Genomic DNA, 56636 nt, shown 5'->3' on the forward strand with positions numbered 1-56636 from the left:
GCTTCGGGCCGGGAGTCAGCACGATCTCACCGATAAGCGAGCGCAGCGCCTCGGCCGCCTCCCGGCCGCCATCGGGATCGTTGAGGGCTTCGGTGAACCGCTCCACGTTCCGGCGATAGACGCTGGCGATGTTGGGATGCACGTCCGGCACATCGGCGGGGGCCTGTGCCATGCGGGCGATGATCTCGGCCTTGTCGCGTTCAAGCTCGGCCATCCGCGCTTTCATGGACGGCTGATACATGCCGTCCTCGATTGCCGCCATGATGCCGGCGATGGCGCGCTCGATCTTCTCAAGCGCTTTCTGATCTGTCTGTGACTGTGCGCGGCGATCACGGTTAAGCCGATTGGTTTCCTTGGCATAGGCGCGCACGGCTTCCGCGACCGCCTCCGACGATACCAGCTTTTCTTTCAAGCCCGCCAACACACGCGCCTCGATCTCGTCGCGCCGGATGGTGCGGCCGTTGTCGCAGATGCCTTTGCGCAGATGATTGCGGCAGGCATAGCGGTCGGTCATCACCATGCTGATCCTGCCGCCGCAGCATCCACAGGTCAGCAGGCCAGAAAGAAGGGTGACGGGCCGGTTGGTCAGATGCAGCCGCCTGGCGCGACCCTCACGGGTGTTGGCATGGTTGGGACCATACAGGGCGGAGATGCCGCGCTGGCGCTCGCGCACCGCCTGCCAGAGTTCGTCATCGACAATCCGCAGATGCGGAACCTCGGTCCTGATCCATTCGCTTTCCGGGTTCACGCGCGAGACGCGGGTTCCGGTCTCCGGGTTCTTGATGAAGCGCTGCCGGTTCCAGACCAGAACGCCGGCATAAAGCTCGTTGTTGAGGATGCCTGTGCCCGCGACGGGATTGCCGCGAATGGTGGCGTCGATCCATGGGCGGTTACGAAGACCGGGAACACCCTCCCGGTTCAACTGGAATGCGATCTCCTTCGGGCTTCTGCCGCTGGCGTATTCGCGGAAGATGCGCCGCACGATCTCGGCTTGTTTCTCGACAATCGCCCGCTCGCCCCGGATCGGCTCGCCATTGGCGTCAAGCTGATGGATGACGCGATAGCCGTACGCGGCTCGACCGCTTCCCGCCTTTCCATTCTCCACCCGCCCGCGCTGGCCGCGATGCGTCTTGATGGCGAGGTCCTTGATAAACAGGGCGTTCATGGTGCCTTTCAGGCCGACATGAAGCTCGTTGATCTCGCCTTCCGACAGGGTGACTATGGGGATGCCTGCAAAGCGCAGGCGCTTGAACACGGCGGCCACGTCCTCCTGATCGCGGCTGATGCGGTCCAGCGCCTCGGACAGCACTATGTCGAAGCGACCCATCTGTGCATCGGCAAGCAAAGACTGGATACCGGCGCGGATCATGGAAGAGCCGGAAATGGCGCGGTCGGAATAGGTCTCCACCACGGTCCGGCCCTCGCGCTCCGCGCGCTCGCGGCACTGGCGCAACTGATCCTCGATGGAGGAGTCACGCTGGTTCTCGGAGGAAAAGCGGGCGTAAAGAGCGGCGCGGAGCATGGTGGCGTCCTTCCTGTCTAAAGGTTCTTCAAATCCTTGATGAGCGCGAACAGATGCAGCGGGTCGGTGGGAGACGGCTGAAAGTCGAACCGCTCATAGAACGAACGCGCCGCATCGTTCTTGGCGTGAACCACGAGCGCCCGGACACCGGCAATGTCGGCGACTTGCAGCGTCCGCAAAACGGCATCGCGTAACAGCCCCGCGCCGATCCTCTTGCCCTGCCACGCCTCGCTGACGCCAAGCCGGGCCAGCAGCATGACCGGCACAGGATGGCGGGCCAACCCTTTGGTCAACCGCTCGGGGGCTTCCTCGTGACGGACCTCGCCGACAACCAGAGTATAGAAACCCACGATGGCGTCGTCTTCCGCAATACCCAAATAGGTTTGCGAGGCGTTCGCCATCTGGTTCGGCAGAGCGAAGCGGACCAGAAAGCGATTCAGCGCTTCCTCGCCGCAATCGAATGTTTCGACGGCATGACGGCGATGCAGCTTCTCGATGCGAAGACCCGTCACGAAGAACTATCGTCCGAAAAGACGCCCGGCTCGTTCATCAGCTTGCGCAGGCGCGGCAGATCACGCGGGGGCGCGTCCAGCGCGGCAACGAAGGCTTCCCACTTGTCCGGTGGAAGCTGGAACACGCGGCGGTCGGCAAGGGCTTCCTCGGCCCGGCCCAGCGCGCTTTCGAGCACGAAGTCGCTCAGCGTGCGCCGTTGCGCCTGCGCGGCGGCGGCAAGGGTATGCTTGGCCTCCGCCGTCAGGCGAAGATCGAGCTTTTCGGTACGGGTGATGCGTGCGGTCATGACATTATCTCCTGACCACATCGTATTGATACGCCCGACAATGTCAAGACATTTCGCCTGCGTCATAAGTCAGCGTCCTGCTCGTCGGCGGAATTCGGCGCATTATCGTTCGCGGCCTGCGTGGCCTTCTCGAAGTCCTCGCGCGCCATGCGCCTGCCGATCAGGCGGGCAATGGACAGCACTACGGCGTCCAGGCGCTCGAAAGCTTCGATCTTGCCTTCGGCGTCCTGTTCACCGCGCGGATGATTGTCGTTGGCCGGGCTCTCTCCACGAGATTGCTTCCTGTCATCTTCCATGGCTGTCCTCCACCTCTGGCCGCCACCTGACGGGATCGGCCACCCAGCGGTCGATGTCGGATTCATGCCAGCCAGCACCGTTGGTGCTGATCCTGATCTGGGCCGGGAAGGTGCCCTCGGCGATCTTGCGGTAGATGGTGGACCGCGACAGGCCGGTGCGGGCAAGCACGGTCTTGAGGCGGATGATACGGTCTGGTCGGGGCATGGCGGCAGCGCCTCCTGCTGGTTGTTTCTGACTGCCCCTGATCCAGTCAGACTACCGATTCCCCGTTTCGCAACAATTATTTAGCTGGCGTAGTGCTATGGCGTAGAAACGGCGGTAAAAAGGAAAAACCTACATGTCGATCCCGAGGCTTCGGCCTCTTCCGAGACCGTGGCTGATGGCGAGGTCGCGGCTGATGCCCATGCCTGATTCGAACGAGATGCCGAGATCGCGCTTGCGGCCTTCAAGCAGGGATTCAAGCTGCGGGTCGCGTTCAAGGCTCATCGCCATGTTGCCCATTTCGGCGCGGATGGACCGGTAGCCGGAATAATCGCCGGCCGCATACTGGCGCGCTCCGCTCTGCTTGAGCTCCTGAAACCGCTCGATAAAACGGTCGGCGCGCAGGTTGGGGTTCTGGCGCATCTCGGTTTCCAGTTGCAGGGCACGCCTTGCCGATAAGGCCCTGTCTCGGTCACCCGAAGCGGCCTCGGTCGCAAGTTCGGGACTCCTCTTGTAGACGGCCTCGGCATCATGGGAGCCATGAGGCCGGAGTTTGTCGAAGCCCGTCCGAGCCTCTTGCAGTTCCTCGATCTGTTCAGGCGTAGCGGCGATGTCCTGCGCCTGCGCCCGCAAGATCGCATCCACGGCGCGGGCATGGCGGACGAAGGCTCGGCCACGGGCGCGGCGCAACGCCGCCTCCGGGTCGATCTCCGCCTCCTTCCCGGCGTTCTCCCTTTCCGGCTGCTGCACTGCATCTGTGCCAGGCACACCGTTGCCGGAAGAGCGCAGGCTGTCGACGATGTCCTCGATCCGGTCGCGGACATTCTCCGGCACGATCTTGCGCATGATCTGAGCAACACGGGCCCGGAAGGTGATACCACGCCGCTCAGCATAGTCCTGCGCCGGGTCGATCTGCTGTTGGTAATCCGATGCCATGTCCTTGGCGCGGTCGCGCGACAGGGTGTTCACCAGTCTGTCCTGCGTGGAAAAATCGTCGCGGCCGTAATGCAGGTCCATCCCGTCGCGGTGCCGCGACAGGGCGACATAGCTGCCGTGGGCATCCATGCCCGGTGTCGCCAGAACATGGGTGCGGTCCACCGTCATACCCTGCGCCTTGTGGATGGTCGCCGCATAGCCGTGGTCGATGCGGTCATAGTCTTTCAGGTCGAAGGCGATGGGCCGGCCATCGTCGGTCTGCACCGTCATGCTCTGCGCGCTGACCTGTTCGATGGTGCCGAGCGTTCCGTTCTTGACGCCAAGCCCGCGTTCGTTTTGCAGGAACATGACGCGATCCCCGGCGGCGAAGTTCCGTTCTCCGCGCTCGACCTTGAGGCGCACATCCTCTCCCAGATCGCCCGCGTCCCGCATCCTGTCGCGGGCGGCCTCGTTGAGTTCCCGCACCTCGGCATTGGTATCGGTGAGGATGATGCGGCTGGCATCCGGTGATGCCCGCCGGTCGCGGTCCCATCTGTCGATCAGATCATCGCGGGCCTGTTCGCGCGTCTGTGCCTCATGCACCATGTCGTGTCGGTCATAGGCATGGATCGCCTCTCGGGTTCTGCCGGTCGCCAGATCGCGCGTGGCGTCACGCTGCCAATCCTCACGCTGGCGGCGCACGGTTTCGATTTCGACGCCGCCATGACGGTCATGGATTGAACGGAAGGCAGCTCCCGCTTCTATGGATTGCAATTGCTGCGGATCGCCGACCAGAACGACCTTTGCGCCTGCTTCGGCGGCATGGGAAAGAACGCGCTCCATCTGGCGCGTGCCGACCATCCCGGCCTCGTCGATCACCAGAACATCGCGACTGGTGAGCATGTCGCGGCCGCTCTGCCAGCCATGTTCCATGCTGGCGATGGTGCGTGAGGATATGCCCGATCCGCCTTCCAGATTTTCCGCCGCGATGCCGGAGAGCGCCGCGCCGCGCACCTCGTAACCGGCAGACTCCCACGCCTCGCGCGCAACGCCGAGCATGGCGCTCTTTCCCGTTCCGGCATAGCCAACGACGATACCGAGATCGCGCCCGTCAGTGACATGCGCCAGCGCGTCGGCCTGCTCGCCCGACAGGATCAGCCCGCGTTCTTCTGCACGCGCAAGTGCTGCCTCTCGGTCCCTGTCGCTGACCTCGTGCAATTCCTTCTCGGCCATCAATTCCGCCGCGCGGTGTAGGCGCTGTTCGGCCTCGATCATGTCGCGGGTGGTGAAACGATCCACACCGCGCGAATCCTGACCAAGCTCGACCAGATCGGGCGCATTGCCCATCGCGCCCATCACCTCGTTGAACTGCTCGATGCCGTCGCTGTGCCGGTGCGCGAACATCGCCATGTCGCGACGCGTGAAGGTCGATTGCTGATGCGTGATGGCGTCCAGTGCGATTGACGGATCGGCGATGATGCGCTCGCCATTGTTGCGGGCGATCTCGCGGTGCATGTCCGCACGGTCGGCGGCCTCTATCCCTTCGCCCTCTATGCGCAGTGCGGGTGCGCCGATCTGTGTTTGCGGCTCCAGGTCGATGCCCTGCGCCTCAAGGCTGCGATGGTCGATGCGGGCGTCGATGTCGAGTTCGGCAAGGCGTTCGTTGACGTGTTCGGCCCAGCGTTCGCGCCAACGCTCGACCATTTCGGTGCGGTTCCAGTCGCGTTGCTTTTTGCCGAACCCGTCCTCATCCACCTCGCGCATGGTGAGCATGACGTGGGCGTGGGGTTTTGGGCTTCCGTCCTCGGCATAATCCCAATGGACATTGAGATCGGCGATCATGCCCTGATCGACAAATTCGGACTGGGCGAAGTCGCGGGCAAGCTCGATGCCCTGCGCCTGCGTCATCTCGCGGGGAATGGCAAACTCCACCTCGCGCGCAAGCTGGGCATCTTTCCTCACCTCGAAGGCTTCGACATCGTTCCACAGCCGTTCGCGGTCCTCCCAGACCTCGGGCGCATGATCGGGCAAAAGCACCTCGGAATGGACGACGCCGCGTTTGTTGGAAAAATCCTGATCGCGGTCGAGGCGGTTGTCGCGCATCCGCGAGGCCGAGCGGTAGGCGGCGGAAGCCACCGCGCTCTGGCCGCTCTTGCGGGAAATGACCTTGACGTGAAGATGATAGATCGCCATCGCGATCCAAGCATTGCCACGCTCAAGCGCACGTCGGAACGACGTATAAGCGCGCCCTCCCTCGAAAAAATCTCGGGATGGACCGGACCGTGCCAGACCGTCCCGGCAACAATACTGCGTTCTGCCGTCTGTGCAACTATCCTTACCGCATCAACGACTTGCTACCGGGAAAGGACACGACAATGCGCAAACCACGCGACTACGATGCTGAACTGAAGGCGCTGGAAGACAAGGCCAAGGAACTGAAGACCCGCAAGGTGCAGCAGCTTGGCGAACTGGTCATCGCCACCGGGGCCGATGCGCTCACCGCCGACGAACTGGCCGGTGCGCTGGTCGTGCTGGCGGAAACCACCGATGCCGGAAAGAGGGAGGCGTGGGCCAAGCGCGGAGCGGCGTTCTTTCAAGGCCGGTGGCGGCGAACTGGATCAGCGACTGACCGCGACACTGGCGGCGCTCAAACGCAACCGGGCGGCGCGCAACCGGCATCAGGCGCAACGGGCACGGCATGACATGCGAAGCTGGCAGATCGAGCGCCGAAAGCGCACGCGCCATCTGATCGAACTTGGCAGCCTTGTGGTCAAGGCGGGCATCGTGGACCTGACCGGCGACGAACGCGCCGTAATCTACGGGGCGCTGATCTGGATCGCCGAAAAGCTCAACAGCGAAGACGGCGAACATGCGCGCGGCGTCTGGAAGAAACTCGGAAAGATGGCGTTCGAGATGGAGCGTCCGTCAGCCCCGAATGACCCAACTCAAACGCCGCAGGGTCAGGCGTGACCGATGGCGCGCAGCGCGAAAACATCAACGGTCGTCATGCTTCCCAAGTGCACGGCGATTGCCGACACTGAGAGTGGGCGGAAGGGAAAGGGTTGGCAAAATTGGAAAGAGAGGGGAGTATGTTTGGACCATTTTCTGAGGGGTAGCAGGAAAAGTCAGACATGTTGAAAAGGGCTCTTCGATCTTCTGTTCTCGCATTTGCAGTTTTCTTTGCAATGTGGTCACAGGCTTCTGCCATGGACATCGTTCGAGCTGTCCTTAATGGTGATGCCGCTACTGTGCCGCTGTCCCAGCTCCGGCATGTGCCGAGGTAAGCGGAAGCGGGGGTATGAACAAGAGCATATTGGTGGGGGCGGCTTTTCTGGTCGCCACGGTCACTGTGTCTGGGAGCATCGCGCAACCGCTTGCCCCATCGGCGCAATCGCAAGAGTCCCGCTCCGCGGGCTCATACCTTCATGATCTGTGCGATGAGCTTTCATCCAAAGCGGCATGGGCTAAAGACTGGCGTTGCCTTGACGCCGGCATTTTCGACAACGGCACAACGCCCCAGCGTATTTACGATCTGCGGCAGCGCGATCGTGCATCGCTGACAGATGAAGAGAAAGCCATTCTCATCGCTGCCGATAAGGTCGGCAATATCCGTTTCTGTCATAGTTCAGCCGGTAACGAGGGCTCAGCCGGCAATGCATTCCTGATAAAGTATCGTGGACAGCCAGCAATCATTGCGTCAGGGCACTTGCTGATAGACTTCAAGACCGGGAAATCGAGATGCCCCGAGAGGACGCAGTTCGAGTTTTATCCGAACACCAGTTACTACAATCCCTTCGACCCATCGGAGAAAAGCAGCTTCTATCTAAGAATCATTGTTGCTCGGACGGCGGCTGCTGAAATCAGCCGATTGCAGCAGTTAAAAGGGGAATTCAATACGGATGAGGACTATCTCATCCTGTATCTGGACGGGGACCCAACGAAAGATGTCATGCCGAACGGCAATGTGAGGTCGTTTTTCAGGGACAGCGCCAACAAGTTGCAGTCCGGAAAAGGTGTCTACATGATCGGTTTAGGGGCCGATCCGGAGGGCATGAATCTGGCGATGCTGTACCAGACTGGCTGTAATTATCACCGGGATTATGATCGCCTGAACCACGACTGCGCCAGCATCAACGGGTCCAGCGGAGGAATTCTCGGCTTCATGGAGGGCGGAGAAATCGTGTTCGCCGGAATTCATCGCTATGCCATAGTGGCAAACACGCACATGCCCGGTCCGTCGGAGGGGTACGCTAATATGTGGAACGTCGCAACGTCGGTCCACTACGTCCGATCCAAAGAGAATTAATCCCCCGCCCGGAGGAAGCACCTTGAAAATCAGTGCGTGCGGAATGGTTCTGGTATGTTGCTGCGCCATGGCGCTTTCGGCCTCGTCCGCCCATGCTGGCGGCGCTTTCTCCCTCGATCTTGCTCGCAGTAAGGGGCTGACGGAGTTCCCCTATGGAGAAGGAACTGCGCGGCTTCAGGTTTCGTCCCTAGACGACGACCGCTTTCCCGATGGGATCGTCGTGGAGATCGACGGCTTTGCTCCACACCGTGTCGGCATAGATGACGGCCCATGGGTGAACTATGGACAATGGGCCGGAACGATCAGCTTGTCGGGTTCCAGGGAAGCTCCCTCGATCATGTTCGAGGCTTACTCCGGCGGCGCGCATTGTTGCTCCCTGCTGCGGGTGATTACCCCGGTTGACGGGGCATTGCTCAGCATCGCCTTCGAGCCGGCCGAGGGAGAATTGCGCGCTAAACTGCCTTCAGATATCGACGGCGACGGCATCGTCGACATTGTGCGCGAGAGCGAGCATGTGTGCCGCAGGGCGGCCTGCACCGCCCGAAACGCCATTTACAACATCGTGGATGGCAAGCGGATCGACGTGACATCAGAACCACGCTTTCAGGCGTACCTTGCTCAACTGCCGGAACCGGAGACGCGATGAACCCCTGGATGCTCCTGGCCATAGCCCTCGGTTTCACAACTCTTGGCCCGGCACACGACGAGATAACGTCGCCGGAAATCTCCAGGGTGATCTTCCCCCGTTTCGGCGGACACACTGGGTTATCCGGTCATGATCTGCTCGGCTTGCTCGGGGGTTAGATACCCGAGGGCCGAGTGCATGCGGTGCCGGTTGTAGTAGCCTTCGATGTATCCGAACAGGGCCTGCCGCGCTTCGGCCTGCGTCGCCCATCGGCACTGATGGACAAGTTCGACCTTGAGGGTGTGGAAGAAGCTTTCCATTGGGGCATTATCGTAACAATTGCCCGTGCGGCTCATCGAGGGCGTCGCACCGATCACGGCCAAGTGATCGACATAGGCGCCCGCTGCGTATTGCGATCCGCGATCCGAGTGACAGATAAGACCGCGGTCGGGCCTCTGCCGCTGGGCAGCCATCATCATGGCCGCCAAGGGCAACTCGGTCCGCATGTGATCGCGCATTGCCCATCCAACGATCTTGCGGGTTGCAAGGTCGAGCACCGCGGCCAGATACAACCACCCTTCGCCGGTCGCGATATAGGTGATGTCGGCGAGCCAGATCCGGTTCGGCGCGGTTGCCACGAAGTTCTGAGCCAGCAGATTCGGAGCGATCGGCAAATAGTGACGGCTGTCGGTGGTGCACGGCCGGAACCGGCGCCCAGCCAGTGCCCGGATACGGTGCCGACGCATCAGGCGCTCGACGCGGCCGCGGCTGCATCGATGACCTTCCGCCCGGAGGGCGGCATGCATTCTGGGCGATCCGTATCGCCCTTGATGCCGCGCCTGGAGCCGGCGCACGTCGTGCAGCAATGCCAAGTTCGCCGTGGTCCGCGCGCTCGGTGCACGGACGCACCAGTCGTAATAGCCGCTCCGCGACACGCCGAGCATGCGGCACATGACGTTCACCGGCCAGGTGGACGCATGCTGCTCGATAAAGGAGAACTTCATCGCGGCATCTCCGCAAAGATACCGACCGCTTTTTTTAATATGTCGCGCTCCATTCGCGCCCGATCCAACTCGCGCCGCAAACGCGCGATCTCGGACGCTTGATCCGCTGGCGACCCGATCGCCGATACTGGCGGCTTCGCCGCCGGGCTTACGGGCATGTCGTTACTATCCTGCAACTTGCGCTGCCAACGACGCAGCATTGTTGGCATAATCCCAAGCTCAGCTGCCACTTCGGTCTGCATGCGACCGCTGGTCTCCCACAGCGCTACCGCCTCGCGCTTGAACTCATCCGTAAACCGACGTTTTGTCGTACTCGTCATCATACACCTCCTGGCTCCGCAGAGCCTATCATCGGTGTCCGTCAAATCGAGGGAAGATCAGGGCTATCGATGAGTGCGCCGATGATCCGCACGAACGCATTGTCGGTGAGCATGTCGGAAACTGCCTTCGCACACGCGCACAGGCCATTGAGCAGGATGTTACTACAGCCCTGCATCGGCACTCCAAGCGCTATTGCAGCGAGGAAACGCGAGATCGCTTTCAGGACGTGCAGAGCCGGTGGGAAGAATATCGCACTGCCTCCTGCTCGCTGGTCGGTGACGCACCGGGAACTGCACCAGCCTATGTCAACGCAGCTGCGTGTGAGTGGCAACTGGCCCGACAGCGGCTGGTAACACTCTCCACGATAGATGAACATGCCTATGAACGCTGCCTGACCCTTTCGTTCGAGTTCCCTGCCAGCCGGTTCGGCGCTCCGCCGTCAACCACAGTCATTCACCCATCTTCCTCTCTGGAATGGCGCTACTTAGCATCTGACAGCCGCCTTGAGGTCATGCGGGAAGGCAGCAAGGTCATTGAACTTGAAACGTCCGATTGCAGCTATTGCACGAGCGGCGAGCCATGCAGTGAAGGCGTCTTCATGTTCGAGTATCTGACCGCCACGGCGGATGACCCACACATGCGCAACTACGGTCTTCTCCATGCGTGCAGGAAACCCGATGGGGTCAGCTTCGTCTTTGTCAGCGACCTGGGCACGAAACCGGCGATCGCGGCACAGGCAGAGAAGCTGCCCACATTCGACTGGATGGTAGACGACGATGCTTTGACCTTTGCGTCGACCAACGGGTGGAAACTACGTTGGAATACGCCTCCGAGCATCCACAAGCCGTAGTGCTTACGGGTTAAACGGTCGAGCCTGTAACGCACCCTGTTCATACGTGGATAGTGATCGAGTTATGCTGGAAGTGCGATCTGGCAGGATCTCGGCGACGATCCGATGAGCGTGATGATGCGGCAGATCATGGCGTGAGCGGCCCGAGACATGGGTGACACTCCGTACCGGAGACATGGGTCGTCTTGTCTTATGACTTTTCTGGCGGTTGTGGGCATTAAGGGCTGCCCGATCCGGGGTGGCCACCCCGGATCGGGCGGAAGGGGATGGATCGAAGTTGTCTCGGTCGTGGAGGACCGTCGATTAGTGTGATCACCCCTTTCTTTTCCACCAGACCTGGACGGAAACCAGGGCTTCGGGCCCGGATGACAAGAGTAGGACAGCGGAAAAGATGGACAATCCCATACCCCAAACCATCGGCATCGACATCTCAAAAGCGACCCTTGATGTATATGCCCATCCTGCAGGCTGCGAGCGGCAATTCACCAATACCGCCAAAGGCCACAGGGAGCTGATAGATTGGCTCGGGCAATGGCAGATCGATCGGATCGCCTATGAGGCTACTGGCGCATACCACCGACAGCTCGAGCAGGCTTTATCGGACCTGCCATGCGTCAAGCTCAACCCGGCTCGCGCACGGCGGTTCGCCCAAGCGATAGGCACTCTCGCCAAGACGGATAAGATTGATGCGGTGATTCTGGCCCGTATGGCGACGACGCTCCAGCCTCCCGTACGCCCGGCAAATACGCCCAAGCAAGCCAAGCTCGCCGAATTGATCAGCGCTCGCGATGGCTTGGTCCGTGATAAGATCGCGCTTCAAAATCAAGCGAAGAACCTGACGCTACCTCTCCTCAAGCGTCAGCACAAAAAGCGCCTGGATCAGATTGAGCAGCATATCAAACAGGTCGATGTCGAGCTTGCGACGATCATTGCTGCTGACGCAGAGTTGGCGCGGCGGCACGAAATCATCTCCAGTATTGCCGGGGTAGGCACACGTACCGCCGACCAGTTGGTCGCAACCATGCCAGAGCTAGGAGCACTGGATCCTAAACAAGTCGCTTCCCTTGCAGGCCTGGCTCCCGTCGCCCGTCAATCGGGGCAATGGAAAGGGCGCAGTTTTATTCAAGGGGGACGGGCCAATGTAAGACGTGCGCTTTACATGCCGGCCCTCGTTGCCGCCCGCTACAATCCAGATCTCAAAGCAAAATATCAAAGCCTCATCGCGTCCGGAAAACCGGCAAAGGTCGCTGTGGTCACACTTATGCGCAAGCTCATCGTCATGGTCAACGCGCTGATTAAAGCCGACCGCCTATGGGTTGAAAAACGGGCTTGATCACAACGGAAACTAATTGCGGACACCTTTCGCGGTCTCTTTTTCCATTTTCGAAGCCTAGGTGCCGCCTTGCCGGTTGCAGGGTCGTCTTCGCGGTCGACATGAGTCGCCGCATGATGGAGCTTCGCGGGGTGAGCCTTCCAATGTTACACGCGCACTCGGCTGAGCCAGCGGTGCATCCCATGTCTCGGAATGGCTCTGCCCACGCCCCGGCAGGGAGGCGATCCCAAGCGGTCGGAGCGAGCGCCCGGGACGACTTTACTGCGCGGCTGGTGCACTCCTTTCAAAAAGCGTTCCTGACTTGAGCATCGCATGCATGGTGACGGCGAGCTTGCGCGCCAGCGCGACGGCGGCTCGCTTGAAGCCGATCCGTTCCTTGAGCTGAAGTCCCCAAGTTCGCAGCCGGTTGTCGGCGGTGCTTCGCGTCAGCATCACGGTTGCCGCCTCATAGAGCAGCCCGCGCACATAGCTGTCGCCGCGCCGCGAGATGTGCCCGTCATAGTCGACCTCGCCCGACTGGTAGCGCCGCGTCGTCAGCCCCAGCCAGGCGCCGACGGATCGTGATTTCCTGAAGTTCCCGGGGTCCTCGATCGCCGTGGCAAACGCCGTCGCAGTCACGGCGCCCACCCCTGGAATCGACATCAGGATCTGGCACGCCTCGCTCTTGCGCGCGGCCGTAACGAGCTGCTCGCCCAGCTCTGCTGCGCGCTGGCGGGCCGCACGCCAGACCTCGAGCAGCGGCCGCACGATCGACGCTACTTCCTGCTGGTCGATGAGACGCTCCTGGACATGTCTCTCGAACCGGCTGCCCTTGCCGGCTGGGACAACGAGACCGAAGGTCTTCATCAGCCCGCGGATCTGGTTGGAGAGTTCGGTCGTGATCCTGAGCAGTCGCATGCGCGCGGCGATCAGCGTCCGCGTTTGCATACTGTCAAAGCCCTTTACGCGCACTTTGATCTTCCCTCGATTTGACGGACACCGATGATAGGCTCTGCGGAGCCAGGAGGTGTATGATGACGAGTACGACAAAACGTCGGTTTACGGATGAGTTCAAGCGCGAGGCGGTAGCGCTGTGGGAGACCAGCGGTCGCATGCAGACCGAAGTGGCAGCTGAGCTTGGGATTATGCCAACAATGCTGCGTCGTTGGCAGCGCAAGTTGCAGGATAGTAACGACATGCCCGTAAGCCCGGCGGCGAAGCCGCCAGTATCGGCGATCGGGTCGCCAGCGGATCAAGCGTCCGAGATCGCGCGTTTGCGGCGCGAGTTGGATCGGGCGCGAATGGAGCGCGACATATTAAAAAAAGCGGTCGGTATCTTTGCGGAGATGCCGCGATGAAGTTCTCCTTTATCGAGCAGCATGCGTCCACCTGGCCGGTGAACGTCATGTGCCGCATGCTCGGCGTGTCGCGGAGCGGCTATTACGACTGGTGCGTCCGTGCACCGAGCGCGCGGACCACGGCGAACTTGGCATTGCTGCACGACGTGCGCCGGCTCCAGGCGCGGCATCAAGGGCGATACGGATCGCCCAGAATGCATGCCGCCCTCCGGGCGGAAGGTCATCGATGCAGCCGCGGCCGCGTCGAGCGCCTGATGCGTCGGCACCGTATCCGGGCACTGGCTGGGCGCCGGTTCCGGCCGTGCACCACCGACAGCCGTCACTATTTGCCGATCGCTCCGAATCTGCTGGCTCAGAACTTCGTGGCAACCGCGCCGAACCGGATCTGGCTCGCCGACATCACCTATATCGCGACCGGCGAAGGGTGGTTGTATCTGGCCGCGGTGCTCGACCTTGCAACCCGCAAGATCGTTGGATGGGCAATGCGCGATCACATGCGGACCGAGTTGCCCTTGGCGGCCATGATGATGGCTGCCCAGCGGCAGAGGCCCGACCGCGGTCTTATCTGTCACTCGGATCGCGGATCGCAATACGCAGCGGGCGCCTATGTCGATCACTTGGCCGTGATCGGTGCGACGCCCTCGATGAGCCGCACGGGCAATTGTTACGATAATGCCCCAATGGAAAGCTTCTTCCACACCCTCAAGGTCGAACTTGTCCATCAGTGCCGATGGGCGACGCAGGCCGAAGCGCGGCAGGCCCTGTTCGGATACATCGAAGGCTACTACAACCGGCACCGCATGCACTCGGCCCTCGGGTATCTAACCCCCGAGCAAGCCGAGCAGATCATGACCGGATAACCCAGTGTGTCCGCCGAAACGGGGGAAGATCACTTCGCGGAAGAAGCCCACTTCGGCGAGCTGCGCCAGGCCATCGGCGTCGTTGGCGTCGGTCTTGTTGGCTGCCATATCCAGTGCCGCCTTGGCATGACATCGACGCAGATCGCCGGCAGACCCTCCTGCCTCAGCGCATGATAGAACCACACCGACAAAGGTCCGGTCTCGAACACGACCCGCTTTGCGCCAGGCGCATGCTTGCGGATCAACTCGGCGATCAGCTTCGGGTCTGAAGGGCACTTTCCGCGCCAGATCCGCTCCCCCGCCCGGCGAATGGAAACGGCAGTGTCTTTCATCGAAACGTCAAGGCCAATATACTCGTCCATGGCTGTTCTCCGTTGATGTTGGGCCCGGCGTCTGATCGTGAGCCCGTACTTCCATCATACTGGGGAACAGCCACTCCTGGCATCACCGCGCGAACCACTAAACCCGCAATTACACCATGTTACACCTCCCGCATGCGATCGCATGCGGGAGGTGTCGATGCCGTGGAAGGAGTGTTCGGTAATGGAAGAGCGTATGCGCTTCGTTGTCCGCCTGCTGGACGGTGAACCGATGAGCGAGCTGTGTCGCGAGTTCGGCATTTCTCGCAAGACGGGCTACAAGATATTCAATCGCTATCAGCACCATGGCCTGGATGCGCTGACCGATCGATCGAGACGGCCCGTCCGTTACGCCAACCAGCTGCCAGAGCCAGTTGAACGAATGATCGTCCGGGCCAAGCAGGATAAACCTCACTGGGGTGCGCGTAAGATCCGTGAGCTGCTGGTCAGGCGCCTCGCCGGCGACGTGCGCATACCCGCGAAGAGCACGATCCATGCGGTGCTCGATCGGCACGGCCTCGTCCAGCGGATGCGAAGGCGCAAGCGCGCAACCGGAACGCCGCTTTCCCCAGGCACCAAGCCCAACGATCTTTGGTGCGTTGACTTCAAGGGCGAGTTCAAGCTCGGCAATGGCCGATATTGCTATCCCCTCACAGTCACCGACCACGCCTCACGATATCTGCTCTTGTGCGAGGCACTCGAATCGGTCCGCGAAGACCTGGCCTTTCCGGCCTTCGAGCAGCTGTTCAGGGAGCGCGGCCTGCCCGGCGCCATCCGCTCCGACAATGGCGTGCCCTTCGCCAGCCCCAACGGGCTCTACAACCTCTCCAGACTCGCCGTCTGGTGGCTCAGGCTCGGTATAGAGATCGAACGCATCAAGCCGGGGCGGCCACAGCAAAATGGCCGTCATGAGCGAATGCACCTGACGTTGAAAAAGGAGGCAACCAGACCGGCAGGAGCCAACTTCCTCCAGCAGCAGGCGAAGTTCGACGCCTTCACCGCTGAGTTCAACAAGGAGCGACCGCACGAGGCGCTCGGAATGAAGGTCCCAGCCGATACCTATCAGCCCTCAGCGCGCGATTATCACGGCCTTCCAGAGCTCACCTATCCGCTCCACGACAAGGATGTCATCGTCACATCCTGTGGACGCATCTGCATGCACAGAAAGAAGATCAACATATCGACCGTCCTCGCCGGACAGCGCCTCGGCATCAAGGAAATCGACGAGGGCATCTGGCTCGTCAGCTTCATGCATTACGACTTGGGATATATCGACTTGGAGCAGAAAACCCTGCAAACCCTCGACAACCCGTTCGGCGCGAGGTTGTAACCCATGTCTCCGGTACGAAACGTTACCCATGTGTCCGGGCTGGACACCATTTGCCCTTCCCGAGAGATGGGTGACATTCCGTACCGGACAGATGGGTTACACTTCTGGCCTTTGCAGGAGGGCAAAGTGCCGTGGAAGGAGTGTGACAAAATGGACGAGCGTCTCCGCTTTGTGGCGCGCCTGTTGGACGGCGAGAAGATGGCGCCGCTGTGCCGGGAGTTCGATATCTCCCGCAAAACGGGCTACAAGATCTTCGAGCGCTACAAGGACTGCGGTCTGTCAGGCCTGACAGACCGCAGTCGCCGGCCCTACCGCCAGGCCAACCAGCTTCCGTTCCAGATCGAGAAGCAGATCATCGAGCTGAAGCGCGAATGGCCCAGCTGGGGCGCTCCCAAGATCCGTGAGAAGCTCAGGCGCCATTATCCTGAGCTCCAGTGCCCCGCGATCAGCACCGTTCACGCCGTGCTCGACCGCAATGGGCTGGTGAAGCGAAGGCGACGCCGGCGCTACAAGGCCGAGGGAACGCCGCTCTCCCGGCCGCTGGCACCCAACGATCTTTGGTGCGCCGACTACAAGGGCGAGTTCATGCTCGCCGACAAGAGATATTGCTATCCGCTGACGGTGACCGACTCAGCCAGTCGATATCTGCTCGGCTGCGAAGCCCTCGCAACCACCAAGGAGGTGTTCGCAATCAGTGTGTTCGAGCGCATCTTCAAGGAATATGGCCTGCCCAAGGCAATCCGCACCGACAATGGGGTGCCCTTTGCCAGTGCTCACGCCTTGTTCGGCCTCAGCCGTCTCTCCGTCTGGTGGCTGCGCCTGGGCATCGGGATCGAGCGCATCAAACCCGGTTGCCCCCAACAGAACGGGCGACACGAGCGCATGCACCTGACCCTTAAACAGGAGGCCACCAGGCCTGCATGCGCAAACTTCCTCCAGCAGCAGGGCCGCTTCGACCGCTTCGTCGATATCTACAATCATGAGCGCCCTCACCAGGCGCTGGCAATGCGCTATCCAGCCGAGTGCTACACCCGATCAGACCGAAGCTATGAGGGGCTGCCCGACCTCGAATACCCGTTCCATGACAAGACCGTCATCGTCACAACCTGCGGGCGAATCTGCTTCGATAGCAGGAAGGTCAACCTCAGCACCGTCTTCGCCGGACAGAAAATCGGAATCAAGCAGGTCGACGATCAGATCTGGCTCGTCACCTTCATGAATTACGATCTCGGCTTCTTCGACAATGAAACATGCCGGCTCGAGCCGGCACCTACCCCCTTCGGAGCAAAACTGTTACATGGTGTAATTGCGGGTTTAGTGGTTCGCGCGGTGATGCCAGGAGTGGCTGTTCCCCAGTATGATGGAAGTACGGGCTCACGATCAGACGCCGGGCCCAACATCAACGGAGAACAGCCATGGACGAGTATATTGGCCTTGACGTTTCGATGAAAGACACTGCCGTTTCCATTCGCCGGGCGGGGGAGCGGATCTGGCGCGGAAAGTGCCCTTCAGACCCGAAGCTGATCGCCGAGTTGATCCGCAAGCATGCGCCTGGCGCAAAGCGGGTCGTGTTCGAGACCGGACCTTTGTCGGTGTGGTTCTATCATGCGCTGAGGCAGGAGGGTCTGCCGGCGATCTGCGTCGATGCGCGTCATGCGAAGGCAGCACTGGATATGGCAGCCAACAAGACCGACGCCAACGACGCCGATGGCCTGGCGCAGCTCGCCGAAGTGGGCTTCTTCCGCGAAGTGCGCGTAAAGGGCTTTGACAGTATGCAAACGCGGACGCTGATCGCCGCGCGCATGCGACTGCTCAGGATCACGACCGAACTCTCCAACCAGATCCGCGGGCTGATGAAGACCTTCGGTCTCGTTGTCCCAGCCGGCAAGGGCAGCCGGTTCGAGAGACATGTCCAGGAGCGTCTCATCGACCAGCAGGAAGTAGCGTCGATCGTGCGGCCGCTGCTCGAGGTCTGGCGTGCGGCCCGCCAGCGCGCAGCAGAGCTGGGCGAGCAGCTCGTTACGGCCGCGCGCAAGAGCGAGGCGTGCCAGATCCTGATGTCGATTCCAGGGGTGGGCGCCGTGACTGCGACGGCGTTTGCCACGGCGATCGAGGACCCCGGGAACTTCAGGAAATCACGATCCGTCGGCGCCTGGCTAGGGCTGACGACGCGGCGCTACCAGTCGGGCGAGGTCGACTATGACGGGCACATCTCGAGGCGGGGCGACAGCTATATGCGCGGGCTGCTCTATGAGGCGGCAACCGTGATGCTGACGCGCAGCACCGCCGACAACCGGCTGCGAACTTGGGGACTTCAGCTCAAGGAACGGATCGGCTTCAAGCGAGCCGCCGTCGCGCTGGCGCGCAAGCTCGCCGTCACCATGCATGCGATGCTCAAGTCAGGAACGCTTTTTGAAAGGAGTGCACCAGCCGCGCAGTAAAGTCGTCCCGGGCGCTCGCCCCTTCGACTGCCTGGGTCGCCTCCCTGCCGGGGCGTGGGCAGAGCCATTCCGACACATAGGATGCACCGCTGGCTCAGCCGAGTGCGCCTGTTACATTGGAAGGCTCACCCCGCGAAGCTCCATCATGCGGCGACTCATGTCGACCGCGAAGACGACCCTGCAACCGGCAAGGCAGGCATTAGGCTTCGAAACTGGAAAAAGAGACCGCGAAAGGTGTCCGCAATTAGACGACCTATGTCTCCGGAATAAACTGTAACCGATGTGTCCGGTACGGACCATTGAGAAGTGGCTCCCCGGGCAGGATTCGAACCTGCGACCAATCGATTAACAGTCGATTGCTCTACCGCTGAGCTACCGAGGAGCAGCCCGCCTAGGCGGGCAAGGCGGCCCCTTTGCCTTCAACTGCGGCAATTATCAAGGGGGATTTCGGAATATTTCATCCAAAGCGCAATCGGCGCTCAAACAATGAACTGTTCCATCGCGATGCGCTCGTCGAGGCCCTGGTCGGGGTCGAACAGCAGGGTCAGCGGCCGGCTTCGGTCGGTGGTGACGAGGACCGTCTTTACGTCCCGGATTTCGCGCTGATCGGCGACGGCGCTGACCGGGCGCTTCGCAGCTTCCCGGACGTTGAAGCGAATACTCGTCGATTCGGGCACCAGGGCGCCGCGCCAGCGCCGCGGACGGAAAGGACTGATCGGGGTCAGCGCCAGCATCTCCGATTCGAGCGGCAGAATGGGGCCGTTGGCGGAAAGATTATAGGCGGTCGACCCCGCGGGAGTCGCGACAAGGACGCCGTCGCACGCGAGTTCCTCGAGCATCGTCTTCTCGTTGATCATCACTTCGAGCTTTGCTGCCTGGCGCGTCTCGCGCAGCAGGGAAATCTCGTTGATCGCGGGCAGGATGTGGCGCTCGCCGCTGATCGTCGTGATATCACCCGAAAGAGGGTGAATGAGGAAGGGGCGGGCTCCCGCAATGCGTTCGAGCAGCCCCTCGACACGAAACTCGTTCATCAAGAAGCCGATCGTGCCGCGGTTCATCCCGAAGACCGGCAGGCTTCGGCGCTGGTCGAGCAATTGGTGCAGCATGTGGAGCAGGAATCCGTCGCCGCCGAGCGCGATCAGAAGGTCGGCCTCCGCGAGATCGACAAAATCATAGAGCGGCCGCAGTTCGGCCTCGGCCTCTTCACCCGCGGGCGTATTGGATGCGACGAGCGCGATCTTGCGATGCATGTTGGTCCGGTCCCCCTTGGACGGTGTGTCAACCGCCTGTTGCACTCATATGACGCGCGACCGCCGGTTTGGACTTTCGTTCAATATGAAAGTCATGCGCGCGGGGTTTGCCAGCCAAGGCCAGATCAATCAAGCCGTCGACTGCGCCGACGTCGCCCTCGCGGAGCGCTGCGCGCAGATCGATATGATCCTCCTGGCCAAGACACATGTAGATCCGTCCCTCGACCGTGAGCCGGATGCGGTTGCAGGTGGTGCAGAAATTGTCGCTAAGCGGCGTGATGAGGCCAAGCGTCACCGGGCTGCCCTCGACGCTGAAATAGCGCGCGGGCCCGCCCGTTCGCTTGTCGAGCGGGTAAAGAGCGCGCTCCGCGCGCAGCGGCGCGATGAAGCGGTGGAGCGGTATATAATGATCGCTTCGGTCGCCCTCGACCTCGCCGAGCGGCATGGTTTCAATGAGCGTCAGATCACAGCCCGCCCGCGCGCAATAATCGAGCATGGGGAAGAGCTGGTCTTCATTGAGTCCGGCAAGCGCCACCATGTTAATCTTGACCGAAAGACCCGCCGCGCGCGCCGCATCGATCCCGCGCAGCGCGACCCCGACATCGCCGACGCGCGTGATGTGCCGGAAGGCCTCGGGATCGAGCGTGTCGAGGCTGACGTTCACGCGCCGTACCCCGGCATCGGCCAGCATCGGCGCATAGTCGGCAAGCCGCATGCCGTTCGTGGTGAGCGTGAGTTCGTCGAGCCCGCGGCCGATCAGCGCGCCGAGCCGGCCTGCGAGCATGTCGATGCCGCGGCGCACCAGGGGTTCGCCGCCCGTGAGCCGGATGCGCCGAATGCCGCGCGCCACGAACCGCTCGGCCAGCGCCCCCATCTCCTCGATGCTCAGAACGGCAGAGCGCGGCAGGAAGCTCATATGCTCGGCCATGCAATAGCGGCAGCGCAGGTCGCAGCGGTCGGTCACCGACAGGCGCAAATAGCTGATCCGGCGGCCGTGGCCGTCGGTCAGCGGAGCATCTGCAGGCGATTGAACGGTCATCGCGCCGATTGTGATGCAAAAGGGAAGGGCTTGGCAAGCAAAGCCTGATATGGGAGCGCGATGAATCGCTCGATCGACCCCAATAGCGCCAGCGTTCGCCATCTTGCGGCGCTGCACGCCCGCTACGATGCCGATGCCGGCGTGATCCTGGTCCAGGTCGATCAGCTCGCGCGAATCAACCACAGCGCAGGGACGGAGACGGGCAACGCCCTGCTCGAGGAGGTTGCCCGGCGCCTCGAAAATTTTGCAGGCGACGAATTTGGGCCCGGGGCGGTGGTTGGGCGTTTGACCGGGCCGCGCTTCGTGATCGTCCCCGCGCTTCCGCTGTCGCTCGCGGCGCTTCACGCGCAGGAGCGGGCGCTCCATGTCGCGCTTGCTGAACCGATGGTCGGGGACCCCAATGGGCGGGTGGCCATCCGCATCGCTGCCGCGCTGATAACGCGCGACGAGCCAATCGCCGATCAGCTTCGCATGGCGAGCGACCAGCTTGCGCGCCCGGCTTCGGCGCGCGACGGCGCGATGGTCAAGGCGGCGCTCGCGCACGGAGAGGTCGCGATCTTCTATCAGCCGCAATATGACGTCGCGAGCGGCGCGATGGTTGGCGTGGAGGCCTTGCTGCGCTGGCGGCATCCCGAACTCGGGCTGCTTGGCGCGGGACCGCTTGTTACCGCGGCGCGCGCCGCGCGAATGGAGCGCGAGCTCACCGAACATGCCCACCGACTTGCTCTCGCCGAGATCGCAAACTGGCCCAAAGCGCTCGGACGCCTGCGCATATCGCTGAACATCACCGCCGCCGACCTTGGCGATCCGGACTTTGCCGACCGTTTTGCCGCGATGGCGAGCCGGGCAAAGGTCGATCCCGACCGGTTGACGCTCGAGCTGACCGAACAGGCGATGCTGAGCGATCCCGCCAGCGCAGCTGCGCAGCTATCGCAGATCCGCGCGCTCGGCTCGGCGATCGCGATCGACGATTTCGGGACGGGTTATTCGAGCCTGTCGCTGCTCGCGCGGCTTCCGATCGACTATCTGAAGATCGACAGCGGCTTCACCCGCTCGATCGATGGCAGCGACCGCGATCGGATCGTCGTGCGCGCGATCGTCGACCTTGCGCGCGCGCTGGGGTTGCTCGTGGTGGCCGAAGGCGTCGAAAATGAGGGGCAGCTCGCGCGGCTCGGCGAGATCGGGGTCGCGATGTGGCAAGGTTTCCTGAAGTCGGGGCCCGTGCCAGGTGAAGAACTTGTCGATCTCCTGGGCGCTTGAGCGCCCTTCAATACGGGGCTCCGAAGGACATTCCATCATTGTCCATGCCGCCGAAGGGGCTCTGATCGGCGCGCTCCTGCGCGAGCGGAAAGACGCCCAAGGCGTCTATGGCGCCTGCCGCGCAAGCTTCGCGAGTCCCTTCGACAACTGGAGCGCACCGTTGAGGCGCGCGCCCGCGCTTGCCCATTCGCCGCTCACCGACAATTTATTGTCGGGCCGAAGGCGCGCGCGGCCCTTCAGCCGTTCGACATAGGCGATGAGTCCGGGGACATTCGCAAATTCATCGCCATGGAAGCTCACGAGCGCCCCCTTGGTGCCCACGTCGAGCTTCGCGATGCCAGCGGCTTTCGCGTTCGCCTTGATTTCCATCAGCTGAATGAGGTTTGCAGTCTCGGGCGGGAGCGGGCCGAAGCGGTCGATCATCTCGGCGGCAAATCCATCGAGGCCCGCACGATCCTCGGCCTCATTGAGGCGGCGATAGAGCGCCATGCGCAGCGGAAGGTCAGGGACATAATCTTCCGGAATGAGGATTGGCGCGTCGACGGTGATGACCGGCGAGAGGGCCTCGCGCGGCGGCGCGGCGCCCATGCCTTCGGCCTTGGCAACGAGGATCGCCTCTTCGAGCATCGACTGATAGAGTTCGAAACCGACCTCGCGGATATGACCCGATTGCTCGTCGCCCACGAGATTGCCGGCCCCGCGAATATCGAGATCGTGGCTTGCAAGCTGGAAGCCCGCTCCCAGCGTGTCGAGGTCGCCGAGGAGTTTCAGACGCTTTTCTGCGGTATCGGTGATCGCGCCGCCTTCGGGCGTGGTCAGATAGGCATATGCGCGCGTCTTCGAGCGCCCGACGCGGCCGCGCAGCTGGTATAGCTGCGCAAGGCCGAACCGGTCGGCACGGTGGACGATCAGCGTGTTCGCGCTTGGAATGTCGAGCCCGCTCTCGACGATCGTCGTCGAGACGAGCACATCATATTTGCGGTCATAAAACGCGCTCATCCGCTCCTCGACCTCGCCCGGTGCCATCTGCCCGTGCGCGACCACATATTTGATCTCGGGCACGCGGGTGCGCAGGAATTCCTCGATGTCTGGCAAGTCCTTGATGCGCGGGGTCACGAAGAAGCTTTGCCCGCCGCGGTCATGTTCGCGCAGCAATGCCTCGCGGATGACCACAGGGTCCCAGGGCGCGACGTAGGTGCGCACGGCGAGGCGGTCGACCGGCGGCGTCTGGATGACGCTGAGTTCGCGCAGGCCCGACATCGCCATCTGCAGGGTACGCGGAATGGGGGTTGCGGTAAGCGTGAGAACATGGACGTCGGCCTTGAGCTGCTTCAGCCTTTCCTTGTGGACGACGCCGAACCGCTGCTCCTCGTCAACGATGACGAGCCCGAGTTTCCTGAACGCGACCGACTTCGCGATCACCGCATGGGTGCCGACGACGATGTCGATCTGGCCGCTGGCGAGGCCGTCGCGCGTCCTTTGCGCCTCGCTCGCCGGGACGAGCCGCGACAGGCGCCCGATATTGACCGGGAAGCCTTTGAAGCGCTCGACGAAATTGGTGTAATGCTGGCGCGCGAGCAGCGTCGTGGGAACAACGACCGCGACCTGCACCCCCGCCATCGCCGCGACGAAAGCGGCGCGTAGCGCAACCTCGGTCTTGCCGAAGCCGACATCGCCGCAAACGAGGCGGTCCATCGGGCGGCCCGAGGCGAGGTCGGCGAGCACGTCGCCGATCGCGCGGTCCTGGTCGTCGGTTTCCTGGTAGGGGAAGCGGTCCGCGAAAGCAGGATAGGCGCTGTCCTGCGCGAGAACGTCACCGGGACGCAGCGCGCGCTGGGCAGCAGTCGCGAGCAGTTCACCCGCGATTTCGCGGATGCGTTCCTTCATCCGCGCCTTGCGGCGCTGCCAGGCTTCCCCGCCGAGCTTGTCGAGCGCGACGCCCTCGCTCTCGCCCCCATAGCGCGAAAGAACGTCAAGATTCTCGACGGGAACGTAGAGCTTGTCGCCGCCAGCGTAGCTCAGCGCGACGCAGTCGTGCGGACTGTTGCCGACGGGGATCGAGGTCAGCCCCTCGTACCGGCCGATGCCGTGATCGAGGTGAACGACGAGGTCGCCGACGCTTAATGTTGCAAGCTCAGCAAGGAAGGCGTCGGCGCTCTTGCGGCGTTTCTGGCGGCGGACGAGGCGCTCGCCGAGGATATCCTGCTCGGTAAGCAGGCTGACCCCGGCCGCCGCGAAGCCATGATCAAGCGGCAGGACGACCATCGCGGTTGCGCCGCCGCTCTCCGACGAGGCGATGCCGAGCGCCTCCTGCCAGCTGTCAGCTGCCGCAAGCGAGGTGACCCCATGGTCGCGCAGCAGGCCCGAGAGCCGTTCGCGCGCGCCGCCTGAGTAGCTCGCAATGATGGTCTTGCGCCCCTTGCGGCGCTCGTCCGACAGGTGGTCGGCGACCTTGTCATAGACATTGAGGTCAGCGGTGCGCTCGGGCGTGAAATCGCGCGCCGCAAAGCTTCCAAGGTCGATCACCGTTGCCGAGGGAGGAACGTCGAAAGGCGAGACGATGTGGACGGGGCGCGCGCTTTCGGCCGCGGCCCATTCGTCGCTGGTCAGATAGAGGGCCTCGGGCGCGAGCGGGCGATCGCTGCCCGCCTGCTCGCGTTCGGCAGCGACGCGGTTCGCATGATAGTCGGTGATCGCATCGAATCGCGTCTCGGCGGTCGCATCGGTGCGATGCCCGCGCAGCACGGGGGTGGCAGGATCGAGATGGTCGAACAATGTCGCGAGCCGCTCCTCGAAGAGCGGCAACCAATGGTCCATGCCAGCCTGGCGCCGTCCTTCGCTGACCGCTTGGTAGAGCGGATCGCCGGTTGCCTGCGCCCCGAAGATTTCGCGGTACCGCGAGCGGAAGCGCTTGATCGTTGTCTCATCGAGCAGCGTTTCGGCGGCGGGAAGCAATTGCAGCGCCTCGGCGGGGCCGAGGCTGCGCTGGTCGGCGGGGTCGAAGCGCCGGATGCTTTCGATCTCGTCGCCGAAGAAATCGACGCGAAGGCCATTTTCCTCCCCCGCCGGAAAGAGGTCGAGGAGGCTTCCGCGCACCGCGAACTCGCCCTGATCGGCGACCGTGTCGACGCGGTTGAAGCCATTCGCAACGAGCAGTTCGGCAAGCGCGTCGCGGTCGATCCGCTGTCCGGGCGCCAGGCGCGTCGTGAGCTGGCGAATCCTGAAAGGTGTGAGCGTGCGCTGGGTGATCGCGGCAACGGTGGTAAGAACAAGTTCGCCGCGCTTCGGCGGCGCTTGCAGCGCCGAAAGCGTCGCGAGCCGGTCAGCGCTGACGCGCATCGATGGTCCGGCACGGTCGTAGGGCAAGCAGTCCCATGCCGGAAATCGGTGAACGACAAGGTCAGGGGCAAAGAAAGGCGCGGCGTCTGCCACCGCCTGCATCGCGGCGTCGTCCGTCGCGACGTAAAGCAGCCGCTTGTCGCTGGCGCGCGCGAGGTCGGCGAGCAGGAGCGGCAGGAAGCCCTCTGCCGCGCGGGCGAGCGTGAGCGGCGCCGATGCCGACGCGATGGCGGCGAATATATCGGCGGCGGGGTGCGTCATGGCAGCGGGATATAGTCCAGTCGGCGCATCGCTGCGATCAGCGGCGGATTGTCGAGGTGCGCCGGGGGGTGCCCGGTGCCGAGCGCCCAGGCCATGATATCGACGTCATCTTCTTCGCACACGGCCTCGAACCAGGCGAGTTCGTCCTCGCCCCATTCGGACGCATAGCGGTCGAAGAAGCCGCCGATCATATAGTCAGCCTCGCGCGTGCCGCGGTGCCAGGCACGAAATTTCAGGCGTTTCAGGCGATCTTGCATGGCGGTTCTTCTTGAGTGGTCGTGAACATCGTCCGGTCTCGTTCGGCGCGAGCGAGGCGGTGGCACCTATCGGCCCTGCGCTGCACCGGCGGGCGCCTCGACTGCACGGAAATGCTGACGCAGAGGAGGGGCTGGGCAAGACCAAGGGTTAAAGGTTAGACACGCCCTAGCCATGCGTCCCGAAATCCTCAACCCGCTCTTTGCCGCGCTGACCGACCTCAAGGGCGTCGGGCCGCAGCTCGCCAAGCCGCTGACCCGGCTCGGGCTCGAGCGCGTCGTCGACGTGCTGTTCCATCTGCCCACGGGCCTGATCTCGCGCGTGCCCGTCGAAAGGCTCAGCGATGCGCAGGCGGGACAGACGATCATCGTCGAGTTGACCGCAAAGGATTATCGTCCCGGTCGCTCGCCGCGCGCGCCCTTTGGCGTCGAGGCGTTCGACAGCGCGGGCGATCATGTCCGGATCGTTTATTTCGGACGCACCTCGGGTCTTGCGCGCAAGCTCTTTCCCCTGGGCGAGAAGCGGCGAGTGTCCGGGCGGCTCGATCTTTACGGCCACATGCGGCAGATCGTGCATCCGGATCAGGTCGCCGAACCCGGCGACGAAACCGCCATCGCGGTTCACGAGCCTGTCTATCCGCTGACCGAAGGGCTGAGCAACGCGCGGCTGTCACAGCTCGCCGCCGTCGCGATCGAGAGGCGGCCCGACCTTGCCGAATGGATCGACGCGCCGCTGCTCGCCGCGCGGGGCTGGCCCGGTTGGCACGAGGCTGTGGCGCGGGCGCATGCAAGCCCGCGCGACGAGGCCGCGCGCGACCGGCTCGCCTATGACGAGATCTTTGCAAGCCAGGTTGCGCTGATGCTGATCCGGGAGGGGCTTCGCAATCGCAGGGGCCGCGCGATCGTCGGCGACGGGCGCCTGGCAAGCAGACTGCAGCTGCCCTTTGGGCTGACGGGCGCGCAGAAGCGCGTCGGGCGCGAAATCGCGGGCGACATGGCGCAGGATCGCCCGATGCTGCGGATGCTGCAGGGCGACGTCGGCTCGGGAAAGACGCTTGTCGCGCTCCGCGCGATGCTGGCGGCGGTCGAGGCAAAGACGCAGGCGGCGCTCCTTGCACCCACCGAAATCCTGGCGCGCCAGCATTATGCCACCTTGCAGCGCATGCTTTCCGGCCTGCCCGTCAACCTCGCCATCCTGACGGGCCGCGACAAGGGGAGGGCGCGCGAATCGACCCTGATGGGGCTCGCCGACGGCAGCATCGACATTCTTGTCGGCACCCACGCGATCTTCCAGGAGGCGGTCACCTACAAGGATCTGGCGCTTGTCGTCGTCGACGAGCAGCACCGCTTCGGGGTCGCGCAGCGGCTGATGCTGACCTCCAAGGGGCAGCGGCCGCCCCATTTGCTTGTCATGACGGCGACCCCGATTCCGCGCACCTTGCTCCTTGCCAACCATGGCGAGATGGACGTGTCGCGGATCGACGAGATGCCGCCAGGTCGCACCCCTGTTGATACGCGCGTCGTCTCGGTCGACCGGCTCGAGGAGGTGGTGAGCGGGCTCGAACGCCATCTTGCGGGCGGGGCGCAGGCCTATTGGGTGTGTCCGCTCGTTGCCGAAAGCGAGGCGAGCGAGCTCGCGGCCGCCGAGGCGCGCGCAGCACTGCTGCGCGAGCGCCTTGGTGAGACCCGGGTCGGGCTCGTCCACGGCCGGATGAAAGGCCCTGACAAGGATGCGGTGATGGCGCGCTTTCAAGCGGGCGAGATCGGCGTTCTCGTCGCGACAACGGTGATCGAGGTGGGGGTCGATGTGCCATCGGCGAGCCTGATGATCGTCGAACATGCCGAGAATTTCGGCCTCGCCCAGCTTCACCAGCTTCGCGGGCGCGTCGGGCGCGGCGCGGCGAAGTCGGTCTGCCTGCTGCTGCGCTCGCAGAACCTCTCCGAAACCGCGCGCGAACGCCTCGCGCTGATGCGGGACACGAGCGACGGCTTCGTGATCGCGGAGAAGGATCTTGAACTGAGAGGCGGGGGCGAACTGCTCGGTCTCAAGCAATCGGGCGAGGCCGATTACCGGCTCGCGGCGGCGGAGCAACTCGTGCGCCTGCTTCCGCTTGCCCATGATGACGCGCGCCTCTTCGTCGAGCGCGACGGCGGCATGGAGGGGCCACGCAGCGAGGCGGTGCGCCTCTGCCTCTATCTCTTTGAGCGCGATGCGGCCGTGCCGCTCCTGCGAAGCGGCTAGTTGAGATCCCCGCGCGCGCCCATCGCGCGCAGCATCGGCAGATAATCCTCGACAGCGATCATCTTGTCGAACTGGACCCCGGTCTTGCCGCCGAGCGACCAGATCACCTTGGCTGCGGTGCGCCCGATGATCGGCATACGGAAGACCACCATATCGCCGGGCTCGAGGCTGCGCTCGAAGCGCATCAGGAGGCCGTCGGCGCTGATGTTCACGCAGGTGCACATTTCCTGCCGGCCGTCAGGCATGACGAAGGGCAGGCGGCAATAGACGTCGCTGCGCGGCGAGAGCCGCTGGTCGAGCCCGACATAATGGGCCTTGTTGGTGTCGATCTTGCGCATAGCATACCCTTGCTGGTCTGAGCGCCAAGATCGACTCCAATCCGCTAAGAATCGGTAAATATCCGCTCTTGGGTTTATCGCGTCACAAGGCCGTGCTTCTTGGCGCCAAGGCTGACCGGGATGGGCTCGCCCTCGGGCCGGACGAGGTGGTGCGGATCGCGGATCACGACGCCGCCGGCCTTCACCGCGCCCTCCTCAAGCTTGCGCCGCGCCTCCTTGTTCGAGGCGGCAAAGCCGAGTTCGCGCAGCGCATCGAGGATGCGCAGTCCCTCGGCAGGCGCGGTAACCTGCGGCAAGTCGCCGCCGATGTGCCCCTTTTCAAAGGTTTGCGCCGCCGTCTCGGCGGCCGCCTGCGCTGCCTCGGCGCCGCGGCACATTGCGGTCGCGGCATTGGCGAGAATCTTTTTCGCCTCGTTGATCTCTGCGCCCTCAAGTGCCTCGAGCCTCGCAATCTCGTCGAGGGGGAGGTCGGTGAAGAGCTTCAGGAAGCGCCCGACGTCGCGGTCGTCGCAGTTTCGCCAATATTGCCAATAGTCAAAATGGGACAATTGATCGGCATTTAACCAGACGGCGCCGGCCGCCGTCTTGCCCATTTTGGCGCCCGCAGCCGTGGTAAGAAGCGGGGTTGTGAGGCCATAGAGCTCAGCGCCATCCATTCGGCGGCCAAGCTCGACGCCGTTGACGATATTGCCCCACTGGTCCGATCCGCCCATCTGCAGACGCACGCCCATTTCCTTCGCCAGGTGGCGGAAATCATAACCCTGAAGGATCATGTAGTTGAATTCGAGAAAGGTCATCGGCTGCTCGCGATCGAGCCGCAGCCTGACCGAGTCGAAGGTGAGCATGCGGTTGATCGTGAAATGCGTTCCAACCTCCTGCAGCAGCTCGATGTAGCCGAGCCTGCCGAGCCAGTCGTGATTGTTGACCATCACCGCATCGGTGGGCCCCTCGCCGAAGGTCAAGAAGGGCTCAAAGATCGTGCGGATCGAGGCAATATTGTCCTCGATCGTCTGATCCGACAGCATCTTGCGGCTTTCGTCGCGTCCCGTCGGATCGCCAATGCGCGTTGTCCCGCCGCCCATCAGCACGACCGGCTTGTGTCCCGTCTGCTGCAGGCGGCGCAGCATCATGATCTGAACGAGACTGCCGACGTGGAGGCTGGGCGCGGTTGCGTCAAAGCCGATATAGGCCGGGATGATCTGCTTTTGGGCAAGCGCATCGAGCCCTTCCGCATCGGTCATCTGATGGATATAGCCTCGCTCATCGAGCAGGCGCAGCAGGTCGGATTTGTAAGTCGTCATAGCGCGCGGGCGCTTAGCATGGGGTTTGCGATTTGGATAGCATGCGCGCGGAACTGCAATGCCACCCGGCAACCCCTGCAAGCGCGGTCGCCTCGGTGCGCGCCGAGGTCGGCCTTTCCTTCGACGAGGGCTTCGTGCTTTGCTTCATCGTCGAGGGCCTGATCGATCGCATCGTGCTGCCTCAAGGCGAGGGGCAGCTCGTGATGGCCGATGGCCCGACCGATGGCCTGTGGCAAAGCACCTGTTTCGAGGCTTTCCTCACGGAGGACGACACGCCTGACTATACCGAGTTCAACTATGCGCCCGATGGCCGCTGGGCCTGCTACCAGTTCGACGATTATCGCTCGCTTCTCGGTTCGGATGATCTCGCGCCCTGGGACATGGCGGCCGAGCGCGCGCCCGACTGCTATCGGCTGCGCATTGAACCCGGCATCTTTCCCGATCGCGGCAGCAAGCTTGCGCTTTCTGCCGTGATCGAGGAGATCGACGGCACCAAGAGCTATTGGGCGCTCGCGCACCCGCCGGGCAAACCCGATTTCCATCATCCCGATTGCTTTACGCTGACGCTTGGGGCACCGGACCAGGCATGACGATCCTGTTCGGCATCGACCGCCTGCTCACCGATCCCGCGCTTCGCAAACCGCTGGAGGGACAGCGCGTTGCGCTGCTCGCGCATCCCGCCTCGCTCACCGCAGACTTGACGCACAGCCTCGATGCCCTCGTGGCCGCGGGCGTCAAGTTGACGGCCGTATTCGGTCCGCAGCACGGCGTGCGGGGAGACCTTCAGGACAATATGATGGAGTCGCCCGACTTTACCGATCCGGTGTACGGGATTCCATGTTTTAGCCTATATGGAAAGGCGAGGCGACCCTCGAGTGAGGCGATGCAGAGCTTCGATGTGATGCTCGTCGATCTCCAGGATCTCGGCTGCCGTATCTACACCTTCATCACCACCCTACTCTATGTGCTCGAGGCTGCAGCCGAGCATGGCAAGGCGGTGTGGGTGCTCGACCGGCCCAATCCCGCCGGACGCCCGGTCGAAGGCACGCTGCTGCGCCAAGGCTGGGAAAGCTTCGTGGGCGCGGGGCCGATGGCGATGCGTCACGGGCTCACGATGGGCGAGATGGGTCACTGGTTCATCCGCCATTTCGGGCTCGAGGTCGATTACCGCGTGATCGAAATGCAAGGCTGGGCCCCCGATGCCGCGCCCGGTTTCGGTTGGCCGCAGGAGCGCGCGTGGATCAATCCGAGCCCCAATGCGCCCAACGTGAACATGGCGCGCGCCTATGCGGGAACGGTGATGGTCGAGGGCGCGACGCTGAGCGAAGGGCGGGGGACGACGCGGCCGCTTGAGCTGTTCGGGGCCCCCGACATCGACGCGCGCGCGGTGATCGCGGAGATGCAGCGGCTTGCGCCCGCCTGGCTCGCCGGCTGCAAGCTGCGCGATATCTGGTTCCAGCCGACCTTCCACAAGCATGTCGGCGCGCTCAACAGCGGCGTCCACATCCATGCCGAGGGGCCCTGGTATGACCATGCCGCGTTTCGGCCGTGGCGCGTGCAGGCGCTCGCCTTCAAGGCGATCCGCAGGCTCTACCCCGATTACCGGATCTGGCGCGGCACCGATTTCAAATATGAATATACCGAGGGCGTGCTCGCGATCGACGTGATCAACGGCTCGCCGCTGCTGCGCGAATGGGTCGACGACGCCGGCGCCGAGGCGGGCGACCTCGACGCCCTGGCCGTGCGTGACGAGGCATCCTGGCGCGAGACGATCGAAGATCTGCTGCTTTATCGCGGCGAGTAAGGACAAAGAATATGACGATGCATCGGCGGCAATTCATGGGCGTGGCAGCCATAGGAGGACTTGCAGCAAGCCTGCCCGCTGCCAGCCGGGCAGCGGATGATTTTGCAGGTCTTCCCAACATGGCGAAGGATGCGCAGCCGATCGGCGCCGACGAGCTTAAGGCCCGGCTCGCCAAGGCGGCAGGGCTGCTGCGCGCGCACGATATGGACGCGCTGCTCATCGAGCCGGGCGCAAGCCTCATCTATTTCACCGGCGTTCACTGGTGGCGCAGCGAGCGGCTCACCGCGGCCGTGCTGACGCGCGAGGGTGAAGTTGCGATCATAACGCCCTTCTTCGAGGAACCTTCGGTTCGCGAGAGCCTCAGCGTCGAAGCCGAGGTGCTGACCTGGGACGAGGATGAAAATCCGCTTGGAGTCGTCGCGGCATGGCTTGCGAGGCGCGGGCTCGCCAAGGGCCGGATCGGCGTTGAAGAAACGGTGCGCTATTTCGCGGTCGACGGTCTCGAAAAGGCGATGCCCGGTGTCGCAGTGGTCAATGGCGCTCCGGTCGTGCGGGGATGCCGGATGATCAAGTCGGCGACCGAGATCGCGCTGATGCAGCTTGCAACCGATATCACCATCGCGGCCTATCGCTACACCGCGCCGCGCGTCGAGGCGGGGATGACCCCCGCCGACATCGGCGCGATCATGAACGGCGCGACCAGGGCGCTTGGCGGCTCACCCGAATTCGCGCTCGTTCTTCTCGGCGAGGCGAGCGCCTATCCTCACGGAAGCGGCAAGCCGCAGCGGGTGCGGAAGGGCGAAGTCGTGCTGATGGACTGCGGCTGCAACGTCCACGGTTATCAGTCCGACGTTTCGCGAAGCTGGGTGCACGGGGCCGCGACGGCGCGCCAGCGTCAGGTCTGGGAGGAAATGCGCAAGGGCCAGCTCGTCGCTTTCAAGGCTGCGAAGATCGGCGTTCCAGCCGGGGCGGTCGATGACGCGGTTCGCACCTATTATGAAAGTCTCGGATACGGCCCCGGCTATAAGCTTCCCGGCACCTCGCACCGCACCGGGCACGGCATCGGGCTCGATGGCCACGAACCCGTCAACCTGGTGCGCGGCGAGACGACGAAGCTCGCCCCGGGCATGTGCTTCTCGAACGAGCCTGGCATCTACATTCCCGGCGAGTTCGGCATTCGCCTCGAGGATTGCTTTTACATGACCGAAAGCGGGCCGAAATGGTTCAGCGAGCCGCCGCTTTCATTCGACCGGCCGCTCGGCTGACGCGCTTTCTTGCTGCCAAATGACGAATCTAGCCTTTTCGGTCGAACGCATCGCGGCCGTCATCTTGGCATGATCGAAGCCGGGCAGGGCCGTGACCCAGTCCATGACCCTGTCTTCCCCGGCCGCACCCTGGGGAGAGGTCAATCTCACCTGATTATCGGCGCCGAGGAAATGCCACCAAAGGTCGATCCCCCAGGGGCCGCTATCGTTCGTCTCGATGGCGATGCTGCAAATGTCGGATGGCGGACAGGCCCCTGTTTCCCCTTCAGGACCGGTTACGGTGAGGGCATGATTGTCGATCGTCACGATCCAGCCGGCTTCAGGATCAAGAAACGGCGCCGCCTTCCTCCCTGGTGCGCCGGGCACCCTCGGCCGCTGGACAAGGCTGACCAATACGAATGAGATGATCATCAACAAATACCAGCTGCCGAGCTTGGCGATCCCGACCATCTGCCAGCCACTCTCCTGGTTGGGATAGGTCCAGGCCCGGGCGAACGTGCCGATATTCTCGGCGAACCAGATAAAGAGTGCGACGAGCGCCCAGCCGAGGAGAAGCGGCATCCGGCGGTGGATATGGAGCGGGCGGAACCAGACCTGGCAGCGCCAGAAAAGCAGCGCGGTCGCAGCGAACAGGAGCCAGCGGATGTCAGGCAGCCAGTGGTGCGCAAAGAAATTAACATAGATCGCCGCGGCCAGGGCGTAGCTTGTCCAGGCGGGCGGATAGTGCGTGTAGCGAAAATCGAAGATCCGCCACACACGCGCGATATAACTGCCGACCGCGGCGTACATGAAGCCCGAGAAGAGCGGCACGGCGCCGATGTGAAGGAGGCTCGCCTCGGGATATTGCCACGACCCCGCGGCGGTCTTGAAAAGCTCCATCACCGTGCCGACGATGTGGAAAAGGAGGATGACGATGGCCTCCTTCGGCGTCTCGAGGCGGAAGGCGAGCATCGAGAGCTGGATCAGGATCGCGCCGATCGTAATCGCATCGTAGCGGTGAAGCGGCGCATCATCAGGCCAGAAAAGATGGGTCGCGAGCAGAAGCGCCAGCATCAGCGCGCCGAAGAGACAGGCCCAGCCCTGCTTGAAGCCGAAGACGAGAAATTCGAGAAACCAGCCGCGCGGTCCGGGCTCGACGGCCATCGCCTCGAGCCGGGCGCGGACGCGGTAGAAGCGCGAATGGGCGCGGCGCGGCTCAGACATGGACGGCGACCAGCGCGATCAATGAGGCGGCGGGGAGGAGCAGGGCTTGCGCGAGAATCGTGCCGGCGAGCCGGCTCAGCGAAATGAAGGTGATCGCGCGGCGAAAATCGGCCTCGTCGACTTTCCCTTCGACCGCGTCGTCGGTCATCACCGACAGCTGCGGGTCGATAAAGGCGAAGAGCAGGATCGTCGCAAAGCCGTTGATGAGGGCCGATAGCTGCGAGGCGGTGACGCGGAACTCGGGCGCAAGGTAGCCTGCGTAAAGCGACGCGACCACGCCGACCGCGAGGAGTGATTGCGCAAGGCAATTGGCGATGAGAACGCCCCAGCCGATGCCGCGCGGCATATGCCAGCCTTTTAGGTGGGCAAGGCTCGGGAGGCGCAGCGACTGGCGCAGGGCGCGCAGCCCCGCAGGGCTTGCCGCCTTGAGCGCGAGCTTCGTTGTCGAGCGATTGTTTTGATACCAGCCGATCGCAGCGGCAAATATCCGCTGTCCGGTCGGGACGAGCAAGATGCCGATCAGCGTGGCGAGGCTTGCCGCTGCGAGAACGAGCTGCATGTCAAGAAACAGCGAGACGCCGGTGCCATCATGGATTCGCGTCTCGATCCGTTTTGCAAGGAAGGGACCCAGAAAGCTGTTCGAGGTGCGCGAGAAGAGCACGAGGATGTTGAACAGCGCGAACGACATCGCGATCCGCCGTGTTCGCACGCCCGCGATCCGCGCGGCATAGGCCAGCGCGCCGATCAGGTTGATGAAGCCGGTGAGCGCGAGGATGATGACGAGGGGGAGGTCGATCATCGACCGGGTCCTTCGAGCGTAACATTCTCCTTGCCCGCCCACCTCGAACGTGCCCCGGAGACGGTCTCCTCCGGGCGTGAGAGGAGAGCGGTCGCCCCGGAACGCTCAGCGCGAGCGGATGCGAGACATATGGTAGAAGGGGGTAGCGCGCAGGCCAGCGCCGTCAATGCTTTCGCGTCAGCTCGCGCATCGCATCGTCGAGCCCCGCAAGAGTGAGGGGATACATGCGCTCGTTCATCAGCTGCTTGATCATCTTGACCGACTGGGTGTAGCCCCAATGCGCCTCGGGCACGGGGTTCAGCCAGACGGCGGCGGGATAGACATTGGTCATGCGCTGCAGCCACACCGCGCCCGCCTCTTCGTTGAAATGCTCGACGCTGCCGCCCGGATGGCTGATCTCATAGGCGCTCATCGACGCGTCGCCGACGAATACCAGTTTGTAATCATGGCCATATTTGTGGAGGATGTCCCACATGGGCGTCCGCTCGGACCAGCGGCGCTTGTTGTCCTTCCACACGCCCTCATAGGGGCAATTGTGGAAATAGAAGAATTCGAGATTCTTGAATTCGCTGGTCGCGGCGCTGAACAATTCCTCGCACAGCTTGATGAAGGGGTCCATCGAGCCCCCGACGTCGAGGAAGAGGAGGAGCTTCACCGCGTTGCGCCGTTCGGGGCGCATGCGGATATCGAGCCAGCCCTGCCGCGCCGTGCCGTCGATGGTGCCCGGGATGTCGAGCTCGTCGGCGGCGCCTTCGCGCGCGAACTTGCGAAGACGGCGCAGCGCGATCTTGATGTTGCGGGTACCGAGCTCCTTGGTGTTGTCGAGGTTCTGGAACTCGCGTTTTTCCCAGACCTTGAGCGCCCTTTTGTGCTTGCTCTCGCCGCCGATCCGCACGCCTTCGGGGTTGTAGCCCGAGTTTCCGAAGGGGGAGGTGCCTCCCGTGCCGATCCACTTGTTGCCGCCCTGGTGGCGCTTTTGCTGTTCCTCGAGCCGCTTCTTCAGCGTCTCCATGATCTCGTCCCACGAGCCGAGCGACTTGATCGCGTCCATTTCTTCCTGGGTGAGATATTTCTCGGCGACGGCTTTCAGCCACTCCTCGGGCACATCGACCGGGTTCTGGCCATAATCGGTGATGAGCCCCTTGAAGACCTTGTTGAACACCTGGTCGAAGCGGTCGAGCAGCCCCTCGTCCTTCACGTAGATGGCGCGCGAGAGATAGTAGAATTGCTCGGGGCTGCGGTCGATCACCTCGCGGTCGAGCGCCTCCAGCAGCATCAGATGCTCTTTTAGGCTGGCAGGAATGCCTGCGGCCCGCAGCTCGTCGAGAAAGCCGAAAAACATGGATAGCGGCGTAACCCGTCCCGCGGGCCGACGCAACTGCTTTACGTAAACGGAAACTCAGCTTGAGAAGAGCGCCCCTATAGTATAGGGGGGTATGGTATGAGCCATCTTGCCACCCGTCCCGAACTCCTCGCCCGCGTGCGCCGCATTGCAGGCCAGGTCGCTGCCGTCGAAAAGGCGCTCGCGGCGAATGAAAGCTGCGCGACCGTCCTTCACCGCGTCGCCGCGGTGCGGGGCGCCGTCAATGGATTGCTTGACGAAGTGATCGCCGAACATCTGACCGAGCATGTTGCGCTTCCGGGCCTTAGCGATGCCGAGCGCGCCGCGGGCGCCGACGAACTGCTGGCGGTCATCCGCCGCTACGCGAAATAGGGAGCGGGTGATGTCCGAGAGCGAATCCGCCGCGGCCCAGCCGCTTCACGATTTTCTTGGCGCGTCGCACGACGACAATGCCAGGCGCACGCTTTGGGTCGTTGCGCTCACCGCGGTGATGATGGTGGCAGAAATTGCCGCGGGTTATTGGACGGGGTCAATGGCGCTTCTCGCCGACGGCTTCCACATGGCGACCCACGCCGGGGCGCTCGGGCTTGCGGCACTTGCCTATCGTTATGCGAAGAACCACCGCCACGACCCGCGGTTCAGCTTCGGAACCGGCAAGGTCGGCGACCTCACGGGCTTCGCCTCCGCGCTGATCCTCGGCATCTTCTCGATCGGGATCGCGGTCGAATCGGTCCTGCGCCTCTTCGATCCGGTGCGCGTCGATTTCATGAGCGCCGCGCTGGTCGCGGCGCTCGGACTTGCGGTCAATATCGCGAGCGCGCTCATGCTGATGGGCGGGCATGATCACGATCACGATCACGATCATGGAGCCGGGGGGCATCGCCATGGACATGACAACAATCTGCGCTCGGCCTATTTCCACGTCCTCGCCGACGCACTGACGTCGCTCCTTGCGATCGCAGCCTTGCTCGCGGGGCGCTACCTCGGGCTTTGGTGGATGGACCCTGCGATGGGCATTATCGGCGCACTCGTCATCGCGCGCTGGTCATGGAGCCTGATGCGCGACACCGCCGCCATCCTTCTCGATGAAACCGACGCCGAACTGGCCGAGGCGCTGCGCGAGAGGATCGGCTCGATCAGCGGCCTGCGCCTCATCGACCTTCACGTCTGGCGTGTGGGTCCGCAGGCGCGCGCTGCGATTGTCGAGGTCGAGGGAGACAGCGCCCCTTCGCAGCTGCGAAGCTGCCTTGCGGACCTTCATCTTGCGCATCTCACGATCGCAGTTCGCTGAGTGCGCACGCTTTTTCCGGTCCGCGTTGCTGGCGATCCGGTACAATACGCCTTGCCTTGACCCGCTATAAGCCTGCATCTTTCATAACGGGCAACAGGGGTGAGGCGATGACGGCACCGTTCAATTTCGGGCAGCTCAAATTCTTGAAGGCGCTGACCGAGGCGCTGTTCCATGAAGCCGAAATGGTGATTTCACCCGATCAGGTGGTTGCCAATGTCTGCGACCTGTTCGCGAAGGTCGGCGGGACGAAGCTCGACGAAATCCGGCTGTCGCTCACCGCGACCGAGATCGTGCTCGGGCCGCTTTTTGCCGCCTCGCGCGTCGAAACGCGCGCAAAGCGCATTCGGGACCGGCTCCAGAACAGCCAGATTGATCTTTTTCAGGACATGGCGCGGCTGAGGGGTATCATCTACGCCTGCTATTATGGTCATTGGCAGCCGGGCGTGGAGCCCGGGGACCAGGATGCCAATGCCGCGAACCCGGTCCACGCCCAGATCGGCTTTACCCTCCCGAAGTTCCGCCAGCGGGGCGCAGGCGAGATGCCGATCACGCGCATCGACGGGCGCGAGATCGATCCCGCGCATGTCCTCGGCGCCGCCGATATCGCGCCCGAATATGACGTGATCGTCGTGGGATCGGGGGCGGGGGGCGCCGTCGCGGCCTATAATGTCGCAGCGCAGGGCTACAAGGTGCTGATCGTCGAGGCCGGGCCCTTCTATCCCTCGCACCATATCACCCACCATGAACTCGACATGGTTGCAGAGCTCTTCAAACATGGCGCGCTCCAAACATCGACCAACCGCGACTTCGTCGTGTTCCAGGGGCGCTGCGTCGGCGGATCCTCGACGATCAACAACGGCATCTGTCTGCGTGTGAACGAGGCAGGGCGCACGCATCCCGATGCGCCCGATGTCCTCGCGCGCTGGTCGAGCATGGGGGCGCCGATCGATGCTGCGGCCTTTCACGCAAGCTATGACGCGGTCCAGGAAAAGCTCGGCATTGCAAGGATCGAGCCGCGCAGCGGGCGCCACAATGGCCCCCATCTGCTGAATGGCTGGGCGGCCTATGCGGCGGCCTCGCAGGACCCCAGGCAGCAGCGCGCGGTCGCCGACTGGTTTGCGAAGAATTTCGGTCCGCCCGGCACCGCGACCGCATGCGCCTATTGCGGCTATTGCAATTCTGGATGCGCCTATGGCCGGCGGATGGGGATGGCGCAGACCTATCTTCCCGAGGCATGCCGCGATTTCGGCGCGCGCATCCTTCCAGGAACCAAGGCCGACCGGATCATCTGGCAGACGGCCATCGATGGGCGGCGCGAGGCGGAAGCCGTCCGGCTGGTCCTTCCCGACGGGTCGAAGGCGCTCGTGCGCGCCCGGGTCGGCGTGATCGTTGCCGCCGGCACCATCGCCTCATCGAAGCTTCTCGATCGCAGCGATATCGCGGGCACGGGCCGCAACATATCGCTCAATGTCGCCTCGCCGGTCGTCGCCCTGATGGGCGAAGGCGCCGGCGGCGATGCCTGGGACGAGGACCAGATGTCGAGCTATGTCGACTGCGGCGATTATCTGCTCGAGAGCCATTTCCAGCCGCCGATGTCGATGGCCTCGCTCATGCCCGGATGGTTTGCCGACCATAGCGCGCGAATGAAGAATTATGGCCGCGTCCACTCGGCAGGTATATTGTTCCCTGCCGACCGCCGGGGGCGGGTGAAGGACGGCAAGCTCAAATTCCAGCTCGACCGCGATGCCGATCTTCCCGTGCTGCGGCGCGCGATGGCGACGCTCACCAAGGTGCATTTTGCAGCTGGCGCGCTCGAATGCTACCCGGCGCTCACGGTCGGGCAGACGGTCACGCCCGACATGGACATCGATGGCTTCTTCGAAAGCGCCATTCGCGAATCCGACGACGTCACCCTCTCGAGCAGCCACCCGCACGGCGGCAACGCGATCCACGAGGATCCCCGACATGGCATCGTCGATCCTGCGTGCCGCGTTCACGGAACGACGAACGTGCTCGTGACCGATGCGAGCGTCTTTCCCAGCTGCATTCGCGTCAACGCGCAGTGGACGACGATGGCGATGGCGCATTACGCCACGGGAAGGGGCGATCCTTTCCGCTGACGGCGGCTTTTGTTCAGCCGTGCGCGCCGCTATGGGCGGCGCCATGACCTTTACCGTTGCCGCCCTTTACCGTTTCGCCCCGTTTGACGATCCTGCCGGGCTGCGCCAGCCCCTGATCGAACTTTGCGCCGAACAGGCGATCAAGGGGACGCTGCTCCTTGCCCGCGAGGGGATCAACGGGACCATCGCCGGGAGCGCGGAGGGGATCGAAGCCGTGATTGCCCATATCCGCGCGCTTCCGGGCTGCGCTGAACTCGATGTCAAATATTCCGCGGCCGCCGCCATGCCGTTCCAGCGGATGAAGGTGCGCCTCAAGAAGGAAATCGTGACCATGAAGGTCGCCGGGATCGATCCGGCGCGCGATGCCGCGCCCTATGTCGCGCCTGCCGACTGGAACGCCATTGTCGATGATCCGGACACGGTGCTCATCGACACGCGAAACGATTTCGAGGTGGGCTATGGCAGCTTTGAAGGCGCGCTTAACCCTCATACCAGGAGCTTTGGCGAATTTCCGGACTGGTGGCGGGCCAACGCCGAGCGCTTCGCGGGAAAGCGCATTGCCATGTTCTGCACCGGCGGCATCCGCTGCGAGAAATCGACGGCCTTCTTGAGGAGCGAGGGCGTCGAGGATGTCGTTCACCTCAAGGGCGGCATCCTCGCCTATCTTGAGCAGGTTCCCGCGATCGAGAGCCGCTGGCACGGGAGCTGCTTCGTCTTCGACGAGCGCGTCAGCGTTGGCCACGGGCTCGTCGAAATAGGAGAAAAGGACGGGCAGGACCCTCCTCGATGAAAGATCAGCGAATATGGGCAGTCCCATATTCGACCCACCCAAAGGGTCGGGGGGTCCTCGGCGTATAGCGTGCGCCGCGGCGTTCGACCGCGAAGCCCGCGCCGGCATAGGCCTTAGATATGGGGCGGGTGAGGTGGCAATTGCCCCCAATCCGCTTCCATAGGGGCTCGATCCGCCGCTGCCATTTTGCGACGCCGCAATCGGGCGCGGCGCCATGTTCGAGAAAAAGCGCGGTCCCGCCTGGCTTCAGCACGCGGCGGATTTCGGCGAGCACCGCAGCCTGGTCGGCGACCGAGCAGAGGGTGAAGGTCGTGACGACAGTGTCGAATCGATCGCTCTCAAACGGCATCGCCTCGGCGATGCCGCCCCTGATATCGGCCTCGATGCCGCGCGCCTTGGCGGCCGCCCGGCTCATCGCGAGCAGTTCGGGCGAGGGATCAAGGCCGCTGAAACCCGTAATCCGCGCGGGCTCATAAAATTCCATGTTGATGCCGCCGCCGCAGCCAAGCTCGAGCACGTCGCCCGCCGCTTGCGGCACGACCTCGCTGCGCAGTTTCATGATCTGCCCCTGCGAGCAGGCGCATTTGATGAGGCGCGGGACCCCGTGACGCTCCCACCAGCTGCTCATCGCTTTTCTCCTGCCGTGCTCTTCGCGAGCCGCCCCGCGACGATCGCTCCGCCAGCGCCCGCCTCAGCCAGGATGTAGACCGCAAGCGCTGCGGCGAGCGCGGTGATGATCGCAGCGACGAACTTCCAGTTGCGAAGGCGTGCTCTTTTTTCGGGTGCATCCCTCGCTGTCACCGGCTCTCCCCCTTGGCGCGCAAGGTGTCCCTTGCTAGCGCGATTGGCAACACCCATCTCTTCGCTCCGGCACAGGGCCGCAAAGGATCGTCATGCCCAACACGCACCACACCAAGATGCTCATTCTCGGGTCCGGCCCCGCCGGTCTCTCGGCCGCCATCTACGCCGCGCGCGCGGGGATGCAGCCGATCGTTGTCCAGGGGCTTCAGCCGGGCGGGCAGCTTACCATCACGACCGATGTCGAAAATTACCCAGGCTTCGCCGAGGTCATCCAGGGCCCGTGGCTGATGGAACAGATGACCGCGCAGGCGGTGCATGTCGGCACGAGCATGATCTGGGACACGATCGTCGACGTCGACCTTGGCCAGCGCCCTTTCCGGCTCACCGGTGACGGCGGTGATGTCTATCTCGCTGAAACGCTGGTGATCGCGACCGGCGCGCAGGCAAAATGGCTCGGCGTCCCCGGCGAGCAGGAACTCGGCGGCAAGGGCGTGTCGGCCTGCGCGACGTGCGACGGCTTCTTTTATCGCGGCAAGAAGGTGGTGGTGATCGGCGGCGGGAATACCGCGGTCGAAGAAGCGCTCTACCTCACCAATCACAGCGATGATGTGACGCTGATTCACCGCCGCGATTCGCTGCGCGCCGAAAAGATCCTCCAGGACCGTCTCTTCGCCAATCCGAAGATCAAGATCCTATGGAACAAGAAGGTCGAGCGTTTCGTCGCAGGCGAGGGCACCGCAGGGCTGGTTGGGGTCGACCTTGTCGACACGGTCACCGGCGAGGCGAGCCACGAGCCCACCGACGGCGGCTTTGTCGCGATCGGCCACAGCCCTTCGACCGAACTCTTCAAGGGCAAGCTGCCGCTCGATGCCGACGGCTATCTCGAGGTCACGCCGGGTACCTCGCTAACGGCGATCCCCGGGGTTTTCGCCGCCGGCGACGTCACCGACAAAGTCTACCGCCAGGCGGTCACCGCGGCGGGCATGGGCTGCATGGCGGCGCTCGATGCCGAGCGCTTCCTCGCCGAGGCCGAATATCACGCAATGGTCGACGCTTAAGAGCGTGCGCCCCGGGGACTGAGAGCGCGCGCCGCGCTTAGCGGAGGCGGGCCAATATTTGCGCCGCCAGCCAGTCGGCGTCAGCGCCTGCGAAGCTGTGCGACGCGCGCTCGAGCCGCTCGACGGCTGCCGCGCCGGGGCGGCAATTCTCGAGGAAGGCCTGCGCTGTCCGGTCGCCTGTCGCGAGGAGGATAGTGGCAGGGCAGGGCAGCGCCGCGAGCGCAGCGTCGAGGCGGGCTGCGAGGCTGTCCGGCGCTGCGGGCGGTTTGCGCCGCCCGAGCGACGAGAGGCCGCGCCACAGCTTTGCAAGATCGATCTCGCCCTTGAGCAGGCGCAGGAGGCTCCTCGGATCCTTAAGCCGCGAAAGATAGCGCGCGCGGATCGCCGCGGCAGGCGGAAGCGCGGGCGTATCCCCCGCCTGCTCGTCGCCGCCGGTCTCATAGGTCCAGGGATTGGCGAGGAGCAGCGCGTCGATCCCCGCGGGCCGATGGAGGAGCAGCGCGCTCGCCGCGTCGCAATTGCCGAAGGCGGCGATGCGGGTGACGTGCGGAGCGGCGCCGCGGAAGGCGGCGATCGCAGCCGCGATGTCGGGCCCGCTCGCCTCGAACCCGCGATTTTCGCCTTCGCTGTCGCCAACCCCGCGGCGGTCGAAGCGGAAAACCGGATGACCCGCCGCGGCAATCCGCTGGGCCAGCATCGCCATGCCGCGGTGCGCGCCGCTTCGAATTTCATTGCCGCCCGAGACGATCAGAAGCCCGGTGGTTCCAGGCGCTTCATCGAGCGTTGCGGCAAGTGCTGCGCCCTCGCAATCAAAGCTCAGATGACGCCGCATGACCGGCTCCATGCGATGATGTCGGCTGCGATCGCCTGCGCCATGTCCCGATCTTCGCCGGGCTCGGCGCGCAGCCACAGCGGGGTGCCGGCGATGCCGTCTGCGCCGAGCGCGACACTGCGCAGCGGCTCGACGGCTTGCGCCTCGGCCGCGCCAAGGTCGGCAATCATCGCGGGCGAAAGCAAGTTGCCGGCGAGGAGGAGCGGGGCTGCCGCCGCTTCGGCTTCGAGGCTCGCAAGGCTCGAGGCGATCCCCGCCTCGCGATCGGCCGACACCCGGGCGCGAAGCAGGGTGCGAAGAAGCGAGGCGCCGCTTGCAGGCGCGAGGCGCCACCACGCCGCGGCCGGGGCCGCATGGTCGATCAGCGCTCCGCCGCGCAGCGAGGCGATGATCAGCGGGCCGGCGACCTCGCTTGCGGCCTCTGCGAGCGCGGCGCGCCAGCGCGCGAGGTCAACCTCGACGAGGGGAACAAGGCTTTCATTCTGCCCCGGAAGATCGGGCAGGAGCGTAGCGAGGCCTTCGGCCGCAAGTGCGCGCATCGCAAGGACCAGCGTGCGCCGGGTGCGGTTCGCTTCTTCAAAGAGCGGCGGGACGAAAAGGACGCTCGCGCGGGGGGTGCCGGCGGGGTCTATGCGCAAGTGATGCTCGCTCATGCGCCCGACGCGATTCGCCTCAGCCGGCGACCTTGCGCACCGAAAAGGCGAGCAGGTTGCCGTAGGTTTCGAAAATCTCCCCGTCGACCTCATCGTCGTCGATCAGGATGCCGAGCCGGTCCTCCATCTCGGTGAGCACGGTCGCAACAGCCATCGAATCGAATTCGGGAAGCTCGCCGAAAAGGCCGCTGTCATCGGTGAGCGCGGCGGCGCGGGCTTCGCCGAGCCCGAGAACATCGGCAAGCAGCGCGCGCAGGGTGGCATCGACGGCGGTGGCGGGGGTATCGGTCACGAGCATATCCTTCACGCGCGCCCGAGCGCCGAGCGCGCAAAAGCCTTGAGTGCGGGCCCCCATGCCGCGATGCGCGACGGATTGAAAGCCTCGATATGCCACAAGGGCTCGTGCCGGTTCATCCAGTCGCGCTTGTAGGCGTCATTGCCGGTGCCGAAATCGACGCGCACGACGCGGTCGACCTCGATGACATGACGAAACAGCGCCGCCGAGAGGAGGGTGCCGGGCGAGGCCTTGAGGCTGTCCTCGACATGCGCGAGCTTGTGGATGAAGGCGGTGCCGTCCTCGACCGTCCAGAACTGCGCTGCAACCGGTGCGCCAGCGATCCGCGCGAGCCCCATGCGAAAGGTGCCGCGCGCGCTCTCGGCCTCGGCAAAGGCCCGGAGGAGCGCGGGGTCGCCTTCTTCGGGCTTCCAGCTGGCGGCGTAAATCGCTTCATAGGCAGCCCAAGCCGCGCCATCAAAGGCGGTGAAGAGCGCGATATCGACCACGCCCTTCCTTGCCTTGCGCTTGACCGTGCTGCGAAGCGCGCCGGGGCGGCTCTCCCACCAGCCCTCATGGTCAAGCCCAGCAAGGTCGAGCCAGTGGCGGTCGCCCCTGGGGGCGTCATAGACCCACCAGCCGGCATCGCGCATGGCCGCGGCAATGCCATGCTTTTCAGCGTCGGGAACGGGATAAAGGGTAAGGCGGTCCGCGCCTTTGCGAAGCCGGGCGAAGAGGTCGGCCAGCGCATCGGCGCGCTTGTCCTCACCGGTGTAGAGAGGACGGACCGAAAAACTGTACCAGTTGCCAAGACCTGCGAGCGCGCCGGGCCTTTCGATCCGAAGAGGCAGCCATGCTCTCGTCTCGCCGGCGCTCCCCCAGGCGTTGACGCGCCCGCCGGGGGCATAGCCATGCGCCGTCAGCAGATCGAACCAGGCCGCCTGGTCGAAAGGCGAAGCAAAGCCAGCGCCGCGCGCGGCAGGAGGCAATGCCTTGTCATTAGGCTGATGTTCACCGTTCCCTTGCATGACGCAGGGCTCTATCACCACTCTCCTAACAGCCGATGACCAAAGCCCTCAGCCCGCCGTCGTACCCGATCGACCATCTCGCCCGCCGCGGTGCGCCCGACGCGGCTGCGCTGCTGATCGGCGATCGGATCACCAGTTTTGCGGACCTCGACGCCGGCGTCGGGCGGCTTGCATCCTGGCTTCTGGAACAGGTGGGCGGGCCGGGCGAGCGCGTTGCGAGCTGGAGCGCCAAGACGCGAAGTGCGTGCCTGATGCCGCTCGCCGCAGCGCGCGCAGGGCTCATCCATGTGCCGGTCAACCCCCTGCTCAAGCCGCCGCAGGTTCAGCATATCCTCGCTGACAGCGGCGCCAAATTGCTCGTCACCAACGGATCGCGCGGCGAAGCGCTCGGCGCGGGACGACCCGAAGCCTGCGCGCTTGAGGATCTGACGATTGCCGAGGAGGTCATCGATTCGCCCGGTGAAGGTCTCCCGCCCTCGCTCGCCGAGCCCCACGATCTGGCGGCCATTCTCTATACCAGCGGCTCGACCGGACGCCCCAAGGGCGTGATGCTCAGCCACGCCAATCTTTGGCTCGGCGCCGAAAGCGTCGCCTCCTATCTGAAGATCACGCCTTCCGACCGCATCCTCGCCGTGCTCCCCCTGAGTTTCGACTATGGGCAAAATCAGCTTCTTTCGAGCTGGTATGCCGGCGCGGCGGTCGCGCCGCTCGACTATCTGACGCCGCGCGACGTCGTCAAAGCCGTTGCCCGGCATGGGATCACGACGCTTGCGGGCGTCCCGCCGCTCTGGGTGCAACTGGTGGAGAGCGACTGGCCTCGCGATACCGCAGCGCTGCTTCAGCGCCTCACCAACAGCGGCGGGGCGCTCACGCCCTCGCTGATCGACGCGATGCGCGCGACCTTTCCCAAGGCCGACATCTACCCGATGTACGGCCTCACCGAGGCCTTTCGTTCAACCTTTCTCGACCCTTCGCTCGTCGCCAGCCATCCCACCTCGATGGGCCGCGCTATACCCCACGCTGAAATCCTGGTCTGCCGCCCCGACGGGAGCATCACCGCCGATGATGAACCCGGCGAACTCGTGCATTGCGGACCCTTGGTGGCGAAAGGCTATTGGCACGATGAGGAACGGAGCGCCGAGCGCTTTCGCGCCGCGCCCCCATCATCGATCTACGGCGGCACGGCGGTCTGGTCGGGCGACACGGTAAAGCGCGATGCCAAGGGGCTTCTCACCTTCGTCGGGCGCGACGATGCGATGATCAAGACCGCGGGCAACCGCGTCAGTCCGACCGAGGTCGAGGACGCCGCGGTCGCCTCGGGTCTCGTCTACGAGGCGGTGGCATTTGGAATTCCGGACGCGCGGCTCGGCGCGGCCATCATATTGATCGTGCGGGGGAAGAGCGGCGCCGAGGACGGGCACGCGCTCGCGGCTTATCTGCGACAGAATCTGCCGAACTTCATGCAGCCGCAGACGATCGAATGGCGCGCGGCCTTGCCGCGCAATCCCAATGGCAAGCTCGACCGCGTCGCGATTGCGGCCGAGTGGATCGAGAAGGTGACGGCATGAAGCCGCATGGCCCCATTCCTCCTGGCTATTCGGCGGACGCCGACGGCATGCTCATCGTCGGCGGCGAGCGCGCCGACGCGCTCGCGGCGCGCGCCGGGGATACGCCGCTCTTCGTCTACGACAGCGCGCTCCTGAAGGCCCGCGTCGCCGAGTGGCGCGCGGCCATGCCGAGCGAGGTGCAGCTTCATTATGCGATGAAGGCGAACCCCTTTGCGCCGCTCCTCACTTTCATGGCCGGCATCGTCGACGGGTTCGATGTCGCATCGGGGGGCGAGCTTGCCGCAGCTCTCGCGAGCGGCATGGAGGCCGAGCACATCAGCTTCGCAGGCCCCGGCAAGCGCGACCGCGAACTCGAAGCGGCGATCAAGGCAGGGGCGACCATCAACCTTGAATCGGCAGGCGAGGCCGAGCGCGCGCTCCATATCGCGGCGCGCCTCGGCGCGCGTCCGCGGCTTGCGGTGCGGGTCAATCCCGATTTCGACCTCAAGGGCTCGGGGATGAAAATGGGGGGCGGCGCCAAGCCCTTCGGGGTCGATGCCGAGGACGTGCCCGCGCTCGTCCGGCGCCTCGTCGACGCGGGCGCCGACTGGCAAGGCTTTCATATCTTTGCCGGATCGCAGGCGCTCAGCGCCGCCGCGATTGCCGAGACGCAGGCGCAGACCGTTGCGCTTGCAGCGCGCCTCGCAAACGGCATTGGCGCCGCGCCCCCGCTCGTGAACCTTGGCGGCGGGATGGGCGTCCCTTATTTCCCCGGCGACAGCGCGGTCGATACTGCGGCTGTTGGAGCCGCGCTCGCCGAGACACTCGCGGCGCGCGATCCGGTGCTTGGCGCGAGCCGTTTTGCGATGGAGCTCGGGCGCTGGCTCGTTGCCGAAGCGGGCGTCTACATCACGCGCATCGTCGACCGGAAGGTCAGCCACGGCGAGATATTTCTCGTCACCGATGGCGGGCTCCATCACCAGCTTGCTGCGAGCGGCAATTTCGGGACGGTCATTCGCCGCAACTACCCGATCGCGATCGCGAGCCATTTCGGCGCGGAGGCGGTCGAGACGGTTTCGGTTGTCGGCTGTCTTTGTACCCCGCTCGACCGTCTTGGCGACCAGGTTGCGCTGCCGCGCGCCGAAGCGGGCGATCTGGTCGCGATTTTCCAGGCGGGCGCCTATGGCGCCTCGGCAAGCCCCGCCGCGTTTCTGGGCCAGGGACCCGCGCGCGAAATCCTCGTCTGAGCGCTGCCATTATCTGTCCCGAAACGGAACGAAAGCCGACGAGCGCGGCGCGAAATTATCCCAATACTAACGGTATCTTCACCCTTTTCGGTGATGGCTGAGGCTGACGAAATGGCTGTCGCCGCGCCCCTTTGGTGCGCGGCCGCCTCCCGGCCGGTCGAAAGGTGATTTGAAGATGACATCCTCCCCCTGGCTTCACGCTGCGCGCGCCGCGCTGATCTTCGGCATTGTCGCCACCGCCCTTGCAGGCTGCGCAGGCGGCGTCGGTGATGCGCCGCAGCTTCCCAGCGCCAATTTCGTCGCCAATCAGGAAGGGCCGGGCGAGGAATATATCATCGGCCCGCTCGACGAACTCCAGATCTTCGTGTGGCGCAATCCCGAACTCGGCGGGAAGGTGCAGGTGAGGCCCGACGGGCGTATCACCACCCCGCTGATCACCGACATGCCCGCGGTCGGCAAGACAGCGACGATGCTCCAGCAGGACATCAAGCTCCAGCTCAGCCAATATATCACCGACCCCATCGTCAGCGTCATCGTCACCAGCTTCAACAGCACTTTCTCGCAGCAGGTTCGCATCGTCGGCGCGACCGAAAAGCCGGCATCGATCCCTTTCCGCGCCAACATGACCGTGCTCGACGCGATGATCGCGGTCGGCGGACTTGGCGAATATGCAGCGGGCAACAAGGCGCGCCTCGTCCGCTTCGACAAGGGCAGCGGCAAGCAGCAGGAATATGCGCTGCGCCTCAATGACCTCATCAAGCGCGGCGACATCAAGGCGAACGTCCGCCTGCAGCCGGGCGACGTGATCATCATCCCTGAAAGCATGTTCTGACGCGAGGCCGTCACTGCCAGCGCCTTATTTCTCCGAGGATTAACCCCGACCGATGAACAGCCTCTACGATGAATTCAGGGTTGCGCTGCATAGCGTATGGACGCGTCGCTGGCTGGTGCTGGCGGTCGCGTGGGGCATCTGCATCCTCGGCTGGCTCGCGGTCGCGTCGATCCCCAACCGCTATGATTCGCGCGCGCGGCTGCTCGTCGACGTCAACCAGATCCTTCCCGATGAGGCGCAGGGCGGACCCCTGGGCGGGCGCCGGCAACTCGACGAGATCCGCGGGACCCTCACCAGCGCGCGCAATCTGGAAAAGGTCGCGGTGACCACCGGTTTGCTTCCCGCAGGCGCGAGCGAACGCGAAAAGGCCGGCGCGGTCGCGATGCTGCAAAAGAATATCAAGGTCATTCCGCAGCAGGACAATATCTTCGAGATCACCTCGAGCATTGCGATCGGCAGCCTGTCGGACGCCGACAATGCGAAACTCGCCTCGGGCGTTCTCGACAGCCTCATCACCGTCTTTCGTGACGACCAGCTGCGCGGCGGCCGCGTGAACGCGCGCGAGGGACTGAAATTCCTCGATGCGCAGATTGCCGATCGCGAGAAGGCCCTGCGTGAGGTCGAAGCGCGCCGCGCGGCGTTCGAGGCCCAGAATATCGGCCTGATCCCAGGCGGATCGGGTTCGCCCGCGCAGCGGGTAGAGGCAGCGCGGGCGGAGCTCGGTCAGATTGAATCGCAGCTGGTCGCAGCGCAGGCGGCGCTCGCGGCAGCGAACAGTCAGCTCGCCTCGACGCCGGCGACGATCAATGTTCCGGGCATGTCGGCAACCGGGGCGGGTGTCGCAAGGCAGCAGCTCGCGGGCGCGCAGAACGAACTTTCCGCAATGCGCGCGCGCGGGCTGACCGACGCCCACCCCGACATCATCGCGATCAAGAGCCAGATCGCCTCCTTGAAGGCGCAGGCCGATCGCGAAGGCAGCGGCGGAGCGGGCGGCAACGCCCAGAACCCTGCCTATGCCTCGCTCGCCGCGATGCGCGCCGAGCGCCAGGCGACAGTGAGCGCGCTCAGCGCGCGCAAGGCGCAGCTCACGAGCGACATCGCCAGGATCACCTCGCAGCAGATCCAGAACCCCGGCATCGCGGCCGAATATGACCGGATCAACGGCGAATATACGGCGCTCAAGGCGCAATATGACAAGCTTCTCGGGCAGCGCGAACAGGTGCGCCTGCGCGGCGAGGTGCAGACCGAGGCCAATGCCATCAAGGTCGAGCTCCTCGACCCGCCCTCGAAGCCAACCAGCCCTGCCGCGCCCAATCGGCCCCTGTTCCTCACCATTGTGCTCCTCGCCGGGATCGGCGGGGGCGTCGGGGCAGCCTTTGGCCTGGCCCAGGTGCGTGCAAGCTATCCGACCGCCGCGCGCCTCGAGCGCGCGAGCGGGCTCCCGGTCATCGGGTCGATCACCGAGGTGGTCACACCCGAGCGCCAGGTCGAGCGCAAGAAGAAGCTCGTCTGGCTCGCGAGCGGCGGCGGCGCACTTGTCGGGCTTTATGCGCTGCTGCTCATCGCCGAATTCGTCCAGCGCGGCATGGTGGCCTGAGGGGACCGGACATGAACGAACATCGCCCCGTCAAGCGCCAGCCCTCGCTGCTCGAACGCGCCGCCGACATCTTCGGCATCGACCCCGCCGCGGGCGCGCCGACGATCGACGTGAGCGGCCTGCCGGCAGAACCTCCCAAAAAGGCGAAGGCGCCAAAAGGGACCGGAGCGTCTCCCGCCGAGGCGCCCCCCAGGGTTGAACCCGCAGTGGCAGCCGAGGCCGAGCCCGTCATCGAGGCGGCACCCGCGATCAAGGCCTCGCCCCGCAAGGAGGTTGCGCGCGCTGCGCCTGCCGTTGTGCCGGCGCGGCAAGGAAAAATCGACCGCGACCGCCTCGCGGCGCGCGGAATGATTGTGCCCGACGCACCGGTGACGGGCATTTCGGAAGAATATCGCATCGTGAAGCGCGAGATCATTCGCAACTTCACCGGCGCGCCGGGACGCCCGGTGCTGCCGCGCGGCCACCGCGTTCTCATCGCTTCGGCCAATCCGGGTGAGGGCAAGACCTTCTCGGCGGTCAATCTTGCGCTCAGCCTCGCGGTCGAGGCCGATCATGACGTGCTGCTGATCGACGCCGATATCGCGAAGCCGAGCGTGCTCGAGACGCTGGGGCTGGACGAAGGGCCAGGGCTGATGGACGCGCTCGCCGATCCGCTCCTGCCGCTTGGTGACTGCCTGATCCAGACCGACATTGCCGGGCTGAAGGTGATGCCTGCTGGCACCCAGCACATGCATGACACCGAGTTGCTCGCCTCGGCGCGCACCGAGGCGCTTCTTGCCAGACTTGAGGCCGGGGCACCCGGCCGCATCCTCATTCTCGATTCGCCGCCCGTGCTCGCGGCCTCCCCGGCCGCCGTGCTCGCGGGTCATGTCGGTCAGCTGATCATGGTCGTGCGCGCCGACGAAACCCTGGAATCCTCGCTGCGCGATGCAATCGGGCTGATGGGGGCCTGCCCGCACATCCAGCTTCTCCTCAACGGGGTCAAATTTTCCCCGGGCGGCCGCCGTTTCGGCACCTATTACGGACAAGGAGGCGCGTCCTGATGCGCACCGACCCTCACCTCGTGCGCCGCGCCGCGGCGCTTGCAGCCTTGCTGCTCGCAGGATGTGCGGGCACGGCGCATGCCCAATTCTCATCCGAAGCGGGAGGCAGCGATAGCGTGCCAGGCGCGTCGGCAGCTCCCTCGGCCGAGGGGCGCGAGGCGGGGCGCAGCGAGCGGCGCAAGCGGCGCACGGTCGATGTCAGCCCCTATCTGGAAGTGGGGCAGGTGCTCTCGACCGAGCTCAAGGGCGGCGATGTTCTCACCTATACCACGATTGCGGCGGGCGTGGATGCTGCTGTCGCGACGCGCCGCGCGGAAGTCGCGGCGACGCTGCGCTACGAGCATCGCTTCGGCGAAGCGGGCGGGCTTGGTGACGCGGATATTCTGAGCGGTCTTGCGCGGGGGCGTCTCGAGGTGGCGCGCGGGCTCAACCTTGAAGGCGGGGCGCTCGCGACGCGCACGCGCGCCGACGGCGGCGGCATCGGCGGCCTTGTCACCGGCGGCGACAATATCGCCGATGTCTATTCGCTCTATGCCGGTCCGACGCTCGCGAAGCGCGCCGGCAGCCTCGATGTGGGCGCGGGCTACCGCTTTGGCTATACCAAGGTCGACCTCGACGGCGCGGGCAGTCTTCCCGGGGGCAATTTCGACAGTTCGACCAACCATGCAGCCTGGGCGAGCGTCGGGCAGCGGCCCGGCGAGCTGCCCTTCGGCTGGCAGGTGTCGGGCGGCTATGAGCGCGAGGATGCAAGCCAGCTCGACCAGCGTTTCGAGGGCAAATATGCGCGCGCCGACGTGACGGTGCCGATTGGGCCGACCCTCGCGCTGCTCGGCGGCGCCGGATATGAGGATATCGAGATCGGCCAGCGCGATCCGGTGCTTGACGAAAATGGCGTGCCGGTGCGCGATGCAAGCGGCCGCTTCGTGACCGACAAGTCGCAGCCGCGCCAGCTGTCGTTCGACACCGATGGGCTCATCTGGGACGCGGGCGTGATGTGGCGGCCGAGCCGCCGCACCTCGCTCACCGCGCGCGTGGGGCGCCGCTACGGCGACACGATCTACACCGGCAGCTTCTCCTATCGTCCCGACCACGCGACGACGATCCACGTCGGTGTCTATGACGGGCTTTCGAGCTTTGGCCGCGGCCTCTCGGGCGGGCTCGCTTCGCTTCCCACCCAGTTTGATCCGACGCGCAATCCCGTCGACGGCAGCATAAACCCCTGCGTGTTCGGCGAGGAAGGCGCGGGCTGTCTCAACCCGCAGTTCGGCAGCACGACCAGCCTTCAGTTCCGCAATCGCGGCATCCAGGCGCTCTACTCGTCGCGCTTCGGCCGCTGGAGCTATGGTGTTGGCATCGGCTATGACCAGCGCCGCCTGCTTGTCCCTGCAAATTCGGTGCTCGCCCCGCTCAACGGCGTCAAGGACGAGAATTATTATCTCTTCCTCTCCGCTGCCCGCGAGCTCGATACCCAGTCCGATCTCAGCCTCTCGGGCTATTTGAGCTATTTCGACTACGGCGCGGCGGGGGTTGGCGACATGCAGTCGGCGGGTATTTCTGCCGCCTATTCGCGCCGCGTGTGGCGCGAACTCACCGGGACCGCTGCCGCTTCGCTCCAGGCCTTCGAGCAGGATGGTTTCGCCAGCGAGCTGATCGCCTCGGCGCTCATTGGCCTTCGCTACAATTTCTGATCCGGACCCCAAAGGGAAACTGCGATGTACGATCAATATTACGGCTTTACCGGACGCCCCTTCCAGCTGACGCCTGACCCCTATTTCTATTTTGAAAGCGGCACGCACAGAAAGGCGATGTCCTATTTGGGCTATGGCCTTGCCCAGGGCGAAGGCTTCATCGTCATCACCGGCGACGTCGGAGCGGGCAAGACGACGCTTGTCGGGCATCTGATGAACACCATCGATCCCAATCGGCTGACGGCGGTGAAGCTCGTCTCGACCCAGGTCGAAGGCGATGACCTCCTCCGCCTCGTCGCCGAGCAGTTCGGGCTCGAATGGGAAGGCGAGAGCAAAGCCGAGCTCCTGCGCTCGATGGAACAATATCTTCGCGAGCAGGCCCGCGCAGGCCGGCGCACGCTGCTCATCGTCGACGAGGGACAGAATCTTGCCATATCCGCGCTCGAGGAGCTGAGGATGCTCTCGAACTTCCAGCTCGGCGGCCATTCGCTCTTGCAGATCTTCCTCCTCGGTCAGCCCGAATTCCGCCACACCCTGTTTCACTCGCCGACGCTTGAACAGCTGCGCCAGCGCGTGATCGCGACGCATCACCTCGACCCGATGGAGCCCGAGGAGGTCGAGCCCTATATCCTTCACCGTCTCGGCAAGGTCGGCTGGACCGGCAACCCGAGCTTCAGCCCGGACGCGTTCGAGGCGATTTTCGACTTTAGCGAGGGCGTTCCGCGCAAGCTCAACGTGCTGGTGAGCCGCCTCCTGCTTTTGGGCGCGGTCGAGCAATTGAGCCGCATCACCTCGGCCCATGTCCGCGACGTGGTGAGCGAGATCGAGGCCGACCGCGGGATCGACCAGGCAGAGCTGGTGGGCGTCCCCGTGGAAGCTCCCGCCGCCCAGCCCGATACGGTCCTTGAATGGCCCGCGCCGTCTGCTGCCCCGGCAGCGGCAAGTCCGGCAGCGGCGCCGTTCGCGCCGCCCGAGGATGCGCCGATCGCTCTTGGCGTGCCGGAAAAGGCCGAAGCGCTCGCCGCGCCGCTCGCGGCCGATACCGGGTTCGCCGAGGCGCGCTCGCTTGTCGCCGAACAGCTCGGACTTGCGCCGAGCAGTGCAGCAGACGCCTCGCGCCCTGCCGAAGGCGCGGCGCCGGTTGCTGCGAGCGCTCCGCCCGAGTCCCCCCCTGCGGCCGGCTCCGACGCGCAGCTCGTTGCGCTCGAACGCCAGATCGCGGGGCTCGAAGCCCGGATCGCCGAACAGGACGCTGCGCTCCGCCGCGTGCTCGATCTCCTGATCGACTGGGTCGAGCGCGATCCGGAAAACGCACCCGATCCGATGGCTGGCCCGATGCCGCAGACGTGGGCGGCGGCCTGAGCGCGCCGGGCGGCCGCACAGGAGATGGGCAGGGGTGACCTATGATGCAGAACGGCTTGTCGGTCGATGTCGAGGACTGGTTCCACGTCGGCGCCTTTGAGCGCACGATCGACCGCGCCGACTGGCCGCATCTTGAATGCCGGGTCGAGGCCAATTGCGACGCGGTGCTCGAGATTTTCGCCGAGGCCGGCGTCACCGGCACCTTTTTCACGCTCGGCTGGGTTGCTGAACGCTATCCCGCGCTGATCCGGCGCATCGTCGCAGCGGGACACGAACTTGCAAGCCACGGCTACGACCACAAGCGCGTCTTTGCGATGAGTCCCGACGAATTTTCCGCCGACCTTAAAAAGACGCGTGCGATCCTCGAAGATGCCGGCGGGAGCGCGGTTTCGGGCTACCGCGCCCCGAGCTTTTCGATCGATGCGCGTACGCCGTGGGCGCATCCGATCCTTGCCGACGAGGGCTATGCCTATTCGTCGAGCGTCGCCCCGGTCGTCCACGATCATTACGGCTGGCCGCAGAGCCCGCGCCACGCATGGCGGCCGGTCGCGGGCAGCGATCTTGTCGAATGGCCCGTGACGACCGCGCGCGCGCTCGGCCGGACGCTGGCGGCGGGCGGCGGGGGCTTCATGCGGATCCTTCCTTACGGTTTCACCCGCTGGGCGATCGCGCGGATGAATGCCGAGGGGCATCCGGCGATCCTCTATTTCCACCCGTGGGAGATCGATCCCGGCCAGCCGCGCGTTGCGAACGCGCCGATCAAGTCGAGGATCCGTCACTATAGCGGCCTCTCGGTGATGGCGGACAAGCTTCGAAAGCTCTGCGCCGACTTTGAATGGACGCGCGCCGATGCGCTTGTTCCTGCGCAGCGGGACCGCGCTTCGCCCTGGCGCGCTGCGGCGTGAACGCGCCCGCGCATATGGCGGCCGGCTCCGTATCGGCCGCGCCGCTTGGCGATGCGCCCGCGTGGGACGCCTATGTCGCGCAGCATAGCGGTGCGAGCCCCTTTCACAGCCGCTTGTGGTGCGAGGCGATCACGCACGCGACGGGACATCGCTGCCATCTCGTCACGACGCGAGATGCAGGAGGAGCGCTCACGGGCCTGCTGCCGCTCCACCATATCCGCTCGCGAATTTTCGGAGAGGCGCTCGTCGCGAGCGGCTTTGCCGTCGGCGGCGGGATTCTCGCCGACAGCCCGGCGGTGGGCGCGGCGCTCGCCGAAGGCGCCGCGGACATTGCCCGATCGCTGGGCGTCTCCTCGGTTGAGCTCCGCGGCGGGCCGCTGCCCGAAGACGCGGGGTGGCATCGTGAAGAGGGGGTCTATGCGGGCTTTGCCCGCGGGCTTGCGCGAGATGACGAGGCTGAACTGCTGGCGATCCCGCGCAAGCAGCGCGCCGAGGTGCGCAAGGCCCTCGCCGGCAATCTTCGCGTCACGACCGGGCGCGATGACGCCGAGCGGCGCGATCATTACCGCGTTTACGCCGAAAGCGTGCGCAATCTGGGGACGCCGGTCTTCCCGCGCGGCTTGTTCGATGCCGTCCTCGATGCCTTCGGCGATGATGCGGAAATCCTGACCGTGCGCGAGAGGGACCGCCCGGTCGCCAGCGTTCTCAGCCTCTACTGGCGCGGCGCGGTGATGCCCTATTGGGGGGGCGGTACTTTCGAGGCGCGGCGCCTGCGCGCAAATGAGCTCATGTATTACGCGCTGATGGGCCGCGCGCGCGAACGGGGATGCACGCGCTTCGATTTCGGGCGCTCGAAGTTCGGGACCGGACCCTTTTCCTACAAGAAGAACTGGGGCTTCGAGCCCGAACCGCTCGTCTATGCGCGCTGGCTCGCGCCCGGCGAGCAGCCCCGCGATACCAATCCCAACAGCGCCAGATACCGGATGCAGGTCGAGGCGTGGAAGAAACTGCCGCTTTGGGCGGCGAACCGCCTCGGGCCGCTGATCGCGCGCGGGCTCGGCTGATGGCCGAAATATTGTTCCTCGTGCACCGCGCGCCGTGGCCGCCCGACCGCGGCGACAGGATCCGCAGCTGGCACATGTTCGAGGCGCTCACCCGGCTCGCCCCGGTCCATGTTGCCGCACTTGCCGACAATGCCGCCGAAGCCGCGCTGGCGCGCGCCAGGATGGCGCCGCGCTGCAAGAGCCTTGCGATCGAGGTGCGCAAGGCGTCGCGTCCGCTCGCGCTTGCCGTGGCGGTCCTGCGGGGCGAGCCCGTGTCGAACAGGCTCTTTCGAAGCCGCGCGATTGCAGCCTATGTCGATGCGCTGCT

The 56636-nt window shown here is 64.4% G+C and carries 52 protein-coding genes, 1 tRNA gene and 3 pseudogenes (2 of these 56 cut by a window edge); 30 read left to right on the forward strand and 26 right to left on the reverse strand.

The window, feature by feature from the left end; translation table 11 throughout:
* The 6 genes from LH20_RS05875 to traA all read right to left on the reverse strand — a co-directional run.
* Positions 1-1522, reverse strand: the 5' portion of a protein-coding gene (locus LH20_RS05875; protein WP_053553419.1) for a recombinase family protein. 116 nt of this gene lie to the left of the window's left edge; 1522 of the gene's 1638 nt are visible here — the first part of the coding sequence; its start codon is at positions 1520-1522; its stop codon lies beyond the left edge, outside the window.
* A gap of 17 nt (positions 1523-1539) precedes the next feature.
* Complete coding sequence (locus LH20_RS05880; protein ID WP_053553420.1) at positions 1540-2034, reverse strand: GNAT family N-acetyltransferase; 495 nt, start codon at positions 2032-2034, stop codon at positions 1540-1542.
* Positions 2031-2321, reverse strand: a complete 291-nt coding sequence (locus LH20_RS05885; protein WP_053556121.1) for a type II toxin-antitoxin system TacA family antitoxin — start codon at positions 2319-2321, stop codon at positions 2031-2033. The genes LH20_RS05880 and LH20_RS05885 overlap by 4 nt, the downstream gene beginning before the upstream one ends.
* Before the next feature lie 62 nt (positions 2322-2383).
* Positions 2384-2617: a hypothetical protein gene (locus LH20_RS05890; RefSeq protein WP_053553421.1), complete on the reverse strand. Its 234-nt coding sequence runs from the start codon at positions 2615-2617 to the stop codon at positions 2384-2386.
* A complete protein-coding gene (locus LH20_RS05895) occupies positions 2607-2822 on the reverse strand; it encodes a helix-turn-helix transcriptional regulator (protein ID WP_053553422.1) in 216 nt (71 codons plus the stop codon). Before LH20_RS05895 ends, LH20_RS05890 begins: the two co-directional genes overlap by 11 nt.
* 129 nt (positions 2823-2951) lie before the next feature.
* A complete protein-coding gene (gene traA, locus LH20_RS05900) occupies positions 2952-5927 on the reverse strand; it encodes a Ti-type conjugative transfer relaxase TraA (RefSeq protein WP_053553423.1) in 2976 nt (991 codons plus the stop codon).
* Positions 5928-6109: 182 nt separating this feature from the next.
* Here traA and LH20_RS05905 point away from each other — a divergent pair, with 182 nt between their 5' ends.
* The 4 genes from LH20_RS05905 to LH20_RS05920 all read left to right on the forward strand — a co-directional run bounded on the left by LH20_RS05905 (position 6110) and on the right by LH20_RS05920 (position 8686).
* Positions 6110-6436, forward strand: a complete 327-nt coding sequence (locus LH20_RS05905; protein ID WP_053556122.1) for a conjugal transfer protein TraD — start codon at positions 6110-6112, stop codon at positions 6434-6436.
* A gap of 1 nt (position 6437) precedes the next feature.
* The gene (locus tag LH20_RS05910) at positions 6438-6704 is read left to right on the forward strand and encodes a conjugal transfer protein TraD (RefSeq protein ID WP_053553424.1); all 267 of its coding nucleotides are present in this window, start codon (positions 6438-6440) and stop codon (positions 6702-6704) included.
* A 328-nt stretch (positions 6705-7032) separates the two neighbouring features.
* The gene (locus LH20_RS05915; protein WP_053553425.1) at positions 7033-8040 is read left to right on the forward strand and encodes a hypothetical protein; all 1008 of its coding nucleotides are present in this window, start codon (positions 7033-7035) and stop codon (positions 8038-8040) included.
* Positions 8041-8062: 22 nt separating this feature from the next.
* On the forward strand, positions 8063-8686 hold the full coding sequence (locus LH20_RS05920) for a hypothetical protein (protein ID WP_144423534.1): 624 nt from the start codon (positions 8063-8065) through the stop codon (positions 8684-8686).
* A 119-nt stretch (positions 8687-8805) separates the two neighbouring features.
* Here LH20_RS05920 and LH20_RS05925 read toward each other — a convergent pair.
* Both LH20_RS05925 and LH20_RS24170 read right to left on the reverse strand, forming a co-directional pair.
* Positions 8806-9989, reverse strand: a protein-coding gene (locus tag LH20_RS05925) for an IS3 family transposase (protein WP_144423535.1) whose coding sequence is annotated in 2 segments (ribosomal slippage) — positions 8806-9695 and positions 9695-9989 — 1185 coding nt in all. Because the reading frame shifts where the segments join, the coding sequence is not laid out codon by codon here.
* A gap of 41 nt (positions 9990-10030) precedes the next feature.
* Positions 10031-10165: a hypothetical protein gene (locus LH20_RS24170; RefSeq protein WP_268796123.1), complete on the reverse strand. Its 135-nt coding sequence runs from the start codon at positions 10163-10165 to the stop codon at positions 10031-10033.
* On the opposite strand from LH20_RS24170, the gene LH20_RS22800 reads away from it, so the two are divergent.
* Positions 10160-10840 carry a lysozyme inhibitor LprI family protein gene (locus tag LH20_RS22800; protein WP_235527193.1) on the forward strand — a complete coding sequence of 227 codons (681 nt, stop codon included), beginning with the start codon at positions 10160-10162 and terminating at the stop codon, positions 10838-10840. The two genes, LH20_RS24170 and LH20_RS22800, sit on opposite strands and share 6 nt — an antisense overlap.
* 391 nt (positions 10841-11231) lie before the next feature.
* On the forward strand, positions 11232-12173 hold the full coding sequence (locus LH20_RS05940; RefSeq protein ID WP_053552601.1) for an IS110 family transposase: 942 nt from the start codon (positions 11232-11234) through the stop codon (positions 12171-12173).
* Between the two features lie 258 nt (positions 12174-12431).
* Here LH20_RS05940 and LH20_RS05945 read toward each other — a convergent pair.
* A pseudogene (locus LH20_RS05945) lies at positions 12432-13127 on the reverse strand (IS110 family transposase); the annotation flags it as partial.
* A 59-nt stretch (positions 13128-13186) separates the two neighbouring features.
* Between LH20_RS05945 and LH20_RS05955 the strand changes: the two are divergent.
* A protein-coding gene (locus LH20_RS05955) for an IS3 family transposase (protein ID WP_144423535.1) occupies positions 13187-14370 on the forward strand; the annotation gives its coding sequence in 2 pieces (ribosomal slippage) (positions 13187-13481 and positions 13481-14370; 1185 coding nt in all).
* Positions 14371-14400: 30 nt separating this feature from the next.
* Here LH20_RS05955 and LH20_RS05960 read toward each other — a convergent pair.
* Positions 14401-14732, reverse strand: a pseudogene (locus tag LH20_RS05960) (IS110 family transposase); the annotation flags it as partial.
* Between the two features lie 181 nt (positions 14733-14913).
* Between LH20_RS05960 and LH20_RS05965 the strand changes: the two are divergent.
* The 3 genes from LH20_RS05965 to LH20_RS05975 all read left to right on the forward strand — a co-directional run bounded on the left by LH20_RS05965 (position 14914) and on the right by LH20_RS05975 (position 18500).
* Positions 14914-16059, forward strand: coding sequence for an integrase core domain-containing protein (locus LH20_RS05965; RefSeq protein WP_200905436.1), 1146 nt, complete (start codon positions 14914-14916; stop codon positions 16057-16059).
* 150 nt (positions 16060-16209) lie between these two features.
* Positions 16210-17508, forward strand: a complete 1299-nt coding sequence (locus LH20_RS05970) for an IS481 family transposase (RefSeq protein WP_200905437.1) — start codon at positions 16210-16212, stop codon at positions 17506-17508.
* The gene (locus LH20_RS05975) at positions 17475-18500 is read left to right on the forward strand and encodes an IS110 family transposase (RefSeq protein WP_053553431.1); all 1026 of its coding nucleotides are present in this window, start codon (positions 17475-17477) and stop codon (positions 18498-18500) included. The genes LH20_RS05970 and LH20_RS05975 overlap by 34 nt, the downstream gene beginning before the upstream one ends.
* Before the next feature lie 307 nt (positions 18501-18807).
* Here LH20_RS05975 and LH20_RS05980 read toward each other — a convergent pair.
* The 3 genes from LH20_RS05980 to moaA all read right to left on the reverse strand — a co-directional run bounded on the left by LH20_RS05980 (position 18808) and on the right by moaA (position 20789).
* A tRNA-Asn gene (locus tag LH20_RS05980) sits at positions 18808-18882 on the reverse strand.
* 97 nt (positions 18883-18979) lie between these two features.
* A complete protein-coding gene (locus LH20_RS05985) occupies positions 18980-19750 on the reverse strand; it encodes an NAD kinase (RefSeq protein ID WP_053553432.1) in 771 nt (256 codons plus the stop codon).
* A 28-nt stretch (positions 19751-19778) separates the two neighbouring features.
* Positions 19779-20789: a GTP 3',8-cyclase MoaA gene (gene moaA, locus LH20_RS05990; RefSeq protein ID WP_053553433.1), complete on the reverse strand. Its 1011-nt coding sequence runs from the start codon at positions 20787-20789 to the stop codon at positions 19779-19781.
* A gap of 60 nt (positions 20790-20849) precedes the next feature.
* Between moaA and LH20_RS05995 the strand changes: the two genes are divergently transcribed.
* Positions 20850-22049 (forward strand): GGDEF domain-containing phosphodiesterase, encoded by a 1200-nt coding sequence (locus LH20_RS05995; protein WP_053553434.1) that lies wholly within the window; start codon positions 20850-20852, stop codon positions 22047-22049.
* A 105-nt stretch (positions 22050-22154) separates the two neighbouring features.
* Here LH20_RS05995 and mfd read toward each other — a convergent pair whose 3' ends face one another.
* Both mfd and LH20_RS06005 read right to left on the reverse strand, forming a co-directional pair.
* Positions 22155-25649 (reverse strand): transcription-repair coupling factor, encoded by a 3495-nt coding sequence (gene mfd / locus LH20_RS06000; RefSeq protein ID WP_053553435.1) that lies wholly within the window; start codon positions 25647-25649, stop codon positions 22155-22157.
* Positions 25646-25906 (reverse strand): succinate dehydrogenase assembly factor 2, encoded by a 261-nt coding sequence (locus LH20_RS06005; protein WP_053553436.1) that lies wholly within the window; start codon positions 25904-25906, stop codon positions 25646-25648. Before LH20_RS06005 ends, mfd begins: the two co-directional genes overlap by 4 nt.
* A gap of 172 nt (positions 25907-26078) precedes the next feature.
* On the opposite strand from LH20_RS06005, the gene recG reads away from it, so the two are divergent.
* Positions 26079-28145 carry an ATP-dependent DNA helicase RecG gene (recG, locus tag LH20_RS06010; RefSeq protein WP_053553437.1) on the forward strand — a complete coding sequence of 689 codons (2067 nt, stop codon included), beginning with the start codon at positions 26079-26081 and terminating at the stop codon, positions 28143-28145.
* Here the strand turns inward: recG and LH20_RS06015 are convergent.
* Positions 28142-28483 (reverse strand): PilZ domain-containing protein, encoded by a 342-nt coding sequence (locus LH20_RS06015; RefSeq protein WP_053553438.1) that lies wholly within the window; start codon positions 28481-28483, stop codon positions 28142-28144. The two genes, recG and LH20_RS06015, sit on opposite strands and share 4 nt — an antisense overlap.
* 74 nt (positions 28484-28557) lie before the next feature.
* Entirely contained in the window at positions 28558-29784 is a 1227-nt protein-coding gene (tyrS, locus tag LH20_RS06020; RefSeq protein ID WP_053553439.1) for a tyrosine--tRNA ligase, read from the reverse strand.
* A gap of 41 nt (positions 29785-29825) precedes the next feature.
* Here tyrS and LH20_RS06025 point away from each other — a divergent pair, with 41 nt between their 5' ends.
* From LH20_RS06025 to LH20_RS06035, 3 genes are read left to right on the forward strand one after another with little or no spacing between them, the layout of a single operon-like run.
* A complete protein-coding gene (locus LH20_RS06025) occupies positions 29826-30374 on the forward strand; it encodes a DOMON-like domain-containing protein (RefSeq protein ID WP_053553440.1) in 549 nt (182 codons plus the stop codon).
* A 2-nt stretch (positions 30375-30376) separates the two neighbouring features.
* Positions 30377-31588: an exo-beta-N-acetylmuramidase NamZ family protein gene (locus LH20_RS06030; protein ID WP_053556123.1), complete on the forward strand. Its 1212-nt coding sequence runs from the start codon at positions 30377-30379 to the stop codon at positions 31586-31588.
* Between the two features lie 17 nt (positions 31589-31605).
* Positions 31606-32853 carry a M24 family metallopeptidase gene (locus tag LH20_RS06035; protein WP_053553441.1) on the forward strand — a complete coding sequence of 416 codons (1248 nt, stop codon included), beginning with the start codon at positions 31606-31608 and terminating at the stop codon, positions 32851-32853.
* Positions 32854-33213: 360 nt separating this feature from the next.
* On the opposite strand, the pseudogene LH20_RS06040 reads toward LH20_RS06035, so the two are convergent.
* The 3 genes and pseudogenes from LH20_RS06040 to LH20_RS06050 all read right to left on the reverse strand — a co-directional run.
* A pseudogene (locus tag LH20_RS06040) lies at positions 33214-34056 on the reverse strand (DUF817 domain-containing protein); the annotation flags it as partial.
* A complete protein-coding gene (locus tag LH20_RS06045) occupies positions 34049-34855 on the reverse strand; it encodes a lipid II flippase Amj family protein (protein ID WP_083455323.1) in 807 nt (268 codons plus the stop codon). The pseudogene LH20_RS06040 and the gene LH20_RS06045, both read right to left, overlap by 8 nt.
* Positions 34856-35018: 163 nt before the next feature.
* Positions 35019-36197, reverse strand: coding sequence for a vWA domain-containing protein (locus LH20_RS06050; protein ID WP_053553442.1), 1179 nt, complete (start codon positions 36195-36197; stop codon positions 35019-35021).
* Positions 36198-36296: 99 nt separating this feature from the next.
* On the opposite strand from LH20_RS06050, the gene LH20_RS06055 reads away from it, so the two are divergent.
* From LH20_RS06055 to trhO, 4 genes are all read left to right on the forward strand, one after another.
* Complete coding sequence (locus LH20_RS06055; RefSeq protein WP_053553443.1) at positions 36297-36569, forward strand: metal/formaldehyde-sensitive transcriptional repressor; 273 nt, start codon at positions 36297-36299, stop codon at positions 36567-36569.
* 10 nt (positions 36570-36579) lie between these two features.
* The gene (gene dmeF, locus LH20_RS06060) at positions 36580-37488 is read left to right on the forward strand and encodes a CDF family Co(II)/Ni(II) efflux transporter DmeF (protein WP_053553444.1); all 909 of its coding nucleotides are present in this window, start codon (positions 36580-36582) and stop codon (positions 37486-37488) included.
* Between the two features lie 107 nt (positions 37489-37595).
* A complete protein-coding gene (locus LH20_RS06065; protein WP_053553445.1) occupies positions 37596-39608 on the forward strand; it encodes a GMC family oxidoreductase N-terminal domain-containing protein in 2013 nt (670 codons plus the stop codon).
* 43 nt (positions 39609-39651) lie between these two features.
* The gene (gene trhO / locus LH20_RS06070; protein WP_083455561.1) at positions 39652-40398 is read left to right on the forward strand and encodes an oxygen-dependent tRNA uridine(34) hydroxylase TrhO; all 747 of its coding nucleotides are present in this window, start codon (positions 39652-39654) and stop codon (positions 40396-40398) included.
* A gap of 4 nt (positions 40399-40402) precedes the next feature.
* On the opposite strand, the gene LH20_RS06075 is transcribed toward trhO, so the two are convergent.
* Together LH20_RS06075 and LH20_RS23475 are read right to left on the reverse strand one after the other, a co-directional pair.
* Positions 40403-41026, reverse strand: a complete 624-nt coding sequence (locus LH20_RS06075; RefSeq protein WP_053553447.1) for a class I SAM-dependent methyltransferase — start codon at positions 41024-41026, stop codon at positions 40403-40405.
* Positions 41023-41199 (reverse strand): hypothetical protein, encoded by a 177-nt coding sequence (locus LH20_RS23475; RefSeq protein ID WP_158501109.1) that lies wholly within the window; start codon positions 41197-41199, stop codon positions 41023-41025. Before LH20_RS23475 ends, LH20_RS06075 begins: the two co-directional genes overlap by 4 nt.
* Before the next feature lie 92 nt (positions 41200-41291).
* Here LH20_RS23475 and trxB point away from each other — a divergent pair, with 92 nt between their 5' ends.
* Positions 41292-42257, forward strand: coding sequence for a thioredoxin-disulfide reductase (trxB, locus tag LH20_RS06085; protein WP_053553449.1), 966 nt, complete (start codon positions 41292-41294; stop codon positions 42255-42257).
* A gap of 37 nt (positions 42258-42294) precedes the next feature.
* Here trxB and LH20_RS06090 read toward each other — a convergent pair whose 3' ends face one another.
* Genes LH20_RS06090 through LH20_RS06105 form a run of 4 tightly spaced genes read right to left on the reverse strand, consistent with a single transcriptional unit; the run spans position 42295 to position 45044 of the window.
* Positions 42295-43089 carry a hydrolase 1, exosortase A system-associated gene (locus LH20_RS06090; protein WP_053553450.1) on the reverse strand — a complete coding sequence of 265 codons (795 nt, stop codon included), beginning with the start codon at positions 43087-43089 and terminating at the stop codon, positions 42295-42297.
* Complete coding sequence (locus LH20_RS06095; RefSeq protein WP_053553451.1) at positions 43074-43742, reverse strand: hypothetical protein; 669 nt, start codon at positions 43740-43742, stop codon at positions 43074-43076. Before LH20_RS06095 ends, LH20_RS06090 begins: the two co-directional genes overlap by 16 nt.
* A 19-nt stretch (positions 43743-43761) precedes the next feature.
* On the reverse strand, positions 43762-44040 hold the full coding sequence (locus LH20_RS06100) for an acyl carrier protein (RefSeq protein WP_053553452.1): 279 nt from the start codon (positions 44038-44040) through the stop codon (positions 43762-43764).
* 5 nt (positions 44041-44045) lie between these two features.
* Positions 44046-45044: a GNAT family N-acetyltransferase gene (locus LH20_RS06105; RefSeq protein ID WP_053553453.1), complete on the reverse strand. Its 999-nt coding sequence runs from the start codon at positions 45042-45044 to the stop codon at positions 44046-44048.
* Positions 45045-45079: 35 nt separating this feature from the next.
* Between LH20_RS06105 and LH20_RS06110 the strand changes: the two genes are divergently transcribed.
* From LH20_RS06110 to LH20_RS06155, 10 genes are all read left to right on the forward strand, one after another.
* Positions 45080-46612, forward strand: coding sequence for an acyl-CoA ligase (AMP-forming), exosortase A system-associated (locus tag LH20_RS06110; protein ID WP_053553454.1), 1533 nt, complete (start codon positions 45080-45082; stop codon positions 46610-46612).
* Positions 46609-47838, forward strand: coding sequence for a pyridoxal-dependent decarboxylase, exosortase A system-associated (locus LH20_RS06115; protein WP_053553455.1), 1230 nt, complete (start codon positions 46609-46611; stop codon positions 47836-47838). The genes LH20_RS06110 and LH20_RS06115 overlap by 4 nt, the downstream gene beginning before the upstream one ends.
* Positions 47839-48013: 175 nt before the next feature.
* Positions 48014-48670, forward strand: a complete 657-nt coding sequence (locus LH20_RS06120; RefSeq protein WP_053556125.1) for an XrtA/PEP-CTERM system exopolysaccharide export protein — start codon at positions 48014-48016, stop codon at positions 48668-48670.
* Between the two features lie 52 nt (positions 48671-48722).
* Entirely contained in the window at positions 48723-50267 is a 1545-nt protein-coding gene (locus tag LH20_RS06125; RefSeq protein ID WP_053553456.1) for an XrtA system polysaccharide chain length determinant, read from the forward strand.
* Positions 50268-50278: 11 nt separating this feature from the next.
* Complete coding sequence (locus tag LH20_RS06130) at positions 50279-51310, forward strand: P-loop NTPase (RefSeq protein ID WP_053553457.1); 1032 nt, start codon at positions 50279-50281, stop codon at positions 51308-51310.
* Entirely contained in the window at positions 51310-52998 is a 1689-nt protein-coding gene (locus tag LH20_RS06135) for a hypothetical protein (protein WP_053553458.1), read from the forward strand. Before LH20_RS06130 ends, LH20_RS06135 begins: the two co-directional genes overlap by 1 nt.
* A 24-nt stretch (positions 52999-53022) precedes the next feature.
* Positions 53023-54360: an XrtA/PEP-CTERM system-associated ATPase gene (locus tag LH20_RS06140; protein ID WP_053553459.1), complete on the forward strand. Its 1338-nt coding sequence runs from the start codon at positions 53023-53025 to the stop codon at positions 54358-54360.
* Between the two features lie 44 nt (positions 54361-54404).
* On the forward strand, positions 54405-55265 hold the full coding sequence (locus tag LH20_RS06145; RefSeq protein ID WP_053556126.1) for an XrtA system polysaccharide deacetylase: 861 nt from the start codon (positions 54405-54407) through the stop codon (positions 55263-55265).
* Positions 55266-55279: 14 nt separating this feature from the next.
* Positions 55280-56329 (forward strand): FemAB family XrtA/PEP-CTERM system-associated protein, encoded by a 1050-nt coding sequence (locus LH20_RS06150; protein WP_053553460.1) that lies wholly within the window; start codon positions 55280-55282, stop codon positions 56327-56329.
* Positions 56329-56636, forward strand: the start of a protein-coding gene (locus LH20_RS06155; RefSeq protein WP_053553461.1) for a TIGR03087 family PEP-CTERM/XrtA system glycosyltransferase. It continues 898 nt past the right edge of the window; 308 of the gene's 1206 nt are visible here — the first part of the coding sequence; it begins with the start codon at positions 56329-56331; its stop codon lies off the right edge, out of view. Before LH20_RS06150 ends, LH20_RS06155 begins: the two co-directional genes overlap by 1 nt.

It is taken from the genome of Sphingopyxis sp. 113P3 (genome assembly GCF_001278035.1).
Taxonomy (GTDB): domain Bacteria; phylum Pseudomonadota; class Alphaproteobacteria; order Sphingomonadales; family Sphingomonadaceae; genus Sphingopyxis.

Bases quoted from the DNA above. Each gene is read 5' to 3' on its own strand.
- LH20_RS05885 (WP_053556121.1), bottom strand. From the start codon at position 2,321: ATGACCGCACGCATCACCCGTACCGAAAAGCTCGATCTTCGCCTGACG.
- LH20_RS05890 (WP_053553421.1), bottom strand. From the start codon at position 2,617: ATGGAAGATGACAGGAAGCAATCTCGTGGAGAGAGCCCGGCCAACGAC.
- LH20_RS05895 (WP_053553422.1), bottom strand. From the start codon at position 2,822: ATGCCCCGACCAGACCGTATCATCCGCCTCAAGACCGTGCTTGCCCGC.
- traA (WP_053553423.1), bottom strand. From the start codon at position 5,927: ATGGCGATCTATCATCTTCACGTCAAGGTCATTTCCCGCAAGAGCGGC.
- LH20_RS05905 (WP_053556122.1), top strand. From the start codon at position 6,110: ATGCGCAAACCACGCGACTACGATGCTGAACTGAAGGCGCTGGAAGAC.
- LH20_RS05910 (WP_053553424.1), top strand. From the start codon at position 6,438: ATGCGAAGCTGGCAGATCGAGCGCCGAAAGCGCACGCGCCATCTGATC.
- LH20_RS05915 (WP_053553425.1), top strand. From the start codon at position 7,033: ATGAACAAGAGCATATTGGTGGGGGCGGCTTTTCTGGTCGCCACGGTC.
- LH20_RS24170 (WP_268796123.1), bottom strand. From the start codon at position 10,165: ATGCAGGGCTGTAGTAACATCCTGCTCAATGGCCTGTGCGCGTGTGCG.
- LH20_RS05940 (WP_053552601.1), top strand. From the start codon at position 11,232: ATGGACAATCCCATACCCCAAACCATCGGCATCGACATCTCAAAAGCG.
- LH20_RS05965 (WP_200905436.1), top strand. From the start codon at position 14,914: ATGGAAGAGCGTATGCGCTTCGTTGTCCGCCTGCTGGACGGTGAACCG.
- LH20_RS05970 (WP_200905437.1), top strand. From the start codon at position 16,210: ATGGACGAGCGTCTCCGCTTTGTGGCGCGCCTGTTGGACGGCGAGAAG.
- LH20_RS05975 (WP_053553431.1), top strand. From the start codon at position 17,475: ATGGACGAGTATATTGGCCTTGACGTTTCGATGAAAGACACTGCCGTT.
- LH20_RS05985 (WP_053553432.1), bottom strand. From the start codon at position 19,750: ATGCATCGCAAGATCGCGCTCGTCGCATCCAATACGCCCGCGGGTGAA.
- moaA (WP_053553433.1), bottom strand. From the start codon at position 20,789: ATGACCGTTCAATCGCCTGCAGATGCTCCGCTGACCGACGGCCACGGC.
- LH20_RS05995 (WP_053553434.1), top strand. From the start codon at position 20,850: ATGAATCGCTCGATCGACCCCAATAGCGCCAGCGTTCGCCATCTTGCG.
- mfd (WP_053553435.1), bottom strand. From the start codon at position 25,649: ATGACGCACCCCGCCGCCGATATATTCGCCGCCATCGCGTCGGCATCG.
- LH20_RS06005 (WP_053553436.1), bottom strand. From the start codon at position 25,906: ATGCAAGATCGCCTGAAACGCCTGAAATTTCGTGCCTGGCACCGCGGC.
- recG (WP_053553437.1), top strand. From the start codon at position 26,079: ATGCGTCCCGAAATCCTCAACCCGCTCTTTGCCGCGCTGACCGACCTC.
- LH20_RS06015 (WP_053553438.1), bottom strand. From the start codon at position 28,483: ATGCGCAAGATCGACACCAACAAGGCCCATTATGTCGGGCTCGACCAG.
- tyrS (WP_053553439.1), bottom strand. From the start codon at position 29,784: ATGACGACTTACAAATCCGACCTGCTGCGCCTGCTCGATGAGCGAGGC.
- LH20_RS06025 (WP_053553440.1), top strand. From the start codon at position 29,826: ATGCGCGCGGAACTGCAATGCCACCCGGCAACCCCTGCAAGCGCGGTC.
- LH20_RS06035 (WP_053553441.1), top strand. From the start codon at position 31,606: ATGCATCGGCGGCAATTCATGGGCGTGGCAGCCATAGGAGGACTTGCA.
- LH20_RS06045 (WP_083455323.1), bottom strand. From the start codon at position 34,855: ATGATCGACCTCCCCCTCGTCATCATCCTCGCGCTCACCGGCTTCATC.
- LH20_RS06050 (WP_053553442.1), bottom strand. From the start codon at position 36,197: ATGTTTTTCGGCTTTCTCGACGAGCTGCGGGCCGCAGGCATTCCTGCC.
- LH20_RS06055 (WP_053553443.1), top strand. From the start codon at position 36,297: ATGAGCCATCTTGCCACCCGTCCCGAACTCCTCGCCCGCGTGCGCCGC.
- dmeF (WP_053553444.1), top strand. From the start codon at position 36,580: ATGTCCGAGAGCGAATCCGCCGCGGCCCAGCCGCTTCACGATTTTCTT.
- LH20_RS06065 (WP_053553445.1), top strand. From the start codon at position 37,596: ATGACGGCACCGTTCAATTTCGGGCAGCTCAAATTCTTGAAGGCGCTG.
- trhO (WP_083455561.1), top strand. From the start codon at position 39,652: ATGACCTTTACCGTTGCCGCCCTTTACCGTTTCGCCCCGTTTGACGAT.
- LH20_RS06075 (WP_053553447.1), bottom strand. From the start codon at position 41,026: ATGAGCAGCTGGTGGGAGCGTCACGGGGTCCCGCGCCTCATCAAATGC.
- trxB (WP_053553449.1), top strand. From the start codon at position 41,292: ATGCCCAACACGCACCACACCAAGATGCTCATTCTCGGGTCCGGCCCC.
- LH20_RS06090 (WP_053553450.1), bottom strand. From the start codon at position 43,089: ATGCGGCGTCATCTGAGCTTTGATTGCGAGGGCGCAGCACTTGCCGCA.
- LH20_RS06095 (WP_053553451.1), bottom strand. From the start codon at position 43,742: ATGAGCGAGCATCACTTGCGCATAGACCCCGCCGGCACCCCCCGCGCG.
- LH20_RS06100 (WP_053553452.1), bottom strand. From the start codon at position 44,040: ATGCTCGTGACCGATACCCCCGCCACCGCCGTCGATGCCACCCTGCGC.
- LH20_RS06105 (WP_053553453.1), bottom strand. From the start codon at position 45,044: ATGCAAGGGAACGGTGAACATCAGCCTAATGACAAGGCATTGCCTCCT.
- LH20_RS06110 (WP_053553454.1), top strand. From the start codon at position 45,080: ATGACCAAAGCCCTCAGCCCGCCGTCGTACCCGATCGACCATCTCGCC.
- LH20_RS06115 (WP_053553455.1), top strand. From the start codon at position 46,609: ATGAAGCCGCATGGCCCCATTCCTCCTGGCTATTCGGCGGACGCCGAC.
- LH20_RS06120 (WP_053556125.1), top strand. From the start codon at position 48,014: ATGACATCCTCCCCCTGGCTTCACGCTGCGCGCGCCGCGCTGATCTTC.
- LH20_RS06125 (WP_053553456.1), top strand. From the start codon at position 48,723: ATGAACAGCCTCTACGATGAATTCAGGGTTGCGCTGCATAGCGTATGG.
- LH20_RS06130 (WP_053553457.1), top strand. From the start codon at position 50,279: ATGAACGAACATCGCCCCGTCAAGCGCCAGCCCTCGCTGCTCGAACGC.
- LH20_RS06135 (WP_053553458.1), top strand. From the start codon at position 51,310: ATGCGCACCGACCCTCACCTCGTGCGCCGCGCCGCGGCGCTTGCAGCC.
- LH20_RS06140 (WP_053553459.1), top strand. From the start codon at position 53,023: ATGTACGATCAATATTACGGCTTTACCGGACGCCCCTTCCAGCTGACG.
- LH20_RS06145 (WP_053556126.1), top strand. From the start codon at position 54,405: ATGCAGAACGGCTTGTCGGTCGATGTCGAGGACTGGTTCCACGTCGGC.
- LH20_RS06150 (WP_053553460.1), top strand. From the start codon at position 55,280: ATGGCGGCCGGCTCCGTATCGGCCGCGCCGCTTGGCGATGCGCCCGCG.